This is a genomic window from Lentzea sp. NPDC020367, assembly GCF_044387305.1.
In the GTDB taxonomy this organism is placed as follows: Bacteria; Actinomycetota; Actinomycetes; order Mycobacteriales; family Pseudonocardiaceae; genus Lentzea.
This window is the reverse complement of sequence record NZ_JBIRVV010000001.1, coordinates 113,670-168,784: the sequence shown is the minus strand read 5'-3', so window position 1 is coordinate 168,784 and position 55,115 is coordinate 113,670. Positions and strand designations below refer to the sequence as shown.

The window sequence follows — 55,115 nt, the reverse complement described above, 5'->3', positions numbered from 1 at the left end:
GCTGTAGGGGGACCGCGCTGATGGCGACTGTTCGTCCGATTCCGTTGATGCTCGCGGAGAACGCCCGGCTGCGGGGAGGCCGGAACGCGTACAGCGATGGACGCAGGACGGTGACCTGGTCCGAACTGGACGACCGCACGGCCAGGCTCGCGGCGGGTTTCGGAGTGGAGCGCGGCGCGCGGGTGGCGGTGCTGCTCGACGACGGAGTGGAACTGGTGGAGGCGGTGCTCGCCACCGCTAGGGCGTCGGCCGTCGGCGTGTTGCTGAGCTCCAGCGCGACCGGTCCTGAGCTGACGCGGCTGCTCGACGACTGCCGGCCTGACCTCCTGATCACCAACGAGCGCCTGCTCGCCAAGCTGTCCGGGGCGCTGCCGCGAGTGGCGATGCTCGAGGACCTCCTGGCGGACGGCGTGCCCCGGGACGACCTCGGGCTGGACGAACTCGCCTGGCTGCTCTACACGTCCGGAACCACCGGGGCGCCCAAGGCCGCGATGGTGACGCAGCGCGCGGGGTTGTGGGTGCCTGCGACCAGCTACGGGCCGCTGTTCGGACTGTCCGAACAGGACAGACTGCTGTGGCCGCTGCCCCTGCCGCACAGTTTCGCGCACTCGCTCTGCCTGCTCGGCGTGCTGGTGGCGGGAGCGCACGCCCGCATCTGCGGCCCCGCGGAGCTGAAGAGGCTGATCGGCGAGTTCGAACCGACGGTGCTCGCCGGCGTTCCGACGACGTACCGGATGCTGCTGGAGACCGCGACGGCGACCGCCCCGGCGCTACGCCTGTGCATCACCGCCGGGGCACCGAGTGACGCCAAGCTGCGAGCGGACGTGCAGGCGGCGCTTGGTGCACCACTGCGGGACCTCTACGGCAGCACCGAGACGTGCGGCGCGATCACCATCGACCTGGGTGACGGCACCAACGGCCCGCCGGTCGCCGGCGTGTCCCTGCGGATCGTCGACCACCGGACCGGCCAGGACGCGGCCGAGGGTGAGGTCTGGGTCAGCAGCCCGGGACTGTTCTCCGGTTATCGCGACAGACCAGAGGCGACGGCGAAGGCCCTGCTGGACGGGTGGTACCGCACCGGCGACCTCGGCCGGATCGACGAGAACGGCTGTCTCCACCTCACCGGCCGGGTCGGCGACCTGATCATCCGCGGCGGCCAGAACGTCGATCCCGTCGAGGTCGAGACCGTGCTGCTCGGCCGTCCCGGCGTGCGCGACGCCGCCGTGGTCGCCCGGCCGGACGCCGTGCTGGGCGAGGTCCCGGTGGCGTTCGTCGTCCGTCTCGACGACACCGTTGACGAGGCCTCGCTCCTGCGCGCCTGTGCGGAATCGTTGTCCCCGCACAAAATTCCCGTGGAAGTGCGCTTCACCCCGTCCGTTCCGCGCACCGCCTCCGGCAAGGCGCGCCGGAACGTGCTCCGGGAAAACCTTCGCGAACTACCGCCCGCCGACCTCGCGGACCGCTTCGCCGGTCTGTCCTCGCGTGAACGCCTTGCAGCCCTGGAAGAACTGGTCCTCGCCGAGGCGTCGACCATGCGCGGCAACCAGGTCAGCTCCACCACCGCCTTCGCCGACAGCGGGATGACCTCCCTGGACGTCACCACGCTGCGACACCGGCTGAGCACGCTGACCGGCCTGGACCTGCCCGCCACCCTGGCGTGGGACCACCCGACGCCGTCGGCCCTCGCGCGCTATCTGGACCTCCGGCTGACCGGTGAGGTCTCCGCCCCGGCGGACCCGCTCGGGAACGAGAACGAGCCCATCGCCATCGTCGCCGTGGGCTGCCGGTTCCCCGGCGGGGTCACCTCACCGGACGACCTGTGGCGACTGGTGGCGGACGGCGTCGACGCCACCTCCGCCTTCCCGGTGAACCGGGACTGGGACACCGACGCGCTGTACGACCCGATTCCGGACCGGGCGGGGAAGACCTACGTGCGCCGCGGTGGTTTCCTGCACGACGCGGCCGACTTCGACGCGGCCTTCTTCGGCATCTCCCCGCGCGAGGCGATCACGATGGACCCGCAGCAGCGCCTGCTGCTGGAGGTCGCGTGGGAGACCGTCGAACGCGCCGGGATCGCTCCGACCTCGTTGCACGGCAGCGACACCGGGGTGTTCGTCGGCCTGATGCTCAACGACCACGCGACCCGCGTCGACCCGCTGGGCATCGAGTCGCAGCTGGCCCTCGGCTCGACGGGCAGCGTCGCGTCCGGCCGGATCTCGTACGTGCTCGGCCTTCGCGGACCGTCGCTGACGATCGACACGGCCTGCTCCTCCTCTCTCGTCTCGATGCACCTCGCCGCGAAGGCCCTGCGCAGCGGCGAATGCTCGCTGGCGCTGGCCGGCGGCGTGACCGTGATGTCGACACCGCTTCCGTTCGTGGCGTTCAGCCAGCAGCACGCCCTCTCACCGGATGGCCGCTGCCGGTCGTTCTCCGCAGCCGCCGACGGCACCGGGTGGTCGGAAGGCGCTGGACTGGTGCTGCTGGAACGGCTTTCCGACGCGCGGCGCCACGGCCACCCGGTGCTCGCGGTCCTGCGCGGCTCCGCGGTGAACTCCGACGGCGCGTCGAACGGTCTCACCGCCCCGAGCGGACCGGCGCAGCAGGACGTGATCCGGCGGGCACTGGCGGACGCGGGCGTCCGAGCGTCCGATGTGGACGTCGTGGAAGGGCACGGCACCGGCACGGCGCTCGGTGACCCGATCGAGGCGTCCGCTCTGCAAGCCACCTACGGGGTCGCGCGGCAGCAGCCGTTGTGGCTCGGGTCGGTGAAGTCGAACATCGGCCACACCCAGGCCGCCTCGGGGGTGGCGGCGCTGATCAAGGTGGTGTGGGCGATGCGGCACGCGACGCTGCCCAGGTCCCTGTACGCGGAGGAACCGTCCCCGCACGTCGGCTGGACCGGGATCCGCCTGCTCGCGGAGTCCGCGCCCTGGCCCGGCGGACGTCCGAGGCGGGCGGGCATCTCGTCCTTCGGCATCAGCGGAACCAACGCGCACGTCATCGTGGAGGAGCCACCGGCGCTGGAACCCACCGGCACCGCACCTCGTGCCCCGATCGCGGCACCGTGGCTGATCAGCGGTGACGACGACGAGGGTCTGCGCGCCCACGCCGCGGCGCTCGCCGACGCGCTGACCGACGAGTCCACACTGGACGTCGCCTTCTCGCTCGCCACGTCCAGGGCCCATCTCGGCCGGCGAGCAGCGGTGCTCGGCGGCGGCGACATGGTTGGCGCACTGCGAGATCTGGCCAGCGGTACCGCGAACCCGGCGGTTCGGCGAGCAACGGCGTCGCGCGATCCGCGGCTCGCGTTCCTGTTCACCGGACAGGGTTCCCAGCGGCCGGGCATGGGCGACGAACTGGCCGAGGCGTTCCCGATCTTCCGCGAGACCTTTCAGTCCGTGTGCTACGAGTTCACGCTCGAAGTCCCGTTGCGCGAGGCCATCACCGGTCCGCTGGTCGACCGCACCGAGTACACCCAGCCCGCGCTGTTCGCCTACGAGGTGGCGCTGTCCGCGTTGCTCGCCGCTCACGGCGTCAGTCCCGGCCAGGTCGTCGGCCATTCGATCGGCGAACTCGCGGCCGCACACGTCGCAGGTGTGCTCTCCCTGCCCGACGCGGCCCGTCTGGTCCAGGCGCGCGGCCGGATCATGGCCGCGGCACCCGAAGGCGCCATGATCGCGGTCCGCACCTCGCCGGACCGGGCGCGGCGGGTCGCCGCCGAGTTCGGCGTCTCCGTCGCCGCCGTCAACGGACCGGACTCGATCGTGTTGTCAGGCCAGGAAAAAGCCGTGACCGAGGCCGTCGCCGCCCTCGGTGGCCACCACACCCGCCTGCCTGGCCGGTATGGGTTCCACTCCGCACTGCTCGACGACGGGCTGGACGAGTTCCGCGCGGTGGCCGACTCCGTCACCTACCACCGTCCGCGCATCCCGTTCTTCTCGACGCTGACCGGGCAGCAGGAGTCCGAGGCCCTCACCCGGCCCGACCACTGGGTCCGCCAGGCCAGGGAGACGGTCCTCTTCGCGGACGCCCTCGGCAACCTCGACGCCGCGGTGTTCGTCGAGGTGGGCCCGGCTGCCACCCTCACGGCGCTGGGGCAGGAGTCCGGGGACGCGGTGTTCGTGCCGATGTCGCGCGGCGTGCTCGACGGCCTCGCGACCCTGCACGTCCACGGCGTCACCGTCGACTGGAAGTCCGCGTACTCGGGTACGGGCGCCCGCCGGTGCGACCTCCCGGTGTACCCGTTCCAACGCGAGCGCCTCTGGCTGAAGACCAGGAGCAGTGCGGCCAACCGCCCGTTGCTCGGCGACGCCGTGCCCACCGCCGACCGCCAGGAGGTGCGGCACACCACCGTTCTCTCGGCCGCACGCCTGCCGTGGCTGGAGGACCACCGCGTCGGAGACGACGTCGTGGTGCCCGCGACGGCGTTCATCGAGATGGCGTGGCAGGCGACCGGTCATCACCTCCAGGAGCTCGTGGTCCACGAACCGTTGGTGCTCAAGGGCGAGGCGCAGGTCCAGGTGGTCGTCGAGCAGGCAGCGATCACGATCTGGGGGCGTTCTAGTGGCACAGATGTCTGGACCCGGCACGTCACCGCCTCCACCGCACCGGACACCGTCCCCGAGGTGGTGTCCGAGTCGTGGCCACCGGCCGGAGCCGAACCGGTGCCGGTCGACTACCGGGGGCTCGCCGCGCTCGGTCACCACTACGGGCCCGCGTTCCAGGGCGTGACGGCGTTGTGGCGGCGTGGCGACGACCTGTTCGCCGACCTGCGGCTGCGCGATGCCGACGGCGCTTTCGGGCTCCACCCGTGCCTGCTCGACGCGGCCCTGCACGCGTCCCTGCTGGCGGAACCACCGAGCGGCACGCTCAAGGTTCCCTTCGCGTTCAACGGAGTCGAGCTCTTCCGGAGCGGCGTGGAGACCGCACGGGCTCACCTGACCCGCCGGTCCGAGGACGAGGTGCACGTCCTGATCACCGACCAGGCAGGGCTGCCGGTGGCGCGCATCGAGTCGATGGTGACGCGACCGCTGCGGATCACGTCGGACGCGCTGGCCGGCCGGGTGCTGCACGAGGTCGGCTGGGTCCCGGTGCCAGAGCAGACCGTCGGCGCGCACCAGATCTTCGACACCGCGACCGTCGAAGCCTCGGGCGACATGCCGTCGCGCGTCAGGAAACTCACCTCGGCCACCCTCCTGCGAATCCGGGAATGGCTTGCGGCACCACGACAAGAGCGCCTGGTCGTGGTCACGCACGACGCCACGGGTGACGACCCGGACCTCGCCGCGGCCGCGGTGTGGGGACTGGTGAGCAGCGCCCAGGCGGAACAACCCGGCCTCGCCGTGGTCGACCTGCGCGGGAACTCCGTCCTGAAGCTGGCCGACCAGCCGCGGATCGCCGTACAGCACGACGTCCTGCTGGCACCGGAACTGGTGCCGGCCGGGCACCCGGACGGCGAGCGGCCGGTTTTCGACGGATCCGTGCTGATCACGGGCGGCACGAGCGCCCTCGCCGAGTCGCTGGCCCGGTATCTCGCGCCTGACGTCCAGCACCTCGTGCTGGCGAGCCGACACGGTGTCGAACCAGCGTGGGCGAAAGAGCTTCCCTGTGCGGTCACCGCCGTATCGTGCGACGTCAGCGACCGGGCTGCGGTCGACCTGCTGGTCAAGTCGTGCGATCCCCCGCTGCGAGGGGTGTTCCACCTCGCCGGGGTGCTCGACGACGGACTGGTCGACGCGATGACCCCCGAACGCATGGACGCGGTGCTGGCTCCCAAGGTCGACGGCGGGTGGAACCTGCACGAGGCGACCGCGCACCTCGACCTCTCGGCGTTCGTGCTGTATTCCTCCTGCACCGGGATTCTGGGCAGGCCGGGGCAGTCGAACTACTCGGCCGCGAACGCGGTCCTCGACGCGCTCGCACGCCATCGCGTCGCCAAGGGCCTGCCCGGTCAGTCACTGGCTTGGGGCCTGTGGCAGGCCGGAATGGGCGCGGATCTGGCCGCGGACAGCACGGCCGCGATGAGCGCCGAGGTCGGAATCGCCGCTCTGGACCGGGCGTTGCGCACTCAGGCTCCTCTCCTCGTGCCGTTCCTGCGCGAGCCGCCCGCACCCGTGACCGCGACCTGGAGCGACGTCGGCAGCGGCATCCGGGCGGAGCTGGCCGCCGTGCTCGGCTACCCGGACCCGGCAGCGGTCCCGGACGACAAGGAGTTCGGCGAGCTCGGGTTCGACTCGCTCACCGCTCTGCAGCTGAGGAACCGCATCAACGAGGTGACCGGTCTCAAGCTCGGCGCGACGATCGTCTTCGAGCACCCGACGCTCCCCCGGCTCACCGCGCACGTCGAAGCACTTCTCGCCGCTACCGCGCCTGCTCCCCCGCGCTGGCAGCGGTTCGCCGGTCTCTACCACCGCGTGCTCAGCGAGAAAGGGCCCGCGGAGGCCATGTCGATGCGGTTCCTGGCCTCGTACGCGCTGCCCTCCAGCAGCTCACCGGTTCCGATTCCCCCGGTGCGGCTCGCTTCCGGCCCGGACGCGGTTCTCGTGTACGTGCCCAGCTACCTCACGCCAGGTGATCCAGCGCCTCGGCAGCTGGCCCGGCAGTTCGAGGGTGAGCACGACCTGTTCCTGTTGTCCCACCCCGGTTTCGGCGACGACCCGGCGATCCCCGCCGACGTCGAGGCGCTCGTCCAGTCGCATGTGGACTCGATCCGGCCGCTCGTCGACGGCAGGCCTGTCGTCCTCATCGGACACTGCGCGGGCGGTCTGGTCGCCCACGCGGTCGGGGCGCGACTAGGCGCCACCGGCGTCGTGCTCGTCGAAACCGACGCGGGTGTGCTGGTCAGGAACGACGACCGCGCGCTCGCACTGGTCACCGGCGAGGCCCGGCTTCCCCTGGAGGACTACGAGAACCTCGTCAGCGACGCCGCGGTCCTCGCGGGTGGCGGGTACGTCCGGATCTTCGAGGACTGGCGGCCGCAGCCCTCGCCCGTTCCCACGTTGCTGCTCCAGGCCGGCCCCACGCCGGAGATGCTGGCCGTCGACCCCGACCGGGACTGGCGACCGCGGTGGCCACTGCCCCACGACGTCGCGGGCGTTCCTGGTGACCACGACACCGTTCTCACCGACCACGCCGCAACCGTTGCTTCGGCGGTGCGCGACTGGATGACCAGGCTCAGGTGACCTGCGTGCCGACGGCGTGCACGAGACCGTTCAGGATGAGGGCGAGGCCCGCCTCGAACGCGGACTCGTGATCGATCACCGGTAGGTCGGGGGGCAGATCCCCACCGGCGTCCGCCTGTTCCTCTAGCACGCTGCCGACCGTGAAGCGGCTCGTGGCCAGCATCGCCATGCCCGCGTCGTGCTCGGGCACGCCGGAGGCGACGAGGAAGTCCATCTTGTGGCGGATCCGGTCGAGGTCGTTGACCGGCGTGCTGCCGGCGTGCAGCCGTGCGCCGTCCCGGTGCATCAGCAACGTGCGCCTGAAGCTGCGCGTGTTGTCGGCGAACCATTCGCGCCAGTCGTCGCCCGGCATCGGCAGCGGCGCGGTCGCGTGGGGCTCCATCGCCGCCTGTGCCATGGCGGCGAACAGGTCCTTCTTGGTGCGGAAGTGCCAGTAGAGCGAGGGCTGCTCGACGTTCAGCCTCGTCGCCAGGCGCCGCGTGCTGACGCCGTCCAGCCCCGCCTCGTCCAGCAGGGCGAGCGCCTCGGCGATGACGACCTCGCGGTTCATCTTGGTCACGTTGACAATCTATCGCTGATAGTTGACGCTGGAAAGGAACCTATCACCGATAGATTTTGGAGGAACGATCATGTCAACGAGATTGCGGGTCCTCGTCGCCGGTGGTGGAGTGGCGGGGCAGGCGCTGGCCTTCTGGCTCACGCGAGGCGGTCACCAGGTGACCGTCGTCGAACGCTTCCCCGCGCTGCGGGCGGCCGGGGCCCAGGTCGACCTCCGGGGCCAGGGCATCGAGGCAGTGCGGCGCATGGGACTTCTCGACGCCGTCCGCGCCGAGCTCGTGGACGAGCCCGGGGTCGCCTTCGTCGACGCCAGGGGCAGGACGAAGGGGACGATCATGGCCAACACCTCCGGCCGCGGCCGGCAGACCCTCACGTCCGAGTACGAGATCATGCGCGGGGACCTCGTGCGGATCCTGCACGACGCGACGAAAGACGACGCCGAGCACGTCTTCGGCACGAGCGTGGACGGCTTCGAGCAGGACGAACGCAAGGTCGTCGCGCACTTCTCCGACGGCTCCTCCGGCGAGTACGACCTCCTGGTCGGCGCCGACGGACAGGGCTCGCGCATCCGGCAGGCGCTGCTGCCGGACGGCGAGGATCCCTACCTGCGGCTGGGGATCCACATGGCCTACTGGTTCGTGCCCCGCATCGCGTCCGACAGCAACATCCGCGACACCTACCTGGCGCCCGGCGGCCGGCAGATCATGCGGCGCAGCCACAACCCGTCTGAGACTCAGGCGTACTTCGTGCTGCGAGAGGAGTCCGAGGAAGCTTCAGCGATCCACCGGGAGCCCGTCGAGCGTCAGCAAGCGTTCTGGGCCAACAGATTCCGTGACGCCGGTTGGCAGACCGAGCGGTTCATCGAGGGCATGGGGACGAGCCCGTTCTTCTACTCCCAGGAGATTGTCCAGGTCCGCACGAACACCTGGTCGCGGGGCCGCGTGGTCCTGGCCGGCGACGCCGCGCACTGCGCGTCCCCCTACAGCGGCATGGGGATCTCCGGCGGCCTCGTCGGTGCCCACGTCCTGGCCGGCGAGATCATCCGGAACCCGGACGACCTGCCGACCGCGCTGGCGAACTACGACACGGTGCTCCGGCCGTTCGTCGACGAGATCCAGGGCGCGGTCAACCCGCGTCTGCTGCGCTTGGCACTGCCCAAAACCCAACGGGCGATCAGCATGATTCACACCGTCGCCGCGCTGGCCTGTTCCCTGCGCATCCCGGATCTCGTCGCACGTCTGTCCACAGAGGATCGTGGCGGCAGCTGGCAGCTCCCCGCGGACCCGGCCCCGATCCACGCCCGGTAGCGCGGCCTCACACGTCCCGGCTGCGCATGGCGAACGCGGCGGCGACGAGAGCGGCCACGACCCAGGCGACGAGAACCGCGACACCGGCGGCTGAGCCGAGTTTGCTGTCCCCCGCGGCGGCGACCGCGGTGAACGCGGACGCGGCGGAACTGGGCAGGAACCGCAGGATCGTGTCCCAGCTGTCCGGCAGCAGGGCGCCGGCGATGTTCGGCAGGATCATGATGCCGCCGACGACGACGCCGATGCTCCCGGCGACGCTGCGCAGCAGGACGCCCAGGCCGAGGCCGATCAGGGCGATCGCGGTGATGTAGCCGACCATGCCGAGCAACGAGGTCAGGACACCGTCGTCCGTCAGCGAGACGGTGGGGGCGTCGTTCGCGGAGAGGATCGCCATACCCGCGGCGTAGGAGCCCAGGACTGCGACGAGCGCGGTGGGAACCACCACGGCGGACAGCGCGACGGTCTTGGCGACGACCACCTGCCAGCGACGGGGCACGGCGGCGACGGTGGCGGTGATCATGCGGGAGCTGTACTCGCGGGCACCGGCGAGGCTGCCGAGGACGCCGATCAGGAGCACCGCGAACGTGGAACCGGTGAGGACGGTCGAGAGCGCTCCACCACCAGCGAACGGGCCGCCGCCGGGGCCGGGACCGTCGCCGGGCCCGGCGATGGAGCCACTGGACACGGCCGAGGCGATCGCGCCGAACCCGATCATGACGACGGCGACGGCGGCCATGCCGATCCAGGTGCCGCGCAGGCTGCGGATCTTGATCCACTCGGCGCGGATCGCCCGGCCCAGGGTCTGCGGACGGGTCTGCGTCGTGGTCGCCCTGGCGTGCCGGGGCGAGGAGAGCGTGGTGGTCATCAGGCAGCCTTCTCGTGCGTGGGGACGGCGGCGGTGTACTCGACGCTGTCGCGGGTGAGTTCGAGGTAGGCGGACTCGAGCGAGGCGGTGACGGGGGTCAGTTCGTGGATGCGGAGCCGGTGCTCCATGGCGATGTCGCCGATCGCGGCGGAGGTCATGCCGCGGATCTCGAACCGGCCGGGCTCCCTGGTCGTCAGCGTGATGCCGTTACCGGTGAGCAGGGTCGCCAGCGCGGTCGCGTCCGGGGAGACCACGACGACCGCGTTGCTTCCGGGCGACTCCTCGATGAAGTCCGCGATCGAGGAGTCGGCCAGGATGCGCCCCTGGCCGATGACCAGCAGGTGGTCGGCGACCAGTTGCATCTCGCTCATCAGGTGCGAGGAGAGCAGCACCGTGCGGCCCTCGTCGGCCAGTTCGGTGAGCAGTTCCCGGATCCACTGGATGCCGTCGAGGTCCAGGCCGTTGACCGGTTCGTCGAGGAGCAGCACGGACGGGTCGGCGAGCAGCGCGGCGGCGATGCCGAGGCGCTGGCCCATCCCGAGCGAGAACGACCTGGCCGACTTGTGCGCCACCTCGGTCAGCCCGACCTGGGCGAGCACCTCGTCGACCCGGCGAGCGCCGATGCCGACGGTGGCACCGAGCGCGAGGAGGTGGTTGCGGGCGCTGCGGCCGCCGTCCACCGCCTTGGCGTCGAGCAGTGCGCCGACCTCGGCGATCGGTGCGCGGGAGGCGGCGTACGGGTGTCCGTTGACCAGCGCCGTGCCGGACGTCGGCCGGTCCAGGCCGACGATCATGCGCATGGTCGTGGACTTGCCCGCACCGTTGGGTCCGAGGAAGCCCGTGACGACGCCGGGCCGGATGGTGGCGTCGATGCCGTCCACCGCGACTTTATCGCCGTAGGTCTTGGTGAGTTGCCGCAGTTCGATCATGTCTCAACGATGCGCCGGACGAGGGCTTCCGCGCGTCCTCCGGCCGTGGACACATAGGACAGTCACGCGTACTGCGTTCGTGGTACGTCAACCGGAACGCGGTACCACGGCCGGGAGATGCCTCGAATCGCCGTGACGTCTACGTTGATCAGCATGGATCGGATGTCGGCCAGGCGGTGGGTCGCTCGCCACCCGCTGCTCCGCGACGTCGCACTGGCCTGTTTCGTGGTGGCGGGCGGCACCGCCGGACAGCTGAGCGGGATGCACGGCCGGACCGACGGGACCATCTCCACCCCGGACGCGCTGGCGCTGGCCATCGCGTTCGTCGCCCTGGCCACCCGCCGCCGGCGGCCGGCCCTCAACCTGGTCGCCACCGCCGTCGCCGCCGCGGTGCTGGTCGTGACGACCGGGATGCAGCCCGTGCTGGTCGTGACCCTGGGAATCCTCACGTACACCACGACCTCGACCACCGACCGCCGTTCCGGGGCGATGCTGGCCGCTCCGGTCGCCGTCGGCCTCTACTTCGTCGACGCGTTCGCCGACACCGGAACCGCGTGGTCACCCCCGAGTCTCGGGCTGGTCGCCTGGATCGGCATGACCGCGGCCGCGGGAGACGCCGTCCGCAGCCGGCGCGCCTACATCGCCGAGGTCGAGGAACGGGCGCGCAGCGCGGAACGCACTCGTGAAGAGGAGGCCGCTCGCCGGGTCGTCCAGGAGCGGCTGCGCATCGCGCGGGACCTGCACGACGTGGTCGCCCACCACATCGCGGTCATCAACGTGCAGGCCGGGGCCGCCAGTCACGTCCTCACCCGGCACCCGGACCAGGCCCACCGGGCTCTCACTCACATCCGGGAGGCGTGCGGCACCGTGCTGAGCGAACTGGCCTCCATCGTCGGCGTGCTGCGGGAGAACGACGACCAGGAAAGGGAGCCCAGCCGCGGACTCGCGAGGCTCACCGAAGTGGTCGACTCGCTCGCCGCCGCCGGTCTCACGGTGGAACGCAAGCAGATCGGCGAGTCGAGGGAGCTTCCCGCCGTCGTGGACCTCGCGGCCTACCGAATCCTGCAGGAAGCACTCACCAACGCCCACAAGTACGGCACCGGAACGGCCCGTCTCACGGTCGCCTACACCCCCGACGCCCTCACCCTCGACGTCGTGAACCCCATCGCCGCGGACCGCGCGCCGGTCACCTCGGGCTACGGCATCATCGGGATGACCGAACGCGCCGCCACCGCGGGTGGCAGCCTCGACACCTCCACGCAGGACGGGCGGTTCTCCGTCCACGCCGAACTCCCCGCCCCAGCGCCGAAGGCCACCACATGACCATCCGGGTACTGCTCGTGGACGACCAGGCCCTCATCCGCGCCGGCTACCGGATGATCCTCGACGCCGAACCCGACATCGAGATCGTCGGCGAGGCGGCCAACGGGCGGGACGCCGTGCACCTCGCCCGCTCGACCCGCGCCGACGTGGTGCTCATGGACATCCGCATGCCCGAGGTCGACGGCATCGAGGCCACCCGCCGCATTGCCGCCGACGACGACCTGGCCGGTGTGCGCGTCCTCGTGCTGACGACCTTCGAGAACGACAAGAACGTCCTGCACGCGGTCCGCGCGGGCGCCAGCGGTTTCCTCGGCAAGAACGTCGGCCCGGACGAGCTGATCCACGCCGTCCGCGTCGTCGCCGCCGGAGACGCGCTGTTGTCCCCGAAAGCCACCAGGGGCCTCGTCCAGCACGTCCTCGACCAGCCGGAACCCGTGCCGCTCGCAGCACTCGACACTCTCACCGACCGCGAGCGCCAGATCGTCGTCCTCGTCGCACACGGACTGTCCAACGAGGACATCGCCGAGCGCCTGGTCCTGTCCCCGCTGACGGCGAAGACCCACGTCAACCGCGCGATGACCAAGCTGGGAGCGCGCGACCGGGCCCAGCTCGTCGTCATCGCTTACCACAACGGCCTGGTCCGTCCCGGCGACCCGACCCCCTGAGGACCGCCAACCACTACGGCCTTGTTTAGCGGTTAGCGCGCAGGTACGGTGACGGCCACCCCGACGACGGAGATGGCGTGACCCAGGACGAGGATCTGCTGCTGGCCGTGCTGAACAGCGCGCCGGTCGTCGACGGCACGCGGACCGAGCAACTCGCGGGCGAGGCCGGGAAAGCACTGGCCGCGCGGTACGACGGCACCCCGGCCGACCTCGACCACCTCCGGCAGGTGCGCGACACCCTGCAGGACCTCGTCCGCGGCCAGGCCGACGCGACGAGCCGCCTCACCGCACTGCTCGCCGGCACGACCCTCGTCCCCGAGGCCACACCGGCCGGCCTCGACTGGGAACTCGTCACGCCGCCGGACCGACGCCTGGCAGCCCGCGTCGCTCTGGCGTGGTCACGGGTGGAAGAGGCGATGCCCGGCCGTCTTCGCGCCTGCGCCAACACGCAGTGCAACCTCTTCCTGGTCGATCACAGCCGCCCCGGCACTGCCAAGTGGTGCTCGATGGCCGTGTGCGGCAACAGGATGAAGACGCGGGCACACGCGAGCCGCCAGCGGAATTCTCGTGCCGCACAGCAACAGCACTGATCAGTCCTCAGTGGACCGCGCCCAGAAAGAGACGTGGATGACCGACTTCTCCCCCGCTCGACGCTTCCTGCTCCTGCACGGCCTGGACAACTACCGCCCGCGGGACCACTGGATGTGGTGGCTGGCCGAGTCGCTCCGCCGTCGCGGCGAGCAGGTGCTCTACCCCCAGTTCCCCGCACCCGGTCAGCCGTCTCTGGAGACCTGGACCGCGCTGCTGCACAGCGAACTCGCACAGCTCGGCGATCAGGAACGGGTCGTGGTGGCTCATTCGCTCGGCACCGCCCTGTGGTTGCGCGCGGCACAGACCCTGCCGGACGACCTGCGCGTGCACCGGGTTCTGCTGGTCTCTCCCCTGGGCGCACAGGCGTTCTGCGCGGAGAACCGCAACGAGGAGTTCGCGGTGTCGGACATCGATCCCGAACGAGTCGCGGCCGCGTCGGGCAAGCCGCGCGCGGTCATCTCGACGACCGACCCGTACACGCCCGCCGACCCGTCCGCGTGGGCGGACGAACTCGGCATCCCGGTCGACTTCCTGCCCGACGCCGGACACATCACACCTGGGGACGGCTACGGCCCGTGGCCCGGCGTCCTCGACTGGTGCCTTGACGACAGCGTGCCCGTGCGACCTGTTTCCCCGTCGTAACTCGGTCACCCGAACGCGACTTCGGCGGTCCCGACACGCAGCACCCCGTCGTCCAGCGGCACGCAGCGGATCCCGCCCTTCCCGCGCAACGCCCGGAACGCGCCCGGAGCGATGACCTGGTCCATCCAGGCGCAGGGGTGTGCGGGCCGGCCGACCTCGAACCGCACCGGCCCGTCCCCGCTGTCCAGGCTGAACACCGCGCCACGCGGCAGCGAGTCCACGTCGAACCCGCGCACGACGACGTTGCGGCGTGCCACCAGCGGGTCCACCGGCCACGGGTCGAGCGACTCGGCCGCGATGAACGTGACCGCGGCGTTCCGGTGCGCCGGATGGTTGAAGTACCGGTCACCGACGATGCCCATCCCCGCCCGCACGTCCACGCGAGAGCGCGAAACAGGCCTGGGATCGGGACGAGGGCCGTCCGTCGGACGGCCCTCGAAAGCGTGCACGGGTGAGACGTGCAGCGCGACGATCTCGATCAACGCTCGCCGAGCTGCCACTCCGGCCGCACGTAGTGGCACGTGTAGCCGTTCGGGTAGCGCTCCAGGTAGTCCTGGTGCTCCGGCTCGGCCAGCCAGAAGTCCGACTCCTGGGTGACCTCGGTGACGACCTTGCCCGGCCACTTGCCGGAGGCGTCGACCGCGGCGATCGTCTCCTCCGCGACCTGCTTCTGCGCGTCGTCGGTGTAGAAGATCGCCGAGCGGTAGCCGGCGCCGATGTCGTTGCCCTGGCGGTTGCGGGTCGACGGGTCGTGGATCTGGAAGAAGAACTCCAGGATCTGCCGGTAGCTCAGCAGCGAGGGGTCGAACGTGATCTCGATGGCCTCGGCGTGGTTGCCGTGGCGGCGGTACGTGGCGTTCGGCGTGCTGGGGTCGCCGGTGTAACCGACGCGCGTGGAGACGACGCCGGGGTGGCGGCGGAACAGGTCCTGCATGCCCCAGAAACAGCCGCCCGCGAGAACAGCCTTCTCCGTCACTGTGTCACTCCTCTTCTCGGGTTCACTCAGGAGAACGTTCGGTCTCGCCTGGTTCATCCCCGTCAGGTTGTGACGTAACCATTACGGACCTCGCCTCGATGACTTCGCCCAGGTAGCGCATCACAACGGCCACGGCGGCGGCAACCGGGACGGAGAAGAACGCGCCCGCGATGCCGTACAGCGACGTGCCCGCGGTGACGACGAGCAGCACGACCGCCGCGTGCAGGCGCAGGCTGCGCGACTGCAGGATCGGCTGGAGCACGTTGCCCTCGACCTGCTGCACCACGATGACGATGATCAGCATGATGACGGCCGTGGTCAGGCCGTTGCTCACCAGGGCGACCAGCACGGCCAGCGCCCCCGCGATGAACGCGCCGATGATCGGGATGAAGCCGCCGAGGAACGTGAGCGCGGCCAGCGGGATCGCCAGCGGCACGCCGAGGATCAGCAGACCCGCGCCGATGAACACCGCGTCGATCAGCGACACGATCGCCTGGCTGCGGATGAAGCTGCCGAGCGTCACCCAGACCCGCTCCAGCACCGTCGTCACGTGGCCGCCGGCGCGCTCGCCGATCAGCCCGCGCACCCACGGCGTGAACCGCGAGCCGTCCTTGACGAAGAAGAACGCCAGCAGCAGCGCCACCAGCCCGGTCACGACACCGGACGTCACCGCGCCCGCCCCGGTCAGCAGCCCGCCGGCGATCGACCCGATGCTGGCCTTGATCTGGTCGACGCCCTGCGAGATGAGGCGGTCGAGGTCACTGCCCTTCAGGTTGAACGGCGGCCCGGACGCCCAGTCCTGCAGCTGCGTGACGGCCTTCTGCGCGCTCTGCGCGATCTCCGGCACACCGGACGCGATCGAGGCCGAGATCGCCGCGATCACCCCGCCCAGCACGCCCAGCCCGACGACCAGCACGATCGTCGCCGCCAGCGTCGAGTTGAGCCCCTTCGACATCATCCACTTGGCCGGCGGCCACAGCACCGTCGTGATCAGCAGGCCGAGCAGCACGGGCATGACGACCACCCAGAGCGTCCCGATCAGCCAGAAGACCATCCAGAAGCCGAGCGCGGCCAGCGCCGTCCGCAGACTCCACCGCGCGAGCCAGCTCACGCCGTGCCCGATGGCCTCACCCTTGTCCGCCCACCTGCGATCCCGTTCCACACCGCACAGTCTGTCGTGATCTAGCCCGTTCGGGTGGCGGGACGCGCCGAATTCACCTCTGACCCCAGAAGGTGTCCTCCTCCGCCGGGTCGGCCGTGAACAGCCACACCTCGACGACCTTGCCCCCGGCCACGCGCATCAGGTCGACGCCGACGCCGTCCATCTCCGCGCCGGACCGCTTGGCCGTCCAGTGCACCGAGGCGGCCACGGTGTCGCCGTTCACCATCAGCGGGGCGTTGCGCTTCAACGAGAACGTGCCCTCGGACACGGACATCATGCCGCCGATCATGGCCCCGACGGCGTCGCTGCCGCGGTGCAGGCCCGAGAACCGGTTGTCGCCCGGCTGGTGCCACACGACGTCGTCGGCGAACTGGGCGGCGACGGTGGCGAAGTCACCGGACTCGAGGGCCTCGAAGTAGGTGGTGACGACGGCGAGCGGGGTGGTCATGGGTCTCCCTTTCGTTGCGGTTGACCTATGCTCACCAAAAGTAACCAATTACCTCAACGTAACTAATGGACGGATGTGCGCCATGTCACAGACCATGCCGGACTGGAGCGTGCTGGCGGCCACCTGCCCGTCGCGCACGAGCCTGGCGCGCATCGCGAACAAGTGGACGGCGATGGCGGTGTCGGTGCTGGGCAACGGGCGCACGCGGTTCGGCGACCTGAAGACGCAGCTCGACGGCATCAGCGGCAAGGTGCTCACCGAGACCCTGCGAGACCTCGAACGGGACGGGCTCGTCACGCGGCACGTGCACGCCGAGGTGCCGCCGCGCGTCGAGTACGAGCTGACGGAGCTCGGATTCACGCTGCACGCGCCGTTGCTCGCTTTGTGCCAGTGGGCGGAGGAGCACATCGCCGAGGTGCTCACGAACCGCGAGGCCTACGACGCCCGTTAGCGCAGCGACGCCGCGCACTCCACGACGGTGTCGCGGGCCGGGCGAGGTGCCCAGCCGAGCATCGAGGACGCCTTGGCGTGCGAGTAGGAGTAGCTGCGGCCGAGCATGGGCACGAGCGGCCGCATGTCCTTGGCCACCAACGAGGCCGCGCGCACCACGAAGTTCGGGAGTTCGCGGGACGGCGCGTCCAGCGAGCGCGCCACGTCGGCCATCCACATGAACTCGCTGACCGCGATGAACCTCTCCCCCGCCGCGTCCGGCGCGGTCATGGCCCTGATGTGCAGGTCGGCCACGTCGCGGACGTCGACGATGTTGAGGCCGACGCGCGGCACGCCGGGCATGCCGCCCATGATCCGTTCGATCACCCGCACCGAGCCCCAGTTGTCGCGCGACTGGACCGGGCCGAAGACCGCGCCGGGCAGCACCGTCACGAGCGAGGTGTCCTTGTCTCGCATGAACTCCCACGCCGCCTGCTCGGCCAGCAGCTTGGAGCGCCGGTACTCGTCGATCCCCACGCCGGACGGGTCCGTCCACACCGTCTCGTCGAACGACCCGGTCGAGCCCTGCGGAGGCGTCGCCGCCGCGCAGGACGACGTCATCACGACCCGTTCCACGCCCGCTTCCACCGCGAACCGCAGCACCCGCAGCGTTCCGTCGCGCGCCGGGCCGACCAGGTCGGCGCTGCCGGACATGGGCGACGCGACGTGCAGCACGTACTGGACGCCCTTCATCGCCTCGGCCCAGCCCTCGTCCGACGTCAGGTCCGCCTTCACCACCTCGTAGCGACCAGGAACGACGGGCTTGCGGCCGCGGGTCGTCGTCCGCACGTCGTAGCCGCGCTCCAGCAGCGCTTCGATGGTCCAGCCGGCCACGAACCCCGTGCCACCGGTCACCAGGACAGTCACGACCTACCTCCCATTTCACTAGCCGATCGGCTAATGAAATCGACTGTACCATCGCCGCATGACTCGTGCCGCGCAAGCCGAACGCACCCGTGCGACGATCCTCGTCACCGCGCGGAAGCTGTTCGCCGCGCACGGGTACGACGCGACGTCGTTGCAGACGATCGCGGACGAGATGGACGTGACGAAGGCGAACGTCTACTACTACTTCCGCACCAAGTCGGCGATCCTGGAAGCGTTGCTGGACAACAGCATCGCGTTCTTCGAGACGATGCTGGACGAGACCGCGAAGATCAGGGGCAGGCGGGCCCGCGCTGAGCACATGGTCGCGGGGTTCGTGGACCAGGTCGTCGCGAACAGGGCGTTGTCGCCGCTCGGCCAGACCGATCCGAGCGTGCGGCGCAACGAGAGGATCAACGCCGAGCTGGCGAGGCTGGCCGAGAAGGCCATGCAGCTGCTGTTCGGCGACGAGCCGACCGACGACCAGCGGGCGGCGTGGTTCCTCACGAGCGACGTCGGCCCGGTGATCGCGGCGTTCCCCCACCTGACCGACGACGAACTGCGCGAGGTGCTCAGGCGGCTGTGCCTGCGGGTGCTGCGGGTGTGAGCACCCCGTCGACGTCCGGCACGACGGAGCCGCGGATCAGGTTCCGCACGACGGGCAGGCCGGACAGCCGGAACGCCAGGTCGCGCAACGAGATCCGCCACGCCGACGAGGGCGCCATCCAGCCGATGAACCGCCGCCCGAACTCCTGGGTGTGCGCCACCGCGGGCTTCATCCGCGCCTGGTAGCGGTCGAACGCGCCGTCGAGGCCCGCGGCGAGTTCCTCCGCCAGCACGCAGGCGCCGGTCATCGCGAGCGACGCCCCGTGGCCGGCGAACAGCGAGACGGCGCCGCACGCGTCCCCGACGAGCACGACCTTGCCGCGATGCCAGACCGGCATGTCCACTTGGGACACCTCGTCGCAGTAGACGTCCTCCGGCACAACGGAGAGCAGCGAGGGCGCGACCCAGCCGAGGTCACCGAACCGCGACCGCAACTCCGCCGCCGGATGAGCGGGCAGTTCCGGGGACGCGGACCGGTAGAGCATCAACGCGGCCGTCGACCCGTCCCGCACGGCGTAGCAGCCGATCATCCGGTGCGGCACGGTCAGCATCTGGTAGCGGTAACCGATCCGGGCGCTCAACTCGGGATCCTGGACGGAGAACGCCGCCACGTGATGTCCCAGGTACCGCACGAACGACGATCCGAACACCAGCTCCCGCACCCGCGAATGCACGCCGTCCGCCCCCACGACCAGGTCGAACTCACCGGAAGACCCGTCCGAGAACGTCACCCGCCCGTCGTCGATGGCGGAAACCGTGGTGCCGTAACGAATCGAAGCCCGCACGTCGTCCCGGATCACCGAAGCCAGATCTCCACGCAACAGGCTGATCACCCCGTCCGCGACCGCCTCGTAAGCGGCCGTGGAGATCTCACTCCGCCGACGGCCGGCCGAGTCCACGCTGGTCACCGACGAGATCGGCGCCCGCCGCCGTTCCAACGCCGGCAGCAGACCCATCCGCCGCGCCACCTCGTGACCCGGCCCGAAGAAATCGATCATGTAGCCGCCCGCGCGGAACGACGGCGCCTTCTCCACCACCAGGACGTCCCACCCCGCGCGTTCCAGCCACCACGCGGACGCGAGCCCGGCGATCCCCGCTCCGACGATCAACGCTCGCTGTTGGGCATTCGACTTGGGCATATGCCCAATCTAGCACTACGGGTGCATCCGGCGGCTGCTCCGCCCGCTCGTCCAGAACCAGAGACCGGCCACGACCAGCGCCAGCACGCCCAGCCCGATGAGGCCGTCGGGGACACCATCGCCCTGCTGTTGTTGCTGCTGGGAGTACTGCGGGCTCTGCTGCGGCACACCCGCGGGAGCAGAAGGCGCGACCGAGGAGGGCTGCGCGACCAGCGCCAGCGGGATCGCCTCGGTGTCGTTGAAGTCGACCATCCCGGTGGCTTCGAGCACCGTCATGTGGTCGAGCACGGTGTCCATGCAGACCTTGGCGTAGTCACGGATCGCCGTGTTGCGCGTGCCGGTGCGCACCGTGGCCAGGAACTTGTAGACCACGCCGTGCGCCGCCCGCAGCCGGTTCGCGAACACTCGGTCGAACTCAGGGCTGCGCGCGGGAGCGGCCGTCATCTCGTTCAGCCAGCCCTGCTGCGACTCGTTGGGCTGCGTGGGCAGTTGGACGTTCAGCGTGCGGGCGAGCTCGACGGTGCGCCGATCCAGGTCGGCGTGCCCCTCGATGAGGTGCCGGCCGGCCTCCTGCACCTTCGGGTTGGCCGACTTGTCGAGCCCCATCCGCCCGGCGGGCCCCTCCCACAACCCCGCGAGCGCCACCTTCTGCAGCAGGTCGCGCCCGGCCGGTCCCATCGGCCCGAACTGGGTCTGGACGTAGCCGGGTCCCAGATCCTGCTGCGCGAACGCGGGCTGCGCGCCGAGCAACAACGTCAGCAAAGCGACCAGGAGTATCCGCATGCCGAGAGGTACGGACAGACCACGACCCACCGACCGTTGCACAGTGCAATGTTTATCGTTTCGTTACCTTCGGCGAGCCCTGTAGAACTAGTCGGGTGAGCGATGCCGATGACCTGACCGACGCGGTGCTCACCGCGTCCCGCCTGCTCGTGGCCGTGTCGGCGCGGTCGCTCGCGGCTGTCGAGGAGACGCTCACGCTGCCGCAGCTCAGGATGGTCGTCCTGCTCGACAGCCGCGGCCCGATGAGCCTGACCGCGCTCGCCGACCTGCTGGAGGTCAACCCGTCCACGGCCAAGCGCATGATCGACCGCCTGATCACGTCCGGCATGGTCGACCGCGCGCCGAACCCCGCGACGAAACGCGAGGTCGTGGTCGTGGCCAGCGAGGAGGGCAGCCGGGTCGTGACCGAGGTGATGGCCCGCAGGCGTGCCGAGATCAGCACGATCGTCGCGCGCATGCCGGAGCACCTGCGGCACGGCCTGGTCGAGGCGCTGGCCGCGTTCGCGCAGGCCGGTGGCGAGCCCCGCTGGTCAGCCCGCGACGAGGCGCCGGAACGGACCCGCGACCACGCCGAAGTCGACTGACGAGTCCAACGCTCGGTGCAGCACCAGCCCGTCGAGGGCCGCCCCGAGCAACAACGCCACCGCGTCGGCGTCCTGCACGCCCGCCTCCCGCAGCCAGTCGGCGACGCGCACCCGGAACTCCACGACCAGCGCCGACAGCCCGGCCCGCAGGTCGGGCAACCGGCGCGCTGCGAGGAACGCCTCGGCCAGCAGCAACGACTCGGGATCCGTGCCGGTGAAGCGCGACAGGTCCGCCAGGATCCGTTCGACGCCCTCAGCCGGCGACACCGACCGCAACGCCTCCGCCGACTCGGCCAGCGCCTTCGCGGCGAACTGCAGCGCGGCCGTCGACAGCAGCTCCTGCACCGACGAGAAGTGGTAGTGCACGAGCGCGGCGTTGACGCCCGCCCGTTCCGCGACCAGCCGGGTGGTCACCGCACCCCAGCCGACCTCGCCCACCAGCCCGGCGGCGGCGTCGATCAGTTGTTCACGGGTGCGGCGGCCTCGGTCGGCTGATTTGGGCACGCGCTCAACTTAGCTTTCGGCCTTCTTCGCGAACGCGTCGAGCACCTCGGGCCAGCCGCCCGTGTTGTCCCGCAGAGCCTTCGCACGCAGCTCCTCCGAGCCCGCGAGCTGGGAGAACCCGCTCTCCACGACCTTGAGCCGAGTCGCCGCGCCCTCGGGCGTGAGGGTGAACTCGACCAACGTCGTGTTGTCCGCGGCCAGCTCCTGTCCCTGGAACGCACTGGCCCAGCGGTAGGACACGTAGGTCTGCGGCGTCACGGTCACGACGCGCACCGGGAAGTCGCCGTACTGCTCGTTCTTGCAGAGGGTCGTCTCCCCCTCGACCGCGGCACCGGACGGCTGGGAGGCCACCCAGAACCCCGGTTCGGTCACCAGCTGCCAGACCCGTGCCAGCGGTGCCTCGATCACGGTCTCGCGTTCGATCCGGTCCACGCTCACGACAACTCCCGATGTCCGCCAATAAGTGCAACCCCAGAGTTGCACATCCCCCCGAGGATGCGCAACCCCAGGGTTGCATGTCTCTCCCGCGCCCCGAACGGCGGGAGAAGCTACTCGGCGCCCAGCGAGTCCACGATCTTCGTGGTCACCGCGGAGGAACTGCGGACGGTGCCCTTCTCCAGGCCGCCCTTCTCCTCCGGCTGGTCCTCGGCGACGGTCTCGCGGCGGCCGATGTAGTCGCCGTTCGACGGGTCGATGAGGATCTCGGTGAAGTCGTCGAAGTACTTCATGCCGAGCGCGACGCCTTCCTTGCCGTCGAGGTTGGCCTTGTTGTCGGTCACGACCAGGCCGGGCAGCAGGGCGAGCGCGCGGAAGATGGTCGCCCGCACCTCGGCCGGGTACTGCCCCGAGTTGAGCGCTTCACCGGCCTGCAGCAACGCTCCCGAATCGCCGGCCTGTCCCGCTTCCTTCAGCTTGGCCAGCATTGCCGCCGGGTCCTTCGGCAGCGCCGCAACGAACTCCGGAGTCGGGTTGTAGAACGTGCCGTTCGTGCAGCGGTCCGGCTGCCCCTCGGCGAAGTACGGGTAGTTGCCGCACTTGCCGCGGAACTCCTCACCGTCCTTGAACGGTGTGGCGGCGTCCGGCTTGCCGTCTCCCTCGTGGCCCTCGAGCCACTTCACCGAGATGATCTTGTTCCGGAACAGCCACTCGTCGCGGCGGTCCGCCGGAATCCACTGCTCCTGGACGATGTCGCTGTACGTCGCCTTCGTGGAGCCGAGCTCCACCATGATGCCCTCGTAGCGGCTGCGCACGTAGCGGAACTGGCCGGGGGCGAGCGGGCGGTCGACCACGCGGGAGGCGAGGTCCGCGGCCTTGATCAGTTCCTCGGAGGCGCTCACGGAGTTGCTGCCGACGCCGGTGAGGTCGACGGTCGACGCGGCCAGGCCACCACCGGTCAGCACGGCCACGGCGGCCGCGGCGGCGAGCCAGCGGACCCTCTTGCGCGGCCGGTGCTCGGCACCGACGGCGATCGGCTCAGCGACTTCCGCGCGTGACTTCAGAGCGGCGGCCAGGACGTTCTTGCCGGCGGCCACGTCGAACTGGACGGGCTCGTCGCCGGCCCGCGACAGGGCGGCGTCGAGCAGGCGGTCGAGGGTCTCGGGCTGGGTGGGCTCAGACATGGCTGTCCTCGGTGAAGTCGTGATCGGTCGCGGCGAGGCGAGTGCGCAGCCGTGCGCGGCCACGGTGCAGACGGGTGCGCACGGTGGCCACCGGGACATCGAGTGCCACGGCGATCTCGGTGGGCGTGAAGTCCGCCCACGCGTGCAGCAGCAGCACCTCGCGTTCCTCGACGCGCAGTTCGGCGAGCCAGGCGGTGAGCGGACCGGCGAGCACGTCGGCGTCCGCCGCGGCACTGACCCGGTCGCCGATGTCGGCCTCGTCGGTGCGGGCCGCGTACTCCTTGCTCCACGCCCGCAGCTTGCGTTCCTCGGCGCGGACGTGGCCGCGCAGCAGGTTCGTCGCCACGCCGTAGAGCCAGGCGCGGATCGCGTCGGCCTCGTAGGTCTGCCCGGCGCGCTGGTCCCACAGCACCAGGAACGCCTCGGACACCACGTCCTGCGCGGTGTCGGCACCGACCCGCCTGGCCACGTAGCGGTGCAACCGCTCGGCCGTCGATTCGTACAGCTCCAGCAGCGCGGCCTCGTCCAGCACGGCTGGCGCCACTTCTGGTGTCAGCGCCACGGGCGCCACCTGGGTTCGCACAGACCTCCCTGGTCGCAGGCCCCAGGAGCGTTCCCGACGTGTGCTCACCGCCACATCGTGGAGGAGCAGGGCAAATCTCGCCTGGGCACGTGAGCCACCCGATCGTGTCCGCGACCCCCTAACTAGTATCTGGCCGATGACCGCCTACGACGATCTTGAACTCGACACGACGGAGCTGCCGGAACGCCAGCAGATGATCCTGGTCGCCATTCGCGACTGGGTCGTCGAGCACGGCTACTCCCCCAGCACCCGTGAGATCGGCGAGGCGGTCGGCCTGAAGTCGTCGTCCAGCGTCTCGAGGCACCTGACCTCGTTGGAGGACAAGGGTTACCTCAAGCGCGGCGGCTCCGTGACGCGGCCGATGGACGTGCGGGTCTTCCTGAGCGGCGCGCCGATCGCGCCAGGGATGGTCTCCGAGGATTCGATCTCGGTGCCGGTCGTCGGTGACATCGCCGCCGGTGCGCCGATCTCCGCCATCGAGCACGTCGACGAGGTGCTGAACCTGCCGCGCGGGCTGGTCGGCCGGGGCAGCAACGTGTTCGCGCTGCGGGTGCGCGGCGACTCGATGATCGACGCGGCGATCTGCGACGGCGACACCGTCGTGGTGCGGCAGACGCACGAGGCCTACAACGGGCAGATCGTCGCCGCGATGATCGAGGAGGAGGCGACGGTGAAGGTGTACCAGCGCCGCAACGGCCACGTGTTCCTCGAACCGCGCAACGAGGCCTACCCCGTCATCGACGGCGACAAGGCCGTGATCCTCGGCATCGTGGTCTCGGTTCTCCGCAGCGTCTAGAGGGCGCCCCAGTCGCGTGACCTCAGCTGTTCCGCGACCGCGTCGGTGGCCGGGGTCGTCGTGCCGCGGGTGACCACGTAGAGGGTGTTGAGCGGCGGAACCTCCGGGTGGTGCAGCTGTTCGACGGATCCGGCGGCGAGCGCGGGTTCGGCCAGGTAGCGCGGTAGGGCCGACACGCCCGCCCCGGCGATCACGGCGGCCAGCACGGCGCGCAGGTCCGGCACGGTGACGGCGGTGGCGTTCTTCGGTCGTGCGCCGAACTCGCTGCGCCAGTACCTCCGGATGATCGGCAGTTCGCCGGAGTAGGCGACGAGCGGCAGGTGTTCGAGGGCGCGCGCCGGGTCCCGCGCGAGCAGCCGCTGGTCCACGGTCCTTGCCAGTTGTGGTGGCCCGACCAGCAGGAACTCCTCGTCGGTGAACGGGGTCGCGGTGAGGCCCGCGCCGGGACGGACCGAGGACAGCACGAGGTCGAGCTGCGCTGCCTTCAGCGCGGTGAGCAGGTCGTTCGCCAGGCCGAGCGTGATCTCCAGCCGCAGGCCGCGCTGGGTCAGCGGGGTGAGCGCGGGCATGCCACGGGTGGTCATGAACTCGGCCGCACCCCCGATCCGCACCGTGCCTTCGAGTGCGGGTTCGGGGTCGAGGGCCGTCTTGAGCTGGTCGAGGTGGGTGCCGACGCGTCGGGCCAGGTCGTCGGCCCGGGGTGTGGGTGTGACCCCGCGGCCGCCGCGCACGAACAGCGGTGCGCCGAGCTCCTTCTCCAGCTTGGCGAGCTGCCCGCTCACCGCAGGCTGGGTGAGCCCCCGCCTGGCCGCCGCGCTGGTCAGCGAGCCGCCCCGGTAGATCTCCAGGAACGTCGCCAGCAGGTCCAGGTCCATCGCAGCCATAACTCAGCTTATAGCTCCGCCGTCACGTTCTGCGGATCTGTGATGTCCTGGGCGCATGAAGAAGCTACTGATGGTCGTGACCGGCGCCGACTCGCTGACGCTGGCGGACGGGTCGAGCCACCCCACGGGTTACTGGGCAGAGGAGGTCGTGGAGTCGGTGCGCGTGCTGCGGGAGGCCGGCGTCGAGGTCACGCTGGCAACGCCGGGTGGCGTCGTGCCGACCGTGGACAAGGCGAGCCTCGACGGCAAGTTCGACGACGCCGTCGCGTCGCTGGAGGACCTGCGCGCCCCGGCCGTGCTGGCGTCGCTGAACGCCGCCGACTTCGACGCGATCTACCTGCCCGGCGGGCACGGCCCGATGGCCGACCTCGCGTTCGACACGACGCTGGGCACGCTGCTCGCGGACTTCCACGACAACGGCAAGCTCGTGGCGGCGCTGTGCCACGGACCGGCCGGGCTGCTCAGCGCGGTCCGCGCGGACGGCACGTTCGTGTTCGCCGGCAAGGAGATCGCGGTGTTCAGCGACGAGGAGGAGCGCCAGGGCGGCCTGAACGTCCCCTACTCGGTCGCGGGCAGGCTGGCCGAACTCGGCGCACGGCTCGCACCGGGCGAGCCGTGGTCGAGCACGGTGATCGTGGACGGCACGCTCGTGACGGGTCAGAACCCGCAGTCCAGCGTGGCCACCGCCGAACGCGTGGCGGCACTGCTCGGCTAACGCAGGGCGGCCGCGATCCGTTGCAGCAGAACGGGTTCGTCCTCCTCGGTGACGGGGAGTTCGGTCGGTGCGTTGTCCCAGTCGACGCCGCTGAGCTCCAGCACGGACTCGCGGCCGAACTCGTCCGCGTGGTGACGCAGTTCGGGCCGCAGCAACTCGCGCACCAGGGTGAGGTTCACGGTGGTGACCTCCGCGAGCAGTGCGGCGTCGTAGAGGTCCTTGGCCTGCGGGTAGCTGTCCGTCGCGAGCCACTGGAGCTTCCACGCGAGGGACAACTCCTCGTCGGCTGCGAGCAGGATCGTGCCGGCGATCTCCACGGGTTGCGGCGCGATCGGCAGTTCCTCGTTGAACACGAGGTCGATCTGGATCGCGCCGTCCGGGAGCCCCTCGACCTCGAACGGGAACACGATCCGCAGGCCGGGGACCCGTTCGTAGGTCCAGATCGGCTCCACGACGGACGGCCCGACCGCCGCCCTGAGGTCGGTGACGAGCTGCTTCGCCCGCGGGCCTTCGAACGTGATGGCCCGCGGCGTCACCACGAAGTCGAGGTCGCCGGGCTCGCGCGCGGCGTCGCCGAACCACTCCCGCATCAGCGTGCTGCCGCGCAGCACCAGGTTCTCGGACCACTCCGACCAGCCGATGATCCGCAGGACCCGTGCCATGGCCTCGCGGCGCGCGGCGAGCCACCGCGCGCCGTCCGCGGGGTCGCCGAACTTCGGGTCGCCGCCGCGGAAGGCGTGCGGGTGCTGCTTCAGCGCCGGGTCGAACACGGCGCGCTGCCTGATGTCCTGGCTCGGTTTCACCGCGAGCGGCTGGTAGGTGGCGGGGAATCCCTCCACCCCGGCGGGCGCCTGCCGGAGCCGCTCGCTCTCGCCGCGGAGCCAGTCGACCTCGCCGTGGATCCAGCCGTTGTCGATGTGCAGCGCGTCGTCGGCGACGACGTACTCCTCCTCGACCTCCAGCACCTCGAACTCCTCGAGGTCGTTCAGGAGCGCTTCGAGCTTCCGCTTGGCAGTGGCCCTGCCGACGCCGAAGCACCGCTGCGTGACGAACCGTTCCTCCGTACCGTCGTCACGGGTGCGGCGCGCGTTGCGAGAGAGGTGGGCCTCGTGCGGCTCGACCTTCTCGATGACATCCCACAACACCCCTGCCAAGCGCAGCTTCACGTGGTGTTCGAAGTACAGCGCGGGATCGGCCTCGTCGTCGTGCTGCGGCACACCCTCGTTCCACGGAGCCGCCTCGATCTTCACCCGCAGCACGTACAGCTCGGACTCCAGCATCCGCGCCCGCCACCCCTCGGCGACCGCCCGCACCTCGTCGATCGTGCCCTTGGCACCGATGGTCAGCATCGGCTGCGACCACACGGTCCCGTTGTGCAGCTCGATGTGGCTGAACTTGAGCTGATGCGTGCGCGCGAACGCCGCCAGCTCCTCGACCTGCCACTCCGAGCCGGTCAGATGCAGCTCGAACTCACCCGCGAACACGATCTCCCCCTTGACCTACACCAACGTCTGCACCACAGCGAGCCCCGTCAGCAACGCCGGCCCACGGCTCAGCTGCACGATCAGGCCGGCCGGTGTCGGCCCGTACATCCCGAAGCTGACGATCGCGGCACCGTAATCGACCGGCGGCCGCGTAGCGATCCGATATACGACCGCCACCGCGCCCACCGCCGAGACGATCCCGTTCACCACGGACACGTGCGGGGTAAAGGCCGTCGTGACGGCACACCACAGGACGGCGCCCGCCGCGGGGAACACGAGGTGCGCCAGCCGCAGTTGCCGGTCCGGCAGGCCCAGGGCCCGGCGCATCGCCGGGGAACGGCACACGAACTTCAGGCCGGCGGCGAGCCTGTCGGTGGCCAGGAACGCGGCGACGAGGTGGACAGCGGCCGCGAGGCCGGGCTCGCCGCCCAGTGCCACGAGAGCCGGGACCGGGAGCAACGCGGTCCAGACGAGGACTGCGTTGGGGCCGCGGCGAAGGCGAAGCGCGTCGGTCCACGCGAGCGCGGCGACGTGGGAGCGGCGAAGGCGAAGCGCGCCGGTCCGAGTGAGGTCGGCGATGTGGGAGCGCTGCCGGTGCGGTCCCCCGCTCCCGCCCAGCCGCGCCGACCTGACGCGTCCCGTCGCGCGTGCACGGCGTTCGGCGAGGACCGCCCCCAGCAGGGCGAGGTCGAACCAGCTCACCGACACCCGCGCCACACCGGCCAACGCCGCCCCATCCGCGAGGTCTGACCGCCGCAGGTGTCGTGCGGAGGCCACGGCCACCAGTGCCAGACCGATCGCCACGACCAAGGCGGCCCAGATCACGCCACCGCCGAACGAGCCCAACTCCCCCGCTGTGCCAACAGAACCCGACTCCGCCACCGGAGCCGAACCCGTCCAGGGCGCCCCGATCGACCCGGCAGGGACCAGCAGCGCCACCACCGAGAGCCCGACCAGCCCGCTCAACCACCCCTGCGGTCGCACCCGAACCCATTGCAGCAGAACGGCTCCAGCCACCACAGCCAGCCCAGAGGCAGCCCCGAGCACCGCGGAGACCAGCGGCGGCACGACAGCCCCCACCACCCCGAACACCACAGCAGGCCACGCCGCACCCACCGCAGCACCGGCACCGAGCAGCCCGAACATCCGAGGCCGCACCAAGGCCCCACGCGGCACCGGTGAGCTCAGCACCCAGAACATCCGGTCCGCACCGACGAAGACCGGCCCGAATGCCAGCGACACCTTCATCAGCACGGTAGCGCCCAGCACCGACAACCAGAGCGCGGTCCAGCCGCTCCCCGCCTGAGGTGCCTTCGTGAGCCCGGCGTACGCCCAGCCGTAACCGACCGTGCCGGTGATCGACAACAAAACGACCCGCGAGTACAGCCGCGCGACCAGGAACCGCCACGGCTCGGGAGTGCGCAACCGGCGCCGGACGGCAGCGGCGGTCACAGCGTGACGGTCCGGCACGCCACCGCCTCCACCAGCTCCTGGTCGTGCGACGCGAACACCACGGCCACCCCGGCGGCCTTCTCCGCCAGCAGGCGGGAGCGCAGCCAGGCGCGGCCGGCCGTGTCGAAGCGCTGTTCCGGTTCGTCCAGCACGAGCACCGAGCGCGGGCGCACGAAGCACGACGCCAGCCCGAGGCGGTGCCGTTGGCCCGAAGACAAGGTCGGCGGCAGCTGGTCGGCCGCCGACGTCAGCCCGACCTCCGCCAGCACCGCCGACACGTCCTCGACAGACGCGTGCAGCCACGCCAGCAGCCGCAGGTGCTCCACAACGGACACGTCCGGGAAGTAGTCGGCGTCGTCCAGCAGCGACGCGACGGCGGCACGGAACGCGCCCGACGACTCGTCCACCACATCACCGCCGAACAGCACGCTGCCCGAGTCGAGCACCTCGGCCCCGACCAGGCACTTCAGCAACGTCGACTTGCCCGAGCCGTTCGGCCCCACGACGGCGACAGCCTCACCGGGAGCCACGACAAAGGACAGACCTGCGAAAACGGGGACTCCGCCGTAGCTGAAGCAGGCGTCCTCCACCCCCAGTGACATGGGATCGAGGGTAGTGGGAATAGGTGGGGCACCCAGGCGTTAGAGTAGATGCAAACGCATTAGTCACCAGTCAGTACGGATCAGAAGGAGGCGGGTGCCGTGCAGTTCGGAATCTTCTCGGTGAGCGACATCACCAGGGACCCGGTGAGCGGCGAGACCCCCAGCGAGGCCGAGCGCATCGACGCGATCGTGCAGATCGCGGAGAAGGCCGAAGAGGTCGGGCTCGACGTGTTCGCGATCGGCGAGCACCACAACCCGCCGTTCTTCTCGTCCGCGCCGACCACGCTGCTCAGCCACATCGCGGCCAAGACCAAGAACCTGATCGTCAGCACCGCCACGACGCTGATCACCACGAACGACCCGGTGCGCATCGCCGAGGAGTACGCGATGCTCCAGCACCTGTCGAAGGGCCGCATGGACCTCATGCTGGGCCGCGGCAACACCGCGCCGGTCTACCCGTGGTTCGGCGCCGACATCCGGCAGAGCCTGCCGCTGGCGCTCGAGAACTACAACCTGCTGCACCGGTTGTGGCGCGAGGACGTCGTGGACTGGGAAGGGAAGTTCCGCACCCCGTTGCAGGGCTTCACCTCCACGCCGCGGCCGTTGGACGACCTGCCGCCGTTCGTGTGGCACGGGTCGATCCGCACGCCGGAGATCGCCGAGCAGGCCGCGTTCTACGGTGACGGGTTCTTCGCGAACAACATCTTCTGGCCGAAAGAGCACTACATGCGGCTGATCAAGTTCTACCGCCAGCGGTACGCGCACTACGGCCACGGCACGGAGAAGCAGGCCATCGTCGGCCTGGGCGGTCAGGCGTACATCGCGAAGCGGTCGCAGGACGCGCTCAAGGAGTTCCGCCCGTACTTCAACGAGGCTCCCGTCTACGGCCACGGCCCGCGGATGGAGGACTTCATGGAGCAGACGCCGCTGTCGGTCGGCAGCCCGCAGGAGGTCATCGACAAGACGCTGACGTTCCGCGAGCACTTCGGCGACTACCAGCGCCAGATGTTCCTGATGGACCACGCCGGCCTGCCGCTCAAGATGGTGCTCAACCAGCTCGACCTGCTGGGCGAGGAGGTGGTTCCGGTGCTGCGCAAGGAGATGGAGGCGCGGCAGGACCCCGAGACCGCCAAGCCGCCGACGCACGCCGGGCGCGTCCAGGCCAAGTACGGCGACGGACCGGTCCGCCAGCCCAAGCCGAACGCCAACCGGGGTGACAACGTCACGGGTGGCTCGCCGTACCAGGACTCGCAGTGACCAGAGCCAACGAGGCGTGGGAGTCCCTGATGAAGGCGTACTCCGTGTTGATGAAGCAGTTCAACGCGGAGGACATCTGGGGCGACCTGACCATGCGGGAGTACGACGTGCTGTACCAGCTGTCCAAGTGCGACAGTCCACTCAGGATGAGTGAGCTGAACCGCCACGTGCTGCTGAGCCAGCCCGCTCTGTCCCGCATGGTCGACCGCCTGGTCGACCGCGGCTACATCGACCGCTGCCCCGACCCCGGCGACCGCAGGGGTGTGCGCCTGACGCTCACCCCCGCGGGCCGGGAGACCCAGAAGCAGATCGGCAGCCCTCACGCACGCAGCGTCACGCGCGCACTGAGCGTGCTGACGCCGGAAGAACTCGAACAGCTCGCCGTGATCACCGGCAAGCTCAGCCAGAGCGAGGAGTAATGGGCCAGAACTTCCAGCTGGTGGTGGTGTCCGCCGGCACGAGCGACCCGTCGTCCACCCGCCTGCTCGCCGACCGCGTCGCCGGACGGGTCGGCACGCTCGCCGGCAAGCGGGCGCAGACCGTCGGCACGACGGTGATCGAACTGCGCGAGCTCGCCTCCGAGATCGCGAACGCCCTGGTGTCCAACCACATCGGGCCGAAGCTGCAGACCGCCATCGCGACCCTGCAGCACGCGGACGGCATCGTCGCGAGCACCCCGGTCTACAAGGCGGGCGCGAGCGGGCTGTTCACGTCGTTCTTCCAGATCCTCGACAACGACCTGCTGATCGCGAAGCCCGTCGTGCTCGCCGCCACCGCCGGTACCGCAAGGCATGCACTCGTGGTCGACGACCAGATGCGCGGCCTGTTCGCCTACCTGCGGACGGTCGTGGTGCCGACGGCGTTGTTCGCCTCGACCGAGGACTGGCAGGACAACGGCCTCAACAAGCGCATCGACCGCGCGGCCCTCGAACTGGTGGCGCTGATGACCTCCGGGTTCGAGAAGACCGTGCGCGACGAGTCGTGGGGCAGCTACCAGCACGAGTACGGCAGCGCGGGCGGCACGGAGCTGACGATCGACCTCGACTCCGACCTGATGCGCCTCGCCGCCGGTGGTGGAGCGAGCTAGAAGTCCGCGCTGCGCGAGAGCTTCTCGTTCTCGCGCAGCTCCACCAGCGCGGTCTCGTGCATGGCGACAACGGTGTCGTACCCGGAGTTGCCGAGCACGATCCGCTGCGGCGGAACGGGTGCGTTCATCGCACTGATCACGGCCTGCACACCGCGCACGGGGTCACCCGCCTGCTTGCCGTTCTGGTCCACGAACGCCGCCTTGACGCCCTCGACCAGCGGCAGGTAGGCGTCGACGGTCTCGTCGACCGGCTCACCTTCGAAACTGGCATAGGCCTTGGTGCGGAACCCTCCCGGCTCCACGAGGAGCACGCGCACCCCGAACGGCTCGACCTCCTCGCGCAGTGTCTCCGACAGCCCCTCGAGGGCGAACTTCGCCGCCGAGTAGTAGCCGAACCCCGGCGCGCCGACGAGGCCCGCCACCGACGACATGTTCACGATCCAGCCGTCGCCACGCGCCCTCATACCCGGCAGAGCCGCGCGAATCACCTCGACCACGGCGAACAGGTTGAGGTCGAACGTGCGGCGGATCGTCTCGTCAGGAGCCCCCTCGACCGAGCCGAACCAGCCGCGGCCCGCGTTGTTGACGAGCACGTCGATCCCGCCGAACCGCTCCTCCGCGGCCCTGACCGCCGCCCGTACCTGATCCGCGTCGGTCACGTCGAGCTTGAGCAGCACCACGCGGTCGCCGTGCTGAGCGGCCCATTCCCGCAGCTCATCGGGCCGTCGCGCGGTCAGCACCACCTGATCGCCCTGCGCCAGCGCGGCCTCGGCGTAGGTCTGACCGAATCCTCCGGGCGTCCCACCAGTGATGAACCAGGTCTTCACGGACTTCTCCTCTCGCTATAGCACTCAATGTAGCGCTACATGAGCTACTATAGCCACATGCAGAACGCACGGGACAGACTCCTGCTCGCCGCGGCGGAGTTGCTCGAGGGCGGCGGCACGCTGTCCACGAGGGCGGTGTGCGAACGCGCCGGCGTGCAGGCACCGACGCTGTACCACCACTTCGGCAGCAAGCAGGGCCTGATCGACGCCGTGCTGAACCACGGCTTCACCCAGTACACGGCGGTCGAGAGCTCGGGCGACCCGCTCGACGACCTGCGCGAGGGCTGGGACAGGCACGTGCGGTTCGGGCTGGAACACCCGTCGTTCTACGGGCTGCTCTACGGCCGCGCCGAACCGGGAAAGCCTTGTGCCGTCACGGCTCCCGCGCACGCCGCGCTGCGGGACAGGTTCACCGAAGCCGCGACGATCGGTCTGCTGAAGGTGCCGGCGGACGACGCCGCCGAACAGGTGCTCGCCGCGAACGTCGGCGTCACGCTGACCCTGATCAGCCAGCCGGAACCGGACTTCGCGCTGTCCGAACGCGTCCGCGAGGCCGCGCTGGCCGGCGTCCTGGGCACCGCGACGACCGACGCGACCCGCGCGAGCACGGCGCTCACCCTGCGTGCCCTGGTCGCCGACGATCCGGCGGACCTCACGCCGGGCGAACGGGCGCTGCTCGGCGAACTGCTGGACCGCCTGGCCCGTTAGGCCTCCGCCCAGGGCACGAGCTTGCGTTCGACCCAGTTCAGACCGTAGAAGAGCGCAACGCTGATGATCGCGAGCAGCGCCATCGCCGCGAACGCCAGCGATGTGTCGGCGCTGCCGCCGGACACGGTGATCACGTAGCCCAGTCCGGCGTCGGCCCCGACGAACTCACCGATCACCGCCCCGATGACCGCGAGCGAGATCGACACCTTCAGGCCGACGAAGATCTGCGGTAGCGCGTGCCACAGGCGCAGCTTGAAGAACTCGTGCGTGCGCGTGGCATCGAGCGACCGGAACAGTTCGACCAGTTCGCTCGGCGTCGACTTCATGCCGGACGCGGTCGAGATGACGATCGGGAAGATGCACACCAGCACCACCATGAGCACCTTCGACGAGATGCCGAACCCGAACCACACCACCACGATCGGCGCGATGGCGACCTTCGGCACGGCGTTGAGCGCGACCAGCAGCGGGTAGAACATCCGCTCCAGCACGCTCGACCCGACGATCAACAACGCCAGGGGTACACCGATCACAATGGACAGTCCGAAGCCGGACACGGCCTCCCACAACGTGATCAGCGCCTGTTCCAGCAGATAGCCCGGCAGTTCCAGGAACGACGCGACGACGTCTGCCGGTGACGGCACGAGCAGCGGCTCGATCCCGAACACGATCGTCGCGAGCCACCAGAGCCCGATGATCGCCAGCAGTCCCAGCACCGGCAGAGCGGCCCTCATGCGGTCACCAGGAGTCCGCGCAGTTCCCGGCTCACCTCGTCCAGTTCGACCTGACCGAGGGCACGCGGCCTCGGCAGATCCACGTCGACGATCCGGTGGATCCGGCCGGGCCGCGGGCTGAGCACCACGATCCGGTCGGCGAGCAGCACGGCCTCGTCGATGGAGTGCGTGACGAACACGACGGCACGCGGCCGGGCGAGCTGAACCCGTTGCAGTTCCTCGGAGAGCTCGGTGCGGGTGATCGCGTCCAGCGCGGAGAACGGCTCGTCCATCAGCATCACCCGCGGGCTCTGGATCAACGACCGGCACAGCGACACCCGTTGCTGCATGCCGCCGGACAGCTCGTGCGGCAACCGCTTCTCGAACCCGCCGAGCCCGGCCAGTTCCAGCAGTTCGTGCGCGCGGTCCCGCTGATCGCCCAGGCCGATGATCTCGGCCGGCAGCAGGACGTTGGCCAGCACCGTCCGCCACGGCAGCAGCGCCGGGCGCTGGAACATCACCGAGACGTCCCTGCGCGGCCTGGTGACCGGCGAACCGGCCACCAGGATCCGGCCGCGGGACGGTGTGAGCAGCCCGGCGACGAGCCGCAGCAACGTCGACTTGCCGCAGCCCGAGCGCCCGATCACCGCGACGAACTCGTGCTCGCCCACCTCCAGGTCGATGCCGTCGAGCGCGTGCACACCGCCGAAGGAGTGCGAGACTCCGCTGAGAATGATCACTTCGGTGAGATCCCGAAGTTCACGAAGTCGTTGGGGCTCAACGATCCTGCCGGAATCGCCCCGGCCTCCACGAGGGTGCTGACGATCTTCTCGACCCGCGCCTCAGTCACCCCGCCCACGCGACCGCTGTAGTTCAGAGGCCTGACGTACGTCGCCATCAGCCCGACCTCGGCACTGGCCACGCCCGCGTCCTGGGTCGGCTGGTACTTCTTGAGGATCGGGCCGACCTCGTCCGGGTGCTCGATCGAGTACTCCAGGCCCTTGAGCAGCGCCGTCATAAACGTCCGCGCCAGCTCCGGCTTGTTCTGCACGACGTCCTTCGACGACACGAGCGCGTTGCCGTAGAGATCGGGAACCAGGTCGCCGTAGGGCAGCACGACCGCCTTCCTGCCCTTCGCCGCGGCCTCGATCAGCGGCTTGCCGACGACGAACTGCCCGATCCCGTCGACCTGCCCGGCGGCCAGCAACTGCGGCAAGGCGGGCGGAGCGGACGGCACGAACTGGACCTGCGCCGGGTCGATGCCCGCCGCCTTCGCGTAGACCGGGAACATCACCTGGTTCGTCGACCCAGGTTGGTCACCGATCTTCTTGCCGACCAGGTCGGCGGGTGTCGAAATCCCGTTGCCCTCCAGCGCGACGATCGCGGCCAGCGACCGTTGCTGGATCGCCGCCAGCACGGTGACCGGCATCTTCTCCTTGGCCATCGTGATCGCGGTGGCGGTGAAGTCGGCGACGCCGAAGTCGGCGCGTCCGGCCGCGACCAGCTTCAGGACGTCTACGCTGCCGGTGCCCGGCGTGATCGTGACGTCCAGGCCGGCCTCCTCGAAGAACCCCTTCTCCTTGGCGACGTAGACGTACGCGTCCCGGCCGAACGTGCCGAACGACGTCAGGTAGTCGACCTTCTCCAGAGCTTTCTGCCCGGCCGGCGCCACACAGGCCGTGACGGCCAGCACAACGGCGAGCACTGAAAACGCTTTCCTCATGTTCCCTCCCCCGAAGGCTCCCTCATGGTCGAACATAGAGGTCGGGGAGGACCGATGAACACGTCCGTTAGTCCGGTGGCCGTGATCGGCGCGGGCCCGGTCGGGCTGATCACCGCGTTGGGGCTGGTCGCGCACGGAATCCCGGTCGTCGTCTTCGAGGCGGGGAACGAGCTGTCGGCCGAGACGAGAGCGGGCACGATCCTGACGCGCACGCTGGAGGTGCTGGACCGGTACGACGCGCTCGGGCCGGTGCTGGAGGCGTCGCTGCGGCTCGACGAGATCGGCGAGGTGGACCGGGCGACCGGGAAGTCGACCGGGAGCGTGCTCACCTCGGCGTTGGCCGACGAGACGCGGTTTCCGTTCGTCGTCAACGTTCCGCAGCACGAACTGGAGCCGGTGCTCGCGTCGATGCTGGCACCCGGCACCGTGCGAATGGGACACCGGCTGGTGGACTTCGCGCAGCACGAGGACGGTGTGACGCTGCAACTGTCCACTCCGGACGGAACGGTCGGCTTCGAGGCCGCGTACGTGCTGGGCTGCGACGGCGGGCGGTCGACCGTGCGGGAACGGCTCGGCGTCGAGGTCGGCGGGCACACCCTGGAGCAGCGGTACATGCTGGTCGACCTGGTGTGCGACCTCGACATCGCCCACCCGCGCGACTACCCGTACCTGGCCTACTTCGGCGACCGCGAGGAGTGGATGGTCCTCGTGCGACAGCCGCACTGCTGGCGGTTCGTGTTCCCGCTGGCCCCCGGCCGCGCCGAGCCGGCGCCGGACGAGTTGCGGGAGAAAGCACGGCACTTCATCGGCGACGTCGACTCGCTGGAGGTGCTGGGCAGCAACGTCTACACCGTGCACCACCGCGTCGCGTCGTCGTGGCGGGACGGCCGGGTGTTCCTGCTGGGCGACGCGGCGCACCTGATCACGCCGATGTGGGCGCTGGGCCTGAACACCGGCGTGCTCGACGCGTCCAACCTGCCGTGGCGACTCGCGTGGGTGCTGCGCGGGTGGGCGTCGGAGGCCTTGCTCGACGGCTACGAGGCCGAGCAGAAACCGGTGGCCGTGCACGGTTCGGGCGCGCTGGCGGAGGCGGCCCGTGCCGTGATGGACCGGCGCTCGGACGCCGTCGCGGGGTGGCAGGACGCGATGACGCGGACGTTGCTCGGCGTGCGCCTGGGCGCCGACTGGTCGATGACGCGCACCGGGCCTCTCCGCGTCGGCGACCGAGCCCCGGACCTGCGCGTCTTCGGTCTGCGCGGCCCGGTCCACCTGCACGAGCTGTGCCGTGACTCGTTCGTCGCGCTGCACCTCACCGACGCGCGCCGCCGGCCGTTCATTCCCGCTGACGGACCCGCCGGTCTGCGGCAGGTGGTCGTGAGCCGGTGGGACGCTCCGCACTCGGACCTGCGTTCGCGCGCCTACTTCGATCCGGGCGACACGGTCCGCGAACGCTTCGGCGACGTCGTGGTCCTGCTGCGTCCGGACGCGCACATCGCCCACATCGAACCGTGGACGACTGCTAGCTGGCAGTCGGTCCAGGACCGCTATCTGCAGGAGGTGCGCCTTGCGGGGTGACGTCGTGATCTCGCCGTCCGGTGAGGAGATCGTGCTCGTCGACGTCGGCCGCCGCGTGCTGCACGACGATCCGGTGGTCAGGGTGTGGGAGGTGACGCTCGAGCCAGGCGAGACCCACCCGTGGCACCTGCACCACAACCCGTACGTCGTGCTCAGCATCGACGGCTCGGAGGGCCGGATGGACTGGCTCGACGGCAGCGAGCCGCGGTTCATCTCCGAGCACCGCGGCGGTCACGTGTACCGGCCCGTGTCGCCCGTGCACCGGCTCACGAACATCGGCACGACCTTCTACCGCAACCGGCTGGTCGAGCTGAAGGACCTGGGCGAGAACCTGCCGGAACCGCTGGACGTCCGGCCCGACGACGTCAGCGTGCGCACGGTCGCCGACACGGCTTTGGACCTGGAGGGGCCGCACGTGCTCGTGGCGTTGGACAGCGAGGACGTGCGGCTCCACCCGGGCGGACCGTGTCAGCTCGACGGCGAGTGGTTCGTCGTCGAACTGGGCTACTTGGTCAGATAGGGCTCGATGTCCTCGAACTCGGTGACCCGCCGAACTTCGATCGACATCTCCTCGACGCCGGCGAAACAGGTGATGTACTCCTCGGCGATGGCCGTGGCCTCGGCGAGATCCTTCGCGTTGACCAGCAGGAACCCGCCGACGACCTCCTTGGCCTCAGCGAACGGCCCGTCGGTCGACCTGATCGCCGCCCCACGCCTGCGCACCACCACACCTGGCTTCAGCACGCCCTCCGCGCCGAGCATGACGCCGTCCGCGTTGAGCTTCCCGATGAACGTGTTCATCCGCTCGATCAGCTCGGGGTTCGGCTCCCAAGAGGCCTCGTCGTCCTCGTGGACCCGGTGCATGAGCATGAACCGCATGTCGTCTCCTCGTTGTCGACTGGCGGCCACATCCGGCCGCCACCCCTGCGTCGATCGACGTCACGGAGCTTTCGACATTTTCGCCATGATGGCCAGGTGAGATTTTCGCGGCTCGTCGTTCCCCTGCTCAGCATGTGGCTGTTCGGCAACCTGTACGAGCAGATCGTGTGGAATCCGCAGCTGCTGGCGGACCCGCGGCCCGGTTCGCTCGTGGGCGTGTTCGCGGCAGGCAGCCCGATCTACTACTACCTGCCGTGGGGACCGCTCGGTGTCGTCCTGGCCGTCGTCACGCGTGCGCCGTGGCCCGCGCTGGGCTGTCTCGCGGTGTCGGTCGCGATGAAGATCCTGCTGATCACGCAGGTCAACCCGGTGTTCCGCGACCCGGCCGTCTCCCGGGACGTGGTCCACGACCACGCCGTGCTCTGGGCGTTCGGCAACGGGGTCGTCGTCCTCGCGGTCGCCGCCGCGATCCTGCTGGTTCAGCGCGCGCAGCGCAGGCCCGCGTCCCCCGCGTAGCAGCCGGGCCCCAGCCGGGTCGCGTTCACGAACAGCAGCACGCACTCGTCGTTGTCGAACCCGGCGATCATCGCCCGCCGCCGCGCCATCTCCAGCGCCTCGCGCACGGCCTCCTCGGGCGTGTGCTCGTAGGACCAGCCCGTGAACGCCTGCGCCTCGTTCACCTCAGCTGCGACCGGCGGGTTGGCCGCCACCGTCAGCGCACCTGCGGCAAGTCCGGCTCCCGGGACCACCTTCGTCATGTCCAGCTCCCCCTCTGGTCGGCGATGAGCGACCGGCTCCCCTCGGCCATTCATCTCAGCTAACGTGAACGACCGTAAGTTGCGCGGTCGGACCGTGTCAATCCAAGATGAATGAGAATCTCAAGGGCGTTCATCTGAGCACGTGGAAGGCGATGATGACCGAGGAACGGGCGACCACGCTCGCCGACCGCATCGACCGCCTGTTCCAGGTGGTGCGCAGGCCGAACGGGGAACAGCACAGCCACGAGGAGGTGGCGCGGGCGTGCCGGGAGACCACCGGGGAGTCGTTCTCGGCCGCGTACCTGTGGCAGCTGCGGACCGGGCGCCGGGACAACCCGACGAAGCGTCACCTGGAGGCGCTGGCCGGGTTCTTCCAGGTGCCGCCGGCCTACTTCTTCGACGATGAACAGGGGAGAATCATCGCCGGGGAACTGGAGCTGCTGGGGGCGCTGCGCAACAGCGCGGTGCGGGACCTGGCGCTGCGGGCGGTGACGCTGTCCGAGGAGGGGCTCGGCACGGTCGCCGACATCGTGGAGGCCATCGGACGTCGAGAGGCGCAGCGCGGCAAGGGGGACTAGGCGGTGCTGGGCAGGAAGAACGCGCTGTGGCGGCGATGCGAGCAGATCGCGTCCACTGTGGACTTACCTGATCCGTTCGACGTGCACGCGCTGTTCGGCACGATCGCCGAGCAGCGGGGGCGGCCGATCGAGCTGATCCCGTTGCAGGCCAGGCCGGGCGCGCCGTGCGGGGTGCTGGCGGCGACCGACCGGGCGGACTACGTGTTCTACACGCGGGACACGTCGCCGTTGCACCAGCAGCACATCCTGTTGCACGAGCTCGGGCACCTGTTGTGCGGGCACGCGGAGGGCCAGGAGCTCTCGGACGAGGTCGCCGCGAACCTCACGCCGAACCTGCCGGTCGAACTCGTCCGGCGGGTGCTCGGCCGCACGACCTACCTGTGGGAGCACGAGCAGGAGGCCGAACTGGTGGCGTCGCTGATCGTGCGGCGGCTCGCGGGCGGGGCGGACCCGCTGCGATCGGCGTTCGGGTCGTGATCAGCTACCTCACCGCGGCGCTGCTGGCGGCGATCGGCCTCGCCCAGCTCTCCACCGCCCGGCGCAGGCCCCGGCACCTGGTCACGTTCTTCTTCAGCATGGCGCTGAGCCTCACGATCTCGGCGGAGCCGACGCTCCAGTTGATCGGGATCGAGTACCAGCTGCCCTGCCGGCTCGTCACGAACATGCTGCAGATGCTCGCCGTGCACGAGTTGATGAAGCTCGCCCGCAGCACCCGCTCCCCCGAGCCGCGCACGCCGTGGTGGCCGCTCGTGCTGTGCTGGGTGGTGATGCTGTCGTCCAGCCTGGACTTCGCCGATCTCTACGGCGTGTCGGACATGCTGGTGTTCCAGTGGCGGCCGAGCGTCCTGCTCTACCAGCTCGCGCTGACGGGCTATCCGATCGGCTGTCTGGCCGTCTTCATGGTGTCGTTGGCACGCAACGCTTCGACGCGTCCGGCCGGCACGTTCCGGACCGGGCTGCACGTGATCGTGGTGGCCGCGGCGGCGACGATCGGGTGGGGGCTGTTCTCCGGGCTGCCGTCGTTCACGTTCGCGGTCACCGGGTTCGGCGTGGCCGAGTTCCTGCCGGTGTCGCGCAACATCGGCCTGGTGGCGATGACGCTGTGGGTGGTCGGCGCGCTGCTCACGGCGTGGGACGGTGTCGCCCGGACGGTGCGGACCTGGCGCGGGATTCGTGCGGTGACGCCGTTGTGGAGGGCCCTGGTCGCCGCGCAACCGCAGATCGAACTGCCCGCGCGGCACGACCTGGAGTTCACGCTCTACCGACGGCTGATCGAGATCCGCGACGGGCTGCTGGCGTTGCGCACGCACGTTCCGCCGCAGGTCCAGGACTGGCTGCACTCCCCCGTCGACGGCCCGACACGCGCCGCCGCCGAACTCGCGGCCGCGATGGTGATGCGCGACGCGGGCCGGAGCTGGCCGCAGCAGCCTTCCGGGCACGCCGGTGAGGCGCCCAGCGTGGAGGCCGAGACCGCCTGGCTGGGCGCCGTGTCCTCGGCTTTCACCCGGTCACCGGTCGTGCGCGAGGTGCGCCGCCTCGCCCAGCTCGACGCGGTGTGACACCAGGTGGTCCGCTGTGCGGAGAGCCAGCGCGGCCATCGTCAGCGACGGGTTGGAGGTGCCGAGCGACGGCATGCTGCCGCACCCCACCGCGTACAGGTTCGGGTGGTCCCAGCAGCGTTGCCACTGGTCGACCACGGAGTCGCGCGGCGAGGTGCCCATGACGTGCGTGCCGCCGCCGTGCCCGGCGCCCCACCAGCGCATCGGTTCGCCGTCGTGCTCGAAGTACCGCTCGTCGTCGGGCTTGTACGAGGTGTGGTCGTCCGCGCCGAGCAGCTCGAAGATCCGGCCCGAGACCCGTTTCGCGGCCAGCAGGCCGTCCTTCACGTAGTCCGAGAGTCCATAGTGGATCGACGGCCGCGGGTTGCCCAGCGCGTCGAGGTCGTCGGCCAGCGTGACGCGGTTCGCCGGATCGGCCTCCTGCTCGACCTCGATCTGCAACGCGAACTGGCGGCCGACCCGGTCCGCCACCGCTTCTCGCAGCGCCTTGCCCCGCAGCCCGGCCGCGACGAACTCGGCCGTGTCGGAATCAGGACTCCCGGCCGCCCAGCCCCAGCCCCAGTTGCCGATCTCGATGCGGAACGGCGCTCTCACCCGGCGTTGCGGACCGCTGCGGAACGCCTCGATGCCCGTCGTCGAGCCGGGGCCGCGGAACGGGCCGATCGCCTGCGGCATCAGCGCCCACGTCAGCAGCGCGGGGTGGTCCATCAGGTTGCGGCCGACCTGGTCGCTGCTGTTCGCGAGCCCGGACATGAGCAGCAGCTTGGCGTTCTCAATGGCGTGCGCGGCGAGGACGACCACGTCCGCCTCTTCCTCGTGCCGCGTGTGTCTGCCGGATGTGTCGTCCTCGTAGCGCTGGTAGCTGACCTTGGTGATGCGCCCGAACTCGTCCGCGTGCACCCGGTTCACCACGCATCTCGTGCGCAGCTCGACGTTGCCCGACCACTGCCTCTGCGTCCGGCGTGGGGTGTACTTGGCGTTCTCCGGGCAGATCGGCACACAGCTCGCATAGCCGGTGCACTGGTGCCCGTCGGGCCGATAGCCCTGGACCGGGATCCCGTTGCGCGCCTGCGGGGTGCCGACGACGAGCAGTTCGCGCCCGTCGATCCACGCACCGTCCACAACGGACGCGACGGCGTGGTCGAGGTACGTGCGGGGCAGGGCGTGCATGGGATAGCGGTAGCCGTCCGCGACGGGAAGGTGCTGCCGCTGCTCGTCGGCGTCGGCCGCGATGCCGATCTCCCACTCCGCCGCGCGGTAGAAGGGTTCCAGGTCGGCGTAGCCCAGCGGCCAGTTGCGACCGCGGCCGATGTCGGCGGTGCGGAAGTCGTCGGGGCGCATCCGGGGCGTGATGCCGGTCCAGGCGGTGCCGGTGCCGCCGTTCATCCGCAGGTACGGGCTCGAGTAGTCGTACGGCCCGGTGTTGATCAGGTAGCCACTGGACGGCGCGGCGGCGGTCGTCCGGTACGGCGCGAGCGGCGACTTGACGAGGGCTCTGCGGAACCGGCTCACGGCGTCGTCGTTCGGTTCCGCGCCGGCCTCCAGCACGAGCACGCGGAACCCGTTGTCCCCCAGCACCTTGGCGACGAGCGAGCCGGCGAACCCCGCGCCGACGACCACGGCCCTCACCGGGCGCTTCTTCTGGGTCTCTGCTCCCAGCTGCCGAACCCGGCCGCCCAGGTCCCCGGCGCGGCGACCCCGACCGCCTTCCACGCCAGGCCTTCGGCGTAGGCGCGCTCGCTCGGGATCACCCCGCGCCAGACGCCGGTGTACCAGAGCTGGATGATCTCGTTCTCCGGCGCGCCGTCGGCCAGCGCGCGGTACTGCTCGACCAGTCCGGTCGACCTCAGCTCGTCCGCCGAGAATCCGGTCAGCTCGGCGGACAACTCCAGGAAGGCGTCCATGGCGCCCATCCTGGGCGGACGAACCCGCTGCACCAAACGATCCGGGCAAGGCTCACCCGCGTGGCGCAACCTCCATCTCGCCGAGCAGCGACCAGTCGTCCTGCTCCACGGACTGGCTGACGATCCGGGGAGTCTCCGCGAGGTACTGCGGCAGTTCCTTCTGGGCGTTGCGGAAGTGCTCGGACTGCACGTGCGCGCCGCCCGCGTCGCCGTCCCGGAACGCCTCGACCAGCACGTACTCGGTCGGGTCGTCGAGGCTGCGCGACCAGTCGAACCACAGGCAGCCGGGCTCGGCGCGGGTCGCCTCGGTGAAGCTGCGGCTGATCTCGGGCCAGGCCTCGGCGTGCTCGGGCAGGACGCGGAACTTGGCGGTGATGAAGATCAAGACGGCCTCCTTCAGGTGATCTCGTCCGACCCTATGACGACTCGGTGATCGGGACCAGCGAGCCGTCCGGCCCGATCGTCATCCGCTGCGGGCCGCGCCGGACCATCGCGGCCACCGCGGCGTTGAGGGCGGCGTCGCGTTCGGGCCGATCCGGACCGGTCACGCGGAAGCCGTGCAGCACCACGCCGTCCGGCGGACTTTCCGCGGTGAAGCCGAACATCTCCACGGCCACCGAGCCGGCGAGTTCGTGCTGGTCGTGCGACTCGGCGTGGTGCGACCGGAGCAGCGTGCCGTCCGCGGCCCATTCGGCGAACGCCAGCCACCCCGAACCGGAGTGCTGGGCGAACACCTTCAGCGGACGATCTCCCGCGAACTCCAGGACGTGCTCGGGCACGGGCACGGTCGCCAGCTCCTGATCGCACACGATCGTGGCGTCCGGGAACACCGCGACGTACGCGAACCCGTCGCCGGGGTAGATGTCCTCCGCCAGTTCGCCGTCCCCGACGGGCTCGACCGCGCAGCCCGGCCGCAACGCCCGGACCACCGCCTCCGCCGCCGAACGGTCCGGCACACCACCACCTCGCAACGCCGCCCGCACGTCGCCGAACGCCACCAGAGCGGCCTTGACCCCCATCGTGTTCCTCCCCCTGCGAGGTCGTCCAACCTGCGCGATCATCCCCTGCGTGCCCGAGATGATCGACACTCGCAGGCGGAACCTGGTCGTCGCGGCCGTCCTCCTCGCCATGCTGCTGGCCGCACTCGACCAGACCATCGTGTCCACCGCGCTGCCCACGATGGTGGCCGACCTGGGTGGCGGCGCGCACCTGTCGTGGGTGGTGACGTCGTACCTGCTCGCCGAGACGATCATGACCGTGCTGATCGGCAAGTTCGGCGACCTCTACGGGCGCAAGAAGACGTTCGTCATCAGCGTCGCGCTGTTCCTGATCGGGTCGTTCTTCGCCGGCTGGTCGGAGTCGATGACCACGCTCATCGCGTTCCGCGCGATCCAGGGCCTGGGCGCCGGCGGGTTGATGGTCACCTCGACGGCGATCATCGCGGACGTCGTGCCGCTCAAGGAACGCGGCAAGTTCCAGGGGTTCGCGGGCGCGGTGTTCGGCATCGCGACGGTGGCCGGTCCGTTGCTCGGCGGGCTGTTCGTCGACCACCTGAGCTGGCGCTGGGCGTTCTACGTGAACATCCCGCTCGGCATCGCCGTGGTGCTGGTGGCGATCGCCGCGCTGCCCACGATCAAGGCGGCCGGCAGCCCGAAGATCGACTACGCCGGCATCGCGCTGATCGCCCTCGCCGCCACCGGGTTGACGCTGGTCACGAGCTGGGGCGGCACCGAGTACGCGTGGACGTCGCCGACGATCCTGTGGATGGCGGCCGGATCGATCGTGCTGCTGGTCGCGTTCGTGCTCGTGGAGCAACGCGCGGCCGAGCCGATGCTGCCGATGAGGTTGTTCCGCAGCAGGGTGTTCACGGTGTCGGGCATCCTGAGCTTCGTCGTCGGGTTCGCGATGCTCGGCGGCATCACGTACCTGCCGATCTACCTGCAGTACGTGCGCGGCGAGTCGGCCACGGCGTCCGGGCTGTGGATGCTGCCGCTGATCGTCGGTCTCATGTCGACGGCCCTGTTCACCGGCAACACGATCAGCCGCACCGGCCAGTACCGGATCTTCCCGCTCATCGGCTCGGTCGGGCTCACCATCGGCCTGTTCCTGCTGTCCCTGCTGGACGCGAACACGAGCTACTGGGAGATGGGCGCGTTCATGATGGTGCTGGGCGCGGGCATCGGCCTGGTGATGCAGGTGCCGGTGATCGTCGTGCAGAGCACCACCAACTACACCGACCTCGGCGTCGCCACGTCCGGCATCAGCTTCCTGCGCACGATGGGCAGCTCGTTCGGTGTCGCGATCTTCGGCACGATCTACGCCAACCAGCTGCCGAAGCACCTGGTGGTCCCGCCGGGCGTCGACCCGCGCGCCATCGCCAGCCCGGCCGCGGTCCACGCGCTGCCGGACGCGATCAGGGCCCCGATCGTCGCCGGGTACGCCGAGACCGTGCAGATGATGTTCCTCATCGCGGCCCCGATCGGCCTGGTCGCGCTCGCGGTGGCGTTCTTCCTGCCGCAGGTCCAGCTGCGCGACACGTCCCGCGCCGCGGCCGCCGGCAACAGCGGTGTGGGCGAGAGCTTCGCCGCGCCGCCGTCGAACTCCTACGACGAGCTGCGCAAACTGGTCTCGACGGTCGTCTCGAAGTCCGACGAGGACCCCGGTCTGGCCGTGCTCCGCCGGTCCGGCGTCGACCTGCCGCTGGAACAGGCGTGGCTGCTCGGCCGCGTGTACCGGGCGTCGACGGACGACGGCGTCGCCACGCTGGACGAGATCGCCGAGATGACGAAGGTGCCCGGCGGCATCTTCGAACCGACCGCGCAGGCACTCGTGCGGTCCGGGCACCTCGCGTTCGGCGACGACGGCTACCGGTTCACCGACCAGGGCGTGGACGTGTTCACGCAGCTCGTGCGGGCGTGGCGGCGCTGGCTGCTCGACCAGTTGGAGGACTGGCACGAGCCGGACCAGCGCGACTTCGCCCAGGCGCTCGACTCGTTCACCGACGAGCTGATCGAGAGCGGCCGGCAGATGAGCCGGGTCTAGCCCCTGGCTTCCAGGGCCGCGGCCTCCGCGTCGCGGCCCTGCTCCCGGTAGAGCTCCAGAGCGCGTTCCCAGTGCTCACGCGCCCGTACCTCGTCGCCGGCCTCCGCGTGCACGTCACCGAGGTGCTCCAGCACCGTGGCCAGTTCGGCGGGGTTGTCCAGTTCCCGGTACAGCGCCAGGGCCTCGCCGTAGTGCGCGATCGCGTCGGCGTGGCGGTCGTCGTGGCGGGCGATGTGCGCGAGGCTGTCCAGCGTCGCGGCGATCCCCTCCGCGTGGCCGAGCTTGGTGTTGAGCAGCATGGCCTCCTCGCAGAACGTCCTCGCCTCGGCGTAGCGGCCCAGGCACGCGTACCGCCAGCCGGCCTCGTTCAGCGACTCGGCCTCGCGGACCTCAGACGCGGCGGCACGGAACTTCTCCAGCCCGAGCAGCGAGTGCTCCAGCGCCTTCTCCAGGTCGCCCTCGAACTCGGCGGCCCACGCGATCGACCGGTGCGCGGCCCCGTGCGCCACCGGGTCGTCGTTGCGCGCGAACAACTCCAGGCTGCGCTCGAAGTGCTGGTGTCCCAGCGCGGACTGACCCAGCTCGACGTAGTTCGCGCCGAGGCACATGTGCGCGGTCGCCTGCTTGGTCTCGTCCCCCAGCGCCTCGGCGGCCCGCAACGCCGCCAGCCAGGCCTCCACGTCGTCGGACGTGCGCCCGCGCCGCAGGTGGTAGTTGTTCAGCGTGCGGCCGATCATCCAGGCCACGTCGAAGGCGCCGCGTTCCAGGGCCTGCCGTTGCTCGGTGACCAGGCAGGCGTGCTCGGCGTCGAACCACGCCATCACGGCGGCGTTGCTCTCGAACGCGAGCGTGTGGCTGCTTTCGTGTTCCGGCAACGGTTTGTGCGGCTCCTGGGTCAGCGCGGCGGCGCGTGCCGTGGCGGCGTAGAAGTCGGCCAGCCGCGTGCCGGCGTCGGCGGGACGGTCCGCCGCGTACAGGCCGACCAGGTCGTGCATCCGGTACCGGCCGGGCACGTGCTGCTGCACGAGGTGCGCGTTCTCCAGTTCCCGCAACACCATCCGCGTCCGTGCCGCGGGCCGGTCCAGCAACGCCGCGGCCGCCGCGAGGCTCACGTCCGGCGTGCCGATGGTGCCGAGCAGGCCGAACGCGCGGGCCGCCTCGTCCGACAGCGCCGCCACGGACCACGAGAACACCGTCCGCAGGTTCGTGCCGATCTCGCCCGCGTCCAGTGCGTCGAGCGGCTGCTCGCGCAGTTCCCCGGCGAACGCGGCCAGCGGGAAGTCCGGTTCCATCGCGGCCCGCGCGGCGACGATCGACAACGCCAGCGGCAGTCCACCGCACCAGCTCACCAGGTCGGCGACCACCTCGGGTTCGGCCGCCACGCGCTCGGCGCCGAGCCTGGCCACGAGGAACTCGCGGGCATCGGCCGGGCGCAGCACGTCCAACGAGACCGAGCGCGCCCCGTGCGCCGCCACCAGCCCCGCCAGCTTGAGGCGGCTCGTGACCAGCACCGTCGCGTCCGAGCCGGGTAGCAGCGGGACGACCTGCTCGGTGGAGCGGGCGTTGTCGAGCAGCACCAGCATCCGCCGGCCCGCGACCACGCTGCGGTAGCGCGCGGCCCGTGCGTCCAGTCCGGCCGGGATCGTCTCCTCCCCCAGCGCCTCCAGGAACTCGCGCAGCACCGTCTCCGGCGGCGTCGGCTCCGCGGACGGGTCGAAGCCGCGCAGGTTCACGTAGAGCTGGCCGTCCGGGAACTCGGCGAGGTGCCGGTGCGCCCAGTGCAGCGCCAGCGCGGTCTTGCCGATGCCGCCCGTCCCGCCGATCGCGGTGATCACGACGGTGCCGGCCGAGCCCAGCGCCGCCAGTTCGTCGGTGCGGCCGGTGAACCACGGGTGCGGCGCGGGCAACTGCCGAGGTCCGTCGGCGCGGTCGTCCACGTCGCCGTTGAGAATCCGCTGATGCATGTCCTGCAACGGTTTGCTCGGATCGACGCCGAGTTCGTCGGCGAGGCGGTGGCGCACGATCTCGTAGTGCCGCAACGCCTCCGCGTCGTTGCCCGACCGGTGCAGCGCCAGCATCAGTTGTGCGGCAAGGCGTTCGTCGAGCTGGCGTTCGCCTGCCAGCTGCCGCAACGAGGGCAGCAGCGCGGCGTGCCGGCCGTCCGCGAGCGCCACGTCGTTGCGGTCCAGTTCGGTGGCGACGCGTTCGGCGTGCAGGCTCTCGCGCAGCGCGTCGAACCACGGCGACTCGAGCCCGTCCAGCGCCTGCCCGCGCCACAGCCGCAGCGCCGCGTCGAAGTCCCGATCGCGCACGAAGGCCCGGAAGCGGAACAGGTCGACCTGCTCCGGATCGACCGTGAGGCGATATCCGGCCGGGGAGCGCTCGATGTCCAGTTCGAGGAGCTTACGGAGCTTTGACACGTAGCCGTAGAGCGTCTCGCGCGCCCGCAGCGGCGCCCGTTCACCCCAGACGCGGTCGAGCAGCCGGTCGACCGGAACCGGCCGTCCCTCCTCCATCAGCAGCGCGACCAGTACAGACCGTTGCCGGACGTGGCCGATCTCGACCGACTCACCGCGGTCCCGCACCTCGACGGCGCCGAGCAGCCCGAACTCCAAGATCACCCCTCAGCCAGTGGATTCAAGGTTCATCCTAGGTTCGTCCTCGGCCAAACGGGCAAAGTCGTTCTCGCGGAGGGCCCCACCACATCCGGCAGCCCAGCCACCGGGGCCCTCCACCATCGGCGCAGCGAAAGATCACCCGAGCGGACCAGGGCGAACACGTTCCTCCACATGCGACCCTGAAGTCGTGAGCACCACGCGAATCGGGTCGTTCAACGTGGAGAACATGTTCGAACGTCCCAAAGTGATGGGCCGCAACGCCACCAAACACGCGGCCCCGACTCTGGCCGCGCACGCCCGTTTCAACGAACTCATCGCCGCCGAGACCTACACGCCGGAAGTCAAGGAAGAGCTCAAGGAACACCTGACAACGCTGGAGTTGCTCAGGAGTGACAGGAGCAGGTACGCGATCCTGCGGCGCATCCGCGGCCGTTTCCTCGCGCGCCACCGCACCGGCGAAACCTCAGTCGTGGCAAGCGGACGCGAGTCCTGGGTCGGCTGGGTGGAGCTCACCACCGAACCCATCAGCGAACTCGCCACCCGGCACACCGCCCAGGTGATGCGCGACGTCGGCGCGGACGTCCTCGGCGTGGTCGAGGCCGAGTCGCGCGAGCTGCTGCACATGTTCTCCGCCAGCATGCTCAAGCACGTCGGCTGGACCCCGTACGAGGAGGTCCACCTCATCGACGGCAACGACGAACGCGGCATCAACGTCGGATTGCTGACGCGAGAAGAACATCAGGTCATCACCATCCGCACGCACGTGTACGCGCGGGACAGCTCGGGCACCATCTTCTCCCGCGACTGCGCGGAATACCACGTGCGCACGCCCGCCGGCCCCGAGGTCGTCGTGCTCGTGAACCACCTGAAGTCCAAGGGCTACAGCACCCCCGGCGACCCTCTCGGTGCCCGCCGCCGCTTCCGCCAGGCAGTCCGCATCGCCCGCATCGTCAACCGGTTGCGCGACGAGGGCCACGAGTACATCGCCGTCGTGGGCGACCTCAACGACACCGCGGACAGCGAGGCACTGCGCCCGTTGTTCCAACGCACGGGCCTGCGCGACATCAGCGAGCACGAGAACTTCGACTGGGACCACCGCCTCGGCACCTACCGCGGCGTCAACGAGAAGGGCAAGATCGACTACGTCCTGCTCACCCCGGAACTGTTCGCGAAGGCCACCGGCGGCGGCGTCTTCCGCAAGGGCGTCTGGCGCGGCCCGAGGACCAAGAACCGTTGGGACGTCTACGAAACCATGACGAACGAGGTGCACGCGGCCAGCGACCACGCCGCGATCTACGCCGACATCGACTGGAGCGCCTAGACCAGCTCGACCGTCACCTCGATGACGTCACCGGGCCCGACGTCGTTCTTCTTGCGCACCGCCGCCTTGACCGGCAGCACGTAACAGCCGGACTGCTTGTCCGGGAACACCGACGTCGACCACGTGCTGGCGCCGACCCCGGCCCGGACCTTCACCGAGCCGAAGCCGGGGCCGGGCGTGGCGATGTCGCGGATCTGGTCCGAGACGTCCTCGGGCAGCGTCACGAAGGTCCAGGTTTCCGTGCGGCGGGCGTCCCAGATCCAGAGCTCCGCGTCGAAGACGAACATCGCCCCATTCTCCACAGAGGCGGCTCAGAGGGGCGCGCTGATGCGGAACTCCTCGTCGAACCGCGCGGCCAGCGCGTCGCCCAGCCCGTCCGGCGCCCACTCGCGCACCCGCTCCAGGAAGCCGAGCAGGTCGCGCCGGACCCCCTCCAGATGCGCGGTCAGGTCCACGAGCGGGATCACGCAGACAGGCCCGTCGACAGGTGCCGGATGGTGCCACATCCGCACGGCGTCGTCTCCGAACTCCACCGCGACGCCGGGCGAGTGCCCGTTCCACAGCGCCCCGCCGTCCGCGAGGTTCCGCCACTCGCGCCAGTCCTCCAAGCCGGTGCAGCAGCCGGGTTCGATCGCCACCCCGCTCCCGGCGTCCCGCACGACCAGCCCACCGGCCATGATCACGCCGTCGGCCTCCAGCAGCCCGTGCAACGGCGCCGGCTCGTCCTCCTCGCCGGAGTTGTAGTCGGCGATGGCGGCCAGAACCGCGCCGACTTCGTCCTGGGACATCCGCCCGGACAGCGCTACGTGACTACCAGTCACCTCGACGACGGCTCGAAACTCGATCACTCCCCCATTGTGGTGACGAACGCCACCGACCATTTCGGTCGGTAAACCTACCGAACCGGTCGGTAAACGCCGTAAAGTCGGCCGCATGCCACGACAGCCCAGGACCGGAGTCGACGAGAAGATCCTCGACGCCGCCGCCGCGCTCTTCGCGCGGCACGGCTTCGAGCAGACCTCGTTGAAGTCGCTCGCGGACGCTGTCGGTCTGTCCAAGGCCGGCCTGCTGCACCACTTCCCGAGCAAGGACGCTCTCTTCGAAGCGGCGTGGGAACAGAGCCGTGTGCTCACCCGGCACGTCCTCGACCAGGTCTCTTCACTGCCCGCGGGCAGTGAGCGGGACCGGCGGTCACTGGAACTGCTGACCGACTACGCGCTGGACCGGCCAGGACTGGTCTCGCTGCTGTTCCGGACGATGACGGCGCCGGGCGAGGACCCGCAGCAGGCGCAGGACGAGCTGCTCCTCAACGAGATGTTCGTCATCGACCCCGAGAAAGAACTGCCCCGCGCGATCCGCATCGTCGGCGCGCTCAGCTCCATGGCCGTGCTCACCCTTCTGGCCAACCAACAGGGTGAGAAGACGACATGGCGTCCCTTGATCCTCGCTACCTGCTTCGACGCACTCGGGCACCAGGAGGCCTGACCATCATGGCGAAACTGCTCTACAAACTGGGACTCGGTGCGCACAAGCACCGCCTCCCGGTCGTCCTGATCTGGCTGCTCGTGCTGATCGGCTCCGGCGTCGGCGCGTTCACGCTCGGCGGTGAGACGTCCAACTCGATGTCCATCCCCGGCCAGGAGTCGACCACCGCCCTGGAGCGCATCCAGGAGAAGTTCGGCTCCGGTGAGACCGCGTCGGCCAAAGTCGTCGTGCAGGCCCCGGACGGCCAGAAGCTGCCGCAGCACGTCAAGGCGATCACCGACCTGGTGGCCGACGAGTCCGCGCTCAAGGGCGTGCGGTCGGCGACGAACCCGCTCGACCCGGCGGCGCCGAGCGTCAACCGCGACGTCAACGTCGGCTACAGCACCGTCACCTATGACGTGAAGCCCGGTGAGGTCACCGACGAGCAGCGCGCCGAGCTGACCAAGGCCGTCGACAAGGCGCGCGCGGCGGGCCTGACCGTCGAGGTCACCGGCACCGCGATGCAGGAGACGCCGCACGTCGGCGGGCCCACCGAGGCCATCGGTGTCGTGCTGGCGCTGGTCGTGCTCGCACTGACCTACGGCTCGCTCGTGACCGCGGGCATGAACCTGCTCAGCGCCGGTATCGGCGTCGGCATCGGCACGCTCGGCATCACGATCGCCACCGGGTTCATGGACCTGCAGTCGACGACCCCGATCCTCGCCTCGATGCTGGGTCTCGCGGTCGGCATCGACTACGCGTTGTTCATCATCAACCGCTACCGCCAGGAACTGCGCCGGGGCTCCGACGTCGGGCACGCCGTCGCGACCGCGGTCGGCACCGCCGGTTCCGCCGTCGTCACCGCCGGTCTGACCGTGGTGATCGCACTGGTGGGCCTCGCGATCGCGGGCATCCCGTTCCTCACGCAGATGGGTGTCTCGGCCGCCGCCACGATCGTCGTGTCGGTCCTGATCGCCATCACGCTGGTGCCCGCGGTGCTGAGCCTGCTCGGCCGCCGCGTGCTGACCCGCAAGGAACGCTCCGCCACCCCCGAGAACCCGGTCGAGCCGAAGGACCGCGGTGTCATCCGCGGCTGGGCCCGTGCGATCACCCGCAACCGCGTCGTCGCGCTGCTGCTGTCGGTCGTGGCGCTCGGCATCGTCGCGATCCCGGTGGCGTCCATGGACACCACGCTGATCCAGAAGCCGCCGGCCGGCTCCACGCAGGAACGTGCCGACCAGATCCTCGCGAAGGGCTTCGGCGAGGGCTTCAACGGCCCGATCATCGTCCTGTTCGAGGGCCAGGGTGCCGCCGCGACGGCCACCAAGGCGTCCGAGCCGCTCGCCAAGCTCTCCGACGTCGCCCTGGTGACGCCGGCGCAGCCGAGCCAGGACGGCAACGCCGCGCTGGTCACCGTGATCCCGAAGTCCGGCCCGGACAGCACCGAGACCGAGAAGCTCGTCGCCGACCTGCGCGCCGAACTGTCCAACGTGGACGGTGGCAAGGCGTACGTCACCGGCGCCACCGCGGTGAGCGTCGACGTGGCCACGTCCCTGGACAAGGCCCTGCCGATCTACCTCGCGGTCGTCGTCGGCCTGGCGCTCGTGCTGCTGGTCCTGGTGTTCCGCTCGCTGCTGGTGCCGCTGGTCGGTGTGCTCGGCTTCCTGCTGACCATCGGCGCGTCGCTCGGTGCCACGGTCGCGGTGTTCCAGTGGGGCTGGCTCTCCAGCGCGGTCAACCTCGAGAGCACCGGCCCGCTGATCAGCCTCACGCCGATCCTGGTGATCGGCATCCTGTTCGGCCTCGCCATGGACTACCAGATCTTCCTGGTGTCCCGGATGCACGAGGCACACCACCGCGGTGCCAAGCCGTTGGAGGCCATCACCACGGGCTTCCGCCAGGCCGCCCCCGTCGTCGTGGCCGCCGCGCTGATCATGTTCTCGGTGTTCGCGGGCTTCGTCCCCGCAGGCGAGCCGACCGTGAAGTCGATCGCGTTCGCCCTGGCCGTCGGCATCTTCGTGGACGCGTTCGTGGTCCGCATGGTGCTCGTGCCCGCGGCACTGGCTCTGCTCGGTGAGCGCGCCTGGTGGCTGCCGAAGTTCCTGCGCTGGCTGCCGGAGCTCGACGTCGAGGGCACCGCGCTCGACGAGCTGCCGAACGAGAAGAAGAAGCAGGAGCCGGTCTCCGTCTGACCGATTCCGCTCACCGGTCCGTCATGCCCGTGATCTGATCATGGGCATGACGGACTGGTCTGTGCTGCACCACGCGTACGGCACCGCGGAGGACATCCCAGCGCTGCTGGACCGCGCCGCCGCGGACGACCAGGAGGCGTGGAGCGAGCTGTGGAGCGCCTTGTGCCACCAGGGCTCCAGCTACACCGCCAGTTACGCCGCGCTCCCCCACCTCGCCGAGATCGGGAGCCTCGACGCGGTCCTGCTCGCGGTGGGAATCGTCGCGGACGGCCCTGACGAGGTCCGCACCGAGCACGCCGCCGCCATCGCCACCCTGGGCACCAGGGCGAACGAACTCCTGCCCGTGACCGACGACGGTTACGAGTACCTGCTGGAAGGTGCGCTGGTCCTGGAAGGCCTGCTGCACCAGGCAGACGCCATGGCGTGGGGAGTGGCCGAGGAGGAGTACGAGATCGAGTGTCCCGAGTGCGACACGCCGATGTTCATCCTCCCCGCCGAGGGCATCAGCAAGACGGTCGAGGCGGAACGGCCGTTGCGGCCCGCTGATCCCGCGACGCTCGACGGCGTCGGGCGACGGGTCTGCGAAACGGCTGCGGCGCACGGCCAGGACAAGGTCGCGCGCGTCCTCGGGTACTTCTTCGGTCAGGCGACCTGTCCGGCGTGCGACGCCGAACTCACGGTGTCCGACGAGCTGCTCTGACCCAACAGCCGCTCCACCCAGCGGGCGACCGTCCGCGGCGGGGGCTCGACCGCACCACCGAGGTGCGCGATCACAGTCAGCTCGACGTCGTCCTCGACGGCGATCGCCCACCCGTGCCGCTCGGTCCACAACAGGGCGACGTCGTGATCGGGATGACCGGGCAGGCGTCCGTCCACCGCGATGTACATCCGCAGCGGCTTCTGCCGGTCGATGCACGAGGACTCACCGCTCAAGCCTAGCTCTCGCGTGACCTTCAATGCGTAATCAAGCGTTTTCACACCGTCACCGCTCTCCGTCTCACCGGGGTGGCAACGCCGACTGCTTGACGCAGGGCGCGAGTACCCCGGTGAGCGGAGGGAGAAACCCTTACTCGCCGCCGAAGTCGCCGAAGTCCTCGAAGGCGTCGTCCATCATCTCGCCGACGACCATGCCGCCGACGAGACCGGCGGCACCGGCCGC

General features: G+C 70.1%; 59 protein-coding genes (1 of these 59 only partly in view). 26 read left to right on the top strand and 33 right to left on the bottom strand.

All coding sequences use genetic code 11. The features are described from left to right. The first annotated feature begins 20 nt into the window (after window positions 1-20). A complete protein-coding gene (locus ACH413_RS00830) occupies window positions 21-7,181 on the top strand; it encodes a type I polyketide synthase (RefSeq protein ID WP_360029513.1) in 7,161 nt (2,386 codons plus the stop codon). Here the strand turns inward: ACH413_RS00830 and ACH413_RS00825 are convergent. Continuing rightward, window positions 7,174-7,731 (bottom strand): TetR/AcrR family transcriptional regulator C-terminal domain-containing protein, encoded by a 558-nt coding sequence (locus ACH413_RS00825; RefSeq protein ID WP_360030356.1) that lies wholly within the window; start codon window positions 7,729-7,731, stop codon window positions 7,174-7,176. The two genes, ACH413_RS00830 and ACH413_RS00825, sit on opposite strands and share 8 nt — an antisense overlap. 79 nt (window positions 7,732-7,810) lie before the next feature. On the opposite strand from ACH413_RS00825, the gene ACH413_RS00820 reads away from it, so the two are divergent. Beyond that, complete coding sequence (locus ACH413_RS00820; RefSeq protein ID WP_360029512.1) at window positions 7,811-9,046, top strand: FAD-dependent monooxygenase; 1,236 nt, start codon at window positions 7,811-7,813, stop codon at window positions 9,044-9,046. Between the two features lie 7 nt (window positions 9,047-9,053). On the opposite strand, the gene ACH413_RS00815 is transcribed toward ACH413_RS00820, so the two are convergent. Both ACH413_RS00815 and ACH413_RS00810 read right to left on the bottom strand, forming a co-directional pair. Continuing rightward, complete coding sequence (locus ACH413_RS00815; protein ID WP_360029511.1) at window positions 9,054-9,911, bottom strand: ABC transporter permease; 858 nt, start codon at window positions 9,909-9,911, stop codon at window positions 9,054-9,056. Beyond that, entirely contained in the window at window positions 9,911-10,840 is a 930-nt protein-coding gene (locus tag ACH413_RS00810) for an ATP-binding cassette domain-containing protein (RefSeq protein ID WP_360029510.1), read from the bottom strand. The genes ACH413_RS00815 and ACH413_RS00810 overlap by 1 nt, the downstream gene beginning before the upstream one ends. A gap of 153 nt (window positions 10,841-10,993) precedes the next feature. On the opposite strand from ACH413_RS00810, the gene ACH413_RS00805 reads away from it, so the two are divergent. The 4 genes from ACH413_RS00805 to ACH413_RS00790 all read left to right on the top strand — a co-directional run bounded on the left by ACH413_RS00805 (window position 10,994) and on the right by ACH413_RS00790 (window position 14,061). Beyond that, on the top strand, window positions 10,994-12,163 hold the full coding sequence (locus ACH413_RS00805; RefSeq protein WP_360029509.1) for a histidine kinase: 1,170 nt from the start codon (window positions 10,994-10,996) through the stop codon (window positions 12,161-12,163). Further along, complete coding sequence (locus tag ACH413_RS00800) at window positions 12,160-12,828, top strand: response regulator transcription factor (RefSeq protein WP_360029508.1); 669 nt, start codon at window positions 12,160-12,162, stop codon at window positions 12,826-12,828. Before ACH413_RS00805 ends, ACH413_RS00800 begins: the two co-directional genes overlap by 4 nt. Before the next feature lie 77 nt (window positions 12,829-12,905). Next, window positions 12,906-13,418, top strand: coding sequence for a CGNR zinc finger domain-containing protein (locus tag ACH413_RS00795; RefSeq protein ID WP_360029507.1), 513 nt, complete (start codon window positions 12,906-12,908; stop codon window positions 13,416-13,418). A 37-nt stretch (window positions 13,419-13,455) separates the two neighbouring features. Beyond that, window positions 13,456-14,061: an alpha/beta hydrolase gene (locus ACH413_RS00790; RefSeq protein WP_360029505.1), complete on the top strand. Its 606-nt coding sequence runs from the start codon at window positions 13,456-13,458 to the stop codon at window positions 14,059-14,061. Between the two features lie 5 nt (window positions 14,062-14,066). On the opposite strand, the gene ACH413_RS00785 is transcribed toward ACH413_RS00790, so the two are convergent. The 4 genes from ACH413_RS00785 to ACH413_RS00770 are packed head-to-tail and all read right to left on the bottom strand — an operon-like array spanning window position 14,067 to window position 16,647. Beyond that, window positions 14,067-14,561 (bottom strand): MOSC domain-containing protein, encoded by a 495-nt coding sequence (locus ACH413_RS00785; RefSeq protein WP_360029504.1) that lies wholly within the window; start codon window positions 14,559-14,561, stop codon window positions 14,067-14,069. Next, a complete protein-coding gene (gene msrA / locus ACH413_RS00780) occupies window positions 14,540-15,037 on the bottom strand; it encodes a peptide-methionine (S)-S-oxide reductase MsrA (protein WP_360029503.1) in 498 nt (165 codons plus the stop codon). Before msrA ends, ACH413_RS00785 begins: the two co-directional genes overlap by 22 nt. Before the next feature lie 22 nt (window positions 15,038-15,059). Then, complete coding sequence (locus ACH413_RS00775; RefSeq protein ID WP_360029502.1) at window positions 15,060-16,199, bottom strand: AI-2E family transporter; 1,140 nt, start codon at window positions 16,197-16,199, stop codon at window positions 15,060-15,062. 52 nt (window positions 16,200-16,251) lie between these two features. Next, window positions 16,252-16,647 carry a nuclear transport factor 2 family protein gene (locus ACH413_RS00770; RefSeq protein ID WP_360029501.1) on the bottom strand — a complete coding sequence of 132 codons (396 nt, stop codon included), beginning with the start codon at window positions 16,645-16,647 and terminating at the stop codon, window positions 16,252-16,254. Between the two features lie 82 nt (window positions 16,648-16,729). On the opposite strand from ACH413_RS00770, the gene ACH413_RS00765 reads away from it, so the two are divergent. Next, window positions 16,730-17,098, top strand: a complete 369-nt coding sequence (locus ACH413_RS00765; protein WP_093606142.1) for a helix-turn-helix domain-containing protein — start codon at window positions 16,730-16,732, stop codon at window positions 17,096-17,098. Here ACH413_RS00765 and ACH413_RS00760 read toward each other — a convergent pair. Then, entirely contained in the window at window positions 17,095-18,003 is a 909-nt protein-coding gene (locus ACH413_RS00760) for an NAD-dependent epimerase/dehydratase family protein (RefSeq protein ID WP_360029500.1), read from the bottom strand. The genes ACH413_RS00765 and ACH413_RS00760 overlap by 4 nt on opposite strands. Window positions 18,004-18,061: 58 nt before the next feature. Between ACH413_RS00760 and ACH413_RS00755 the strand changes: the two genes are divergently transcribed. Beyond that, entirely contained in the window at window positions 18,062-18,607 is a 546-nt protein-coding gene (locus tag ACH413_RS00755; protein WP_360029499.1) for a helix-turn-helix domain-containing protein, read from the top strand. Here ACH413_RS00755 and ACH413_RS00750 read toward each other — a convergent pair. Both ACH413_RS00750 and ACH413_RS00745 read right to left on the bottom strand, forming a co-directional pair. Continuing rightward, window positions 18,573-19,745, bottom strand: a complete 1,173-nt coding sequence (locus tag ACH413_RS00750) for an FAD-dependent oxidoreductase (RefSeq protein WP_360029498.1) — start codon at window positions 19,743-19,745, stop codon at window positions 18,573-18,575. The genes ACH413_RS00755 and ACH413_RS00750 overlap by 35 nt on opposite strands. A 15-nt stretch (window positions 19,746-19,760) precedes the next feature. Further along, on the bottom strand, window positions 19,761-20,528 hold the full coding sequence (locus ACH413_RS00745; RefSeq protein WP_360029497.1) for a DUF4142 domain-containing protein: 768 nt from the start codon (window positions 20,526-20,528) through the stop codon (window positions 19,761-19,763). Window positions 20,529-20,623: 95 nt separating this feature from the next. Between ACH413_RS00745 and ACH413_RS00740 the strand changes: the two genes are divergently transcribed. Next, entirely contained in the window at window positions 20,624-21,112 is a 489-nt protein-coding gene (locus tag ACH413_RS00740) for a MarR family transcriptional regulator (RefSeq protein WP_360029496.1), read from the top strand. Here the strand turns inward: ACH413_RS00740 and ACH413_RS00735 are convergent. The 4 genes from ACH413_RS00735 to ACH413_RS00720 form a co-directional block, all read right to left on the bottom strand. Next, window positions 21,059-21,616, bottom strand: coding sequence for a TetR/AcrR family transcriptional regulator (locus ACH413_RS00735; RefSeq protein WP_360029495.1), 558 nt, complete (start codon window positions 21,614-21,616; stop codon window positions 21,059-21,061). The two genes, ACH413_RS00740 and ACH413_RS00735, sit on opposite strands and share 54 nt — an antisense overlap. A 9-nt stretch (window positions 21,617-21,625) precedes the next feature. Then, window positions 21,626-22,054, bottom strand: coding sequence for an SRPBCC domain-containing protein (locus tag ACH413_RS00730; protein WP_360029493.1), 429 nt, complete (start codon window positions 22,052-22,054; stop codon window positions 21,626-21,628). Between the two features lie 110 nt (window positions 22,055-22,164). After that, window positions 22,165-23,235: a CU044_5270 family protein gene (locus ACH413_RS00725; RefSeq protein ID WP_360029492.1), complete on the bottom strand. Its 1,071-nt coding sequence runs from the start codon at window positions 23,233-23,235 to the stop codon at window positions 22,165-22,167. Continuing rightward, on the bottom strand, window positions 23,228-23,818 hold the full coding sequence (locus ACH413_RS00720; protein ID WP_360029491.1) for an RNA polymerase sigma factor: 591 nt from the start codon (window positions 23,816-23,818) through the stop codon (window positions 23,228-23,230). The genes ACH413_RS00725 and ACH413_RS00720 overlap by 8 nt, the downstream gene beginning before the upstream one ends. Window positions 23,819-23,954: 136 nt before the next feature. On the opposite strand from ACH413_RS00720, the gene lexA reads away from it, so the two are divergent. Continuing rightward, a complete protein-coding gene (lexA, locus tag ACH413_RS00715; protein ID WP_360029490.1) occupies window positions 23,955-24,614 on the top strand; it encodes a transcriptional repressor LexA in 660 nt (219 codons plus the stop codon). On the opposite strand, the gene ACH413_RS00710 is transcribed toward lexA, so the two are convergent. Beyond that, window positions 24,611-25,498, bottom strand: a complete 888-nt coding sequence (locus ACH413_RS00710) for a LysR family transcriptional regulator (protein ID WP_360029489.1) — start codon at window positions 25,496-25,498, stop codon at window positions 24,611-24,613. The genes lexA and ACH413_RS00710 overlap by 4 nt on opposite strands. Window positions 25,499-25,553: 55 nt before the next feature. On the opposite strand from ACH413_RS00710, the gene ACH413_RS00705 reads away from it, so the two are divergent. Then, the gene (locus tag ACH413_RS00705) at window positions 25,554-26,213 is read left to right on the top strand and encodes a type 1 glutamine amidotransferase domain-containing protein (protein WP_360029488.1); all 660 of its coding nucleotides are present in this window, start codon (window positions 25,554-25,556) and stop codon (window positions 26,211-26,213) included. Here ACH413_RS00705 and ACH413_RS00700 read toward each other — a convergent pair. The 3 genes from ACH413_RS00700 to ACH413_RS00690 are packed head-to-tail and all read right to left on the bottom strand — an operon-like array spanning window position 26,210 to window position 29,751. Then, window positions 26,210-27,697, bottom strand: coding sequence for a nucleotidyl transferase AbiEii/AbiGii toxin family protein (locus ACH413_RS00700; protein ID WP_360029487.1), 1,488 nt, complete (start codon window positions 27,695-27,697; stop codon window positions 26,210-26,212). The genes ACH413_RS00705 and ACH413_RS00700 overlap by 4 nt on opposite strands. Window positions 27,698-27,712: 15 nt before the next feature. Continuing rightward, on the bottom strand, window positions 27,713-29,149 hold the full coding sequence (locus ACH413_RS00695) for a DUF6297 family protein (RefSeq protein WP_360029486.1): 1,437 nt from the start codon (window positions 29,147-29,149) through the stop codon (window positions 27,713-27,715). Further along, window positions 29,146-29,751 carry an ABC transporter ATP-binding protein gene (locus ACH413_RS00690; RefSeq protein WP_360029485.1) on the bottom strand — a complete coding sequence of 202 codons (606 nt, stop codon included), beginning with the start codon at window positions 29,749-29,751 and terminating at the stop codon, window positions 29,146-29,148. The genes ACH413_RS00695 and ACH413_RS00690 overlap by 4 nt, the downstream gene beginning before the upstream one ends. 99 nt (window positions 29,752-29,850) lie before the next feature. Between ACH413_RS00690 and ACH413_RS00685 the strand changes: the two genes are divergently transcribed. The 3 genes from ACH413_RS00685 to ACH413_RS00675 are packed head-to-tail and all read left to right on the top strand — an operon-like array spanning window position 29,851 to window position 32,095. Further along, window positions 29,851-31,008, top strand: coding sequence for an LLM class flavin-dependent oxidoreductase (locus ACH413_RS00685; protein WP_360029484.1), 1,158 nt, complete (start codon window positions 29,851-29,853; stop codon window positions 31,006-31,008). After that, window positions 31,005-31,427 carry a MarR family transcriptional regulator gene (locus ACH413_RS00680; protein ID WP_360029483.1) on the top strand — a complete coding sequence of 141 codons (423 nt, stop codon included), beginning with the start codon at window positions 31,005-31,007 and terminating at the stop codon, window positions 31,425-31,427. Before ACH413_RS00685 ends, ACH413_RS00680 begins: the two co-directional genes overlap by 4 nt. Beyond that, a complete protein-coding gene (locus ACH413_RS00675) occupies window positions 31,427-32,095 on the top strand; it encodes a CE1759 family FMN reductase (protein ID WP_360029482.1) in 669 nt (222 codons plus the stop codon). The genes ACH413_RS00680 and ACH413_RS00675 overlap by 1 nt, the downstream gene beginning before the upstream one ends. On the opposite strand, the gene ACH413_RS00670 is transcribed toward ACH413_RS00675, so the two are convergent. Continuing rightward, window positions 32,092-32,922 carry an SDR family NAD(P)-dependent oxidoreductase gene (locus ACH413_RS00670; RefSeq protein ID WP_360029481.1) on the bottom strand — a complete coding sequence of 277 codons (831 nt, stop codon included), beginning with the start codon at window positions 32,920-32,922 and terminating at the stop codon, window positions 32,092-32,094. The genes ACH413_RS00675 and ACH413_RS00670 overlap by 4 nt on opposite strands. Before the next feature lie 57 nt (window positions 32,923-32,979). Here ACH413_RS00670 and ACH413_RS00665 point away from each other — a divergent pair, with 57 nt between their 5' ends. Continuing rightward, on the top strand, window positions 32,980-33,630 hold the full coding sequence (locus ACH413_RS00665) for a TetR/AcrR family transcriptional regulator (RefSeq protein ID WP_360029480.1): 651 nt from the start codon (window positions 32,980-32,982) through the stop codon (window positions 33,628-33,630). Here the strand turns inward: ACH413_RS00665 and ACH413_RS00660 are convergent. The 3 genes from ACH413_RS00660 to ACH413_RS00650 are packed head-to-tail and all read right to left on the bottom strand — an operon-like array spanning window position 33,627 to window position 36,066. Next, window positions 33,627-34,364 carry an ABC transporter permease gene (locus ACH413_RS00660; protein ID WP_360029479.1) on the bottom strand — a complete coding sequence of 246 codons (738 nt, stop codon included), beginning with the start codon at window positions 34,362-34,364 and terminating at the stop codon, window positions 33,627-33,629. The two genes, ACH413_RS00665 and ACH413_RS00660, sit on opposite strands and share 4 nt — an antisense overlap. Continuing rightward, on the bottom strand, window positions 34,361-35,083 hold the full coding sequence (locus ACH413_RS00655) for an ABC transporter ATP-binding protein (RefSeq protein WP_360029478.1): 723 nt from the start codon (window positions 35,081-35,083) through the stop codon (window positions 34,361-34,363). The genes ACH413_RS00660 and ACH413_RS00655 overlap by 4 nt, the downstream gene beginning before the upstream one ends. Next, window positions 35,080-36,066 (bottom strand): ABC transporter substrate-binding protein, encoded by a 987-nt coding sequence (locus ACH413_RS00650; RefSeq protein ID WP_360029477.1) that lies wholly within the window; start codon window positions 36,064-36,066, stop codon window positions 35,080-35,082. Before ACH413_RS00650 ends, ACH413_RS00655 begins: the two co-directional genes overlap by 4 nt. Window positions 36,067-36,120: 54 nt before the next feature. On the opposite strand from ACH413_RS00650, the gene ACH413_RS00645 reads away from it, so the two are divergent. Together ACH413_RS00645 and ACH413_RS00640 are read left to right on the top strand one after the other, a co-directional pair. Beyond that, complete coding sequence (locus ACH413_RS00645; RefSeq protein ID WP_360029476.1) at window positions 36,121-37,641, top strand: FAD-dependent monooxygenase; 1,521 nt, start codon at window positions 36,121-36,123, stop codon at window positions 37,639-37,641. Continuing rightward, entirely contained in the window at window positions 37,631-38,161 is a 531-nt protein-coding gene (locus ACH413_RS00640; protein ID WP_360029475.1) for a hypothetical protein, read from the top strand. The genes ACH413_RS00645 and ACH413_RS00640 overlap by 11 nt, the downstream gene beginning before the upstream one ends. On the opposite strand, the gene ACH413_RS00635 is transcribed toward ACH413_RS00640, so the two are convergent. After that, on the bottom strand, window positions 38,146-38,520 hold the full coding sequence (locus tag ACH413_RS00635; protein ID WP_360029474.1) for a YciI family protein: 375 nt from the start codon (window positions 38,518-38,520) through the stop codon (window positions 38,146-38,148). The two genes, ACH413_RS00640 and ACH413_RS00635, sit on opposite strands and share 16 nt — an antisense overlap. A 96-nt stretch (window positions 38,521-38,616) precedes the next feature. Here ACH413_RS00635 and ACH413_RS00630 point away from each other — a divergent pair, with 96 nt between their 5' ends. Continuing rightward, window positions 38,617-39,036, top strand: a complete 420-nt coding sequence (locus tag ACH413_RS00630) for a hypothetical protein (protein ID WP_360029473.1) — start codon at window positions 38,617-38,619, stop codon at window positions 39,034-39,036. On the opposite strand, the gene ACH413_RS00625 is transcribed toward ACH413_RS00630, so the two are convergent. Beyond that, on the bottom strand, window positions 39,000-39,278 hold the full coding sequence (locus ACH413_RS00625; protein WP_360029472.1) for a hypothetical protein: 279 nt from the start codon (window positions 39,276-39,278) through the stop codon (window positions 39,000-39,002). The genes ACH413_RS00630 and ACH413_RS00625 overlap by 37 nt on opposite strands. 155 nt (window positions 39,279-39,433) lie before the next feature. Here ACH413_RS00625 and ACH413_RS00620 point away from each other — a divergent pair, with 155 nt between their 5' ends. From ACH413_RS00620 to ACH413_RS00610, 3 genes are read left to right on the top strand one after another with little or no spacing between them, the layout of a single operon-like run. After that, window positions 39,434-39,856 (top strand): XRE family transcriptional regulator, encoded by a 423-nt coding sequence (locus ACH413_RS00620; protein ID WP_360030354.1) that lies wholly within the window; start codon window positions 39,434-39,436, stop codon window positions 39,854-39,856. A 3-nt stretch (window positions 39,857-39,859) separates the two neighbouring features. Further along, on the top strand, window positions 39,860-40,333 hold the full coding sequence (locus ACH413_RS00615; protein WP_360029471.1) for a hypothetical protein: 474 nt from the start codon (window positions 39,860-39,862) through the stop codon (window positions 40,331-40,333). After that, entirely contained in the window at window positions 40,330-41,415 is a 1,086-nt protein-coding gene (locus ACH413_RS00610) for an MAB_1171c family putative transporter (RefSeq protein WP_360029470.1), read from the top strand. The genes ACH413_RS00615 and ACH413_RS00610 overlap by 4 nt, the downstream gene beginning before the upstream one ends. On the opposite strand, the gene ACH413_RS00605 is transcribed toward ACH413_RS00610, so the two are convergent. Genes ACH413_RS00605 through ACH413_RS00590 form a run of 4 tightly spaced genes read right to left on the bottom strand, consistent with a single transcriptional unit; the run spans window position 41,365 to window position 44,338 of the window. After that, window positions 41,365-43,044 (bottom strand): GMC family oxidoreductase, encoded by a 1,680-nt coding sequence (locus tag ACH413_RS00605; protein ID WP_360029469.1) that lies wholly within the window; start codon window positions 43,042-43,044, stop codon window positions 41,365-41,367. The two genes, ACH413_RS00610 and ACH413_RS00605, sit on opposite strands and share 51 nt — an antisense overlap. Next, complete coding sequence (locus tag ACH413_RS00600) at window positions 43,041-43,319, bottom strand: hypothetical protein (RefSeq protein ID WP_360029468.1); 279 nt, start codon at window positions 43,317-43,319, stop codon at window positions 43,041-43,043. The genes ACH413_RS00605 and ACH413_RS00600 overlap by 4 nt, the downstream gene beginning before the upstream one ends. Window positions 43,320-43,371: 52 nt before the next feature. Further along, window positions 43,372-43,704, bottom strand: coding sequence for a putative quinol monooxygenase (locus ACH413_RS00595; RefSeq protein WP_360029467.1), 333 nt, complete (start codon window positions 43,702-43,704; stop codon window positions 43,372-43,374). Between the two features lie 31 nt (window positions 43,705-43,735). Next, a complete protein-coding gene (locus ACH413_RS00590; protein WP_360029466.1) occupies window positions 43,736-44,338 on the bottom strand; it encodes a DUF6928 family protein in 603 nt (200 codons plus the stop codon). A 58-nt stretch (window positions 44,339-44,396) separates the two neighbouring features. Between ACH413_RS00590 and ACH413_RS00585 the strand changes: the two genes are divergently transcribed. Further along, window positions 44,397-46,361, top strand: coding sequence for an MDR family MFS transporter (locus ACH413_RS00585; RefSeq protein WP_360030353.1), 1,965 nt, complete (start codon window positions 44,397-44,399; stop codon window positions 46,359-46,361). Here ACH413_RS00585 and ACH413_RS00580 read toward each other — a convergent pair. Next, a complete protein-coding gene (locus ACH413_RS00580; RefSeq protein ID WP_360029465.1) occupies window positions 46,358-48,976 on the bottom strand; it encodes a BTAD domain-containing putative transcriptional regulator in 2,619 nt (872 codons plus the stop codon). The genes ACH413_RS00585 and ACH413_RS00580 overlap by 4 nt on opposite strands. 190 nt (window positions 48,977-49,166) lie before the next feature. On the opposite strand from ACH413_RS00580, the gene ACH413_RS00575 reads away from it, so the two are divergent. Next, window positions 49,167-50,300: an endonuclease/exonuclease/phosphatase family protein gene (locus ACH413_RS00575; protein ID WP_360029464.1), complete on the top strand. Its 1,134-nt coding sequence runs from the start codon at window positions 49,167-49,169 to the stop codon at window positions 50,298-50,300. Here ACH413_RS00575 and ACH413_RS00570 read toward each other — a convergent pair. Beyond that, entirely contained in the window at window positions 50,297-50,587 is a 291-nt protein-coding gene (locus ACH413_RS00570; RefSeq protein ID WP_360029463.1) for a DUF1905 domain-containing protein, read from the bottom strand. The two genes, ACH413_RS00575 and ACH413_RS00570, sit on opposite strands and share 4 nt — an antisense overlap. 24 nt (window positions 50,588-50,611) lie before the next feature. Further along, entirely contained in the window at window positions 50,612-51,148 is a 537-nt protein-coding gene (locus ACH413_RS00565) for a hypothetical protein (protein ID WP_360029462.1), read from the bottom strand. A gap of 85 nt (window positions 51,149-51,233) precedes the next feature. On the opposite strand from ACH413_RS00565, the gene ACH413_RS00560 reads away from it, so the two are divergent. Genes ACH413_RS00560 through ACH413_RS00550 form a run of 3 tightly spaced genes read left to right on the top strand, consistent with a single transcriptional unit; the run spans window position 51,234 to window position 54,656 of the window. After that, on the top strand, window positions 51,234-51,785 hold the full coding sequence (locus ACH413_RS00560; RefSeq protein WP_360029461.1) for a helix-turn-helix domain-containing protein: 552 nt from the start codon (window positions 51,234-51,236) through the stop codon (window positions 51,783-51,785). A gap of 5 nt (window positions 51,786-51,790) precedes the next feature. Further along, window positions 51,791-53,956, top strand: a complete 2,166-nt coding sequence (locus ACH413_RS00555; protein WP_360029460.1) for an MMPL family transporter — start codon at window positions 51,791-51,793, stop codon at window positions 53,954-53,956. Window positions 53,957-54,002: 46 nt separating this feature from the next. After that, window positions 54,003-54,656 (top strand): hypothetical protein, encoded by a 654-nt coding sequence (locus ACH413_RS00550; RefSeq protein WP_360029459.1) that lies wholly within the window; start codon window positions 54,003-54,005, stop codon window positions 54,654-54,656. Here ACH413_RS00550 and ACH413_RS00545 read toward each other — a convergent pair. Next, on the bottom strand, window positions 54,599-54,934 hold the full coding sequence (locus tag ACH413_RS00545) for a DUF6292 family protein (RefSeq protein WP_360029458.1): 336 nt from the start codon (window positions 54,932-54,934) through the stop codon (window positions 54,599-54,601). The genes ACH413_RS00550 and ACH413_RS00545 overlap by 58 nt on opposite strands. A gap of 88 nt (window positions 54,935-55,022) precedes the next feature. Continuing rightward, window positions 55,023-55,115, bottom strand: partial view of a sporulation protein gene (locus tag ACH413_RS00540; protein WP_360029457.1) — the end only. Its footprint extends 855 nt past the window's final position; the window shows 93 of its 948 coding nt (coding positions 856-948); its start codon lies off the right edge, out of view; it ends in the stop codon at window positions 55,023-55,025.

Coding starts and splice junctions, on each gene's coding strand:
- ACH413_RS00830 (WP_360029513.1), top strand. CDS start 21: ATGGCGACTGTTCGTCCGATTCCGTTGATGCTCGCGGAGAACGCCCGG.
- ACH413_RS00825 (WP_360030356.1), bottom strand. CDS start 7,731: ATGAACCGCGAGGTCGTCATCGCCGAGGCGCTCGCCCTGCTGGACGAG.
- ACH413_RS00820 (WP_360029512.1), top strand. CDS start 7,811: ATGTCAACGAGATTGCGGGTCCTCGTCGCCGGTGGTGGAGTGGCGGGG.
- ACH413_RS00815 (WP_360029511.1), bottom strand. CDS start 9,911: ATGACCACCACGCTCTCCTCGCCCCGGCACGCCAGGGCGACCACGACG.
- ACH413_RS00810 (WP_360029510.1), bottom strand. CDS start 10,840: ATGATCGAACTGCGGCAACTCACCAAGACCTACGGCGATAAAGTCGCG.
- ACH413_RS00805 (WP_360029509.1), top strand. CDS start 10,994: ATGGATCGGATGTCGGCCAGGCGGTGGGTCGCTCGCCACCCGCTGCTC.
- ACH413_RS00800 (WP_360029508.1), top strand. CDS start 12,160: ATGACCATCCGGGTACTGCTCGTGGACGACCAGGCCCTCATCCGCGCC.
- ACH413_RS00790 (WP_360029505.1), top strand. CDS start 13,456: ATGACCGACTTCTCCCCCGCTCGACGCTTCCTGCTCCTGCACGGCCTG.
- ACH413_RS00770 (WP_360029501.1), bottom strand. CDS start 16,647: ATGACCACCCCGCTCGCCGTCGTCACCACCTACTTCGAGGCCCTCGAG.
- ACH413_RS00765 (WP_093606142.1), top strand. CDS start 16,730: ATGTCACAGACCATGCCGGACTGGAGCGTGCTGGCGGCCACCTGCCCG.
- ACH413_RS00755 (WP_360029499.1), top strand. CDS start 18,062: ATGACTCGTGCCGCGCAAGCCGAACGCACCCGTGCGACGATCCTCGTC.
- ACH413_RS00750 (WP_360029498.1), bottom strand. CDS start 19,745: ATGCCCAAGTCGAATGCCCAACAGCGAGCGTTGATCGTCGGAGCGGGG.
- ACH413_RS00745 (WP_360029497.1), bottom strand. CDS start 20,528: ATGCGGATACTCCTGGTCGCTTTGCTGACGTTGTTGCTCGGCGCGCAG.
- ACH413_RS00725 (WP_360029492.1), bottom strand. CDS start 23,235: ATGTCTGAGCCCACCCAGCCCGAGACCCTCGACCGCCTGCTCGACGCC.
- lexA (WP_360029490.1), top strand. CDS start 23,955: ATGACCGCCTACGACGATCTTGAACTCGACACGACGGAGCTGCCGGAA.
- ACH413_RS00710 (WP_360029489.1), bottom strand. CDS start 25,498: ATGGCTGCGATGGACCTGGACCTGCTGGCGACGTTCCTGGAGATCTAC.
- ACH413_RS00705 (WP_360029488.1), top strand. CDS start 25,554: ATGAAGAAGCTACTGATGGTCGTGACCGGCGCCGACTCGCTGACGCTG.
- ACH413_RS00690 (WP_360029485.1), bottom strand. CDS start 29,751: ATGTCACTGGGGGTGGAGGACGCCTGCTTCAGCTACGGCGGAGTCCCC.
- ACH413_RS00675 (WP_360029482.1), top strand. CDS start 31,427: ATGGGCCAGAACTTCCAGCTGGTGGTGGTGTCCGCCGGCACGAGCGAC.
- ACH413_RS00665 (WP_360029480.1), top strand. CDS start 32,980: ATGCAGAACGCACGGGACAGACTCCTGCTCGCCGCGGCGGAGTTGCTC.
- ACH413_RS00660 (WP_360029479.1), bottom strand. CDS start 34,364: ATGAGGGCCGCTCTGCCGGTGCTGGGACTGCTGGCGATCATCGGGCTC.
- ACH413_RS00650 (WP_360029477.1), bottom strand. CDS start 36,066: ATGAGGAAAGCGTTTTCAGTGCTCGCCGTTGTGCTGGCCGTCACGGCC.
- ACH413_RS00645 (WP_360029476.1), top strand. CDS start 36,121: ATGAACACGTCCGTTAGTCCGGTGGCCGTGATCGGCGCGGGCCCGGTC.
- ACH413_RS00635 (WP_360029474.1), bottom strand. CDS start 38,520: ATGCGGTTCATGCTCATGCACCGGGTCCACGAGGACGACGAGGCCTCT.
- ACH413_RS00625 (WP_360029472.1), bottom strand. CDS start 39,278: ATGACGAAGGTGGTCCCGGGAGCCGGACTTGCCGCAGGTGCGCTGACG.
- ACH413_RS00620 (WP_360030354.1), top strand. CDS start 39,434: ATGACCGAGGAACGGGCGACCACGCTCGCCGACCGCATCGACCGCCTG.
- ACH413_RS00600 (WP_360029468.1), bottom strand. CDS start 43,319: ATGGACGCCTTCCTGGAGTTGTCCGCCGAGCTGACCGGATTCTCGGCG.
- ACH413_RS00590 (WP_360029466.1), bottom strand. CDS start 44,338: ATGGGGGTCAAGGCCGCTCTGGTGGCGTTCGGCGACGTGCGGGCGGCG.
- ACH413_RS00585 (WP_360030353.1), top strand. CDS start 44,397: ATGATCGACACTCGCAGGCGGAACCTGGTCGTCGCGGCCGTCCTCCTC.
- ACH413_RS00570 (WP_360029463.1), bottom strand. CDS start 50,587: ATGTTCGTCTTCGACGCGGAGCTCTGGATCTGGGACGCCCGCCGCACG.
- ACH413_RS00560 (WP_360029461.1), top strand. CDS start 51,234: ATGCCACGACAGCCCAGGACCGGAGTCGACGAGAAGATCCTCGACGCC.
- ACH413_RS00555 (WP_360029460.1), top strand. CDS start 51,791: ATGGCGAAACTGCTCTACAAACTGGGACTCGGTGCGCACAAGCACCGC.
- ACH413_RS00550 (WP_360029459.1), top strand. CDS start 54,003: ATGACGGACTGGTCTGTGCTGCACCACGCGTACGGCACCGCGGAGGAC.